We start from the raw sequence: 54,896 nt of genomic DNA, 5'->3' as shown, positions 1-54,896 counted from the left end.
CGGCCCGAGGTCATCCAGCCCGAATGGCTTGAGCAGCTGCTGCTGGCGGCGCGCGTCGAAGGACAGCACCAGGTCGTTCCAGCCGCGGCGCAGCCAGTCGCCCATCTGCCCCAGCTGCAGCCAGCGCTGCTGCAGCGGGGTATCGGTACCGGCCTGCAGGCGGTCGTCCAGCGTGTCCAGGATGCGCTCCGGCGCCACGGCCGCGGTCGGGTCGACCCGGACCCAGCCGCGTTGTGGCAGCCAGACTTCGGCCCAGGCGTGGGCATCCATGCGCCTCACCACCCAGTAGTCGCCGATGCGGTTGCGGGTGCCGCCGGCGAAGCCGGTCACCACCCGGGCCGGAATGCCGGCGTTGCGCATCAGCACCACGAAGGCCGAGCTGAAGTGCTGGCAGAAGCCGGCCTTGTAGTTGAACAGGAAATCGTCGACCGGATCGCGCCCGGCCACCGGGGCATCGAGCGTGTAGGAGAAATCGCGGGTGATCCACTGCAGCGCGCGACGGACGATGGCCTCGTCATCGTTGCCAGCCTCCTGCCGCCATTGCCGTGCGAGCTGGGCGGTACGTGGATTGAAGCCCGGCGGAAGCTGCAACGCGGCGCGGCGCAGATAGGGCGAAAGATCGGTGTCGAACCGTTGCGGTGGCGCCGAATGCAGCCGCCAGCGGCTGAGCGCGGACAGCGTGCGGTCGCTGCGCAGGCTCATGTCGGCATCGAAGCTGCTGCCCTCCGGTGCGCGGCTGGGCAGGTCCAGTGCCACCAGCAGGCGACGGTCGGTAGGCTCGTAGTCGATCTGGTAGTCCCATCCCGGTGCCGCCGCCTGGACCACGGGAGCGGACCGCCGGGCCGCGGCGTGGTCGCGGCTCCAGCGGTGGCCATCGAAGGAGGTCAGCACCGGGCCGCGCCAATAGCGCTGCGCGGGCTCGGGTACCGCGCCGAAGAACTGCACGCGCAGCGCCGGGGTGTCGTCGGCCATCAGGTCCAGCCACTGGTCCGGTGCCATGCTGTCGGCCAGGCCCGGCGTGCCCACCGCCCGTTCGGGCACGCCCCACAACGGCGTGGACAAGCGCGGGAACAGCCAGAAGCAGGCCAGTGCCAGCGGCAGGCCGATGCCCAGCAAGCGGCCGACACCACGCAGTTGTCCACGCAGTGGCTGGCGTGGGCTGCGGCCTTCGTCCTGGGCCAGGCGCTGCAGGGCCAACAGCGCGACAACGGCGGCCAGCGCCGCCAGCCCCGTGGTCAGCGGCCCCTGGTCGAGCAGGAAGGCCGCGAACGGCGAGAACAGTGCGAACCCCAGCAGGCTGCGTGCATCGCGCAGGTTGCGCAGTTCGCTGGATTTGATCGCCAGCATCGCCGCCAGCAGCGCACAGCCGGTGTCACGCCCCGGCCGCACCATGCCCATCTGCCAGACGATCGTTGCCAGCATGGCCAGTACCAGCAGCAGGCGCACCGGCATCGGCAGCACCCGCCGCCACGCGAGTGCCGCGGTCAGTACGGCGGCGATCGCGATCACCAGGGCGAGCACCGGTGGCAGCTGCAGCAGCAGCGGCAACAGCGCGAGCGCAGCGCTGGCCAGGGTCCAGCTGCGGGCGTTGCGATCAAGCAGGACGGCGGGCTCAGTCATGGGGCATCAACGCCAGCGCGCGCAGGCACAGGTGGTGGTGGCTGGCGCCTTGGCCGGGACCCAATGGCGGATGCGCCGGAAGCAGCAGTGTGTAGCGCCGGCCCTCGCGCTCGGCCATGTCGACCCAGCGTGCCAGCCGCGCGATGCGCGCCTCATGCGCCAGCGGCGCCAGCGTGCGCCAGTCCAGTACCACTTCGATGCCGATCGGCTTCTCGTACTCGCGCACCAGCAGGCTGTCACGGCGTGCCGAGTGCTTCCAGGCAATGCTGCGCGGGGCGTCGCCGGCACGATAGGGGCGCAGCTGATGCAGCTCTTCGCCCGTGGCGTGGGCGCGGGTGTGCAGGGGATCGCTGCCACTTTCCGGGAGGGGCGGTGCCTGGGCCTCGGCCAGCGGGTAAACCAGCAGCGGCTGTTCCGGCCACACCCACGACCACGCGCGCACCAGCCCCAGCGGTTGCGTACTGGACAGGCGGATGCGGGGCAGTTCCAGCCAGCCGCGGCGCTCGCTGGGGACATCCAGCTCCACTTCGCCGCGACCCTGCGCCGGCAGCGCGACCCAGGCCTCGCTTCCCGCCAGCTGCAGGTGCAGCCCATGGCGCGCGCGCGGGTCGCGCAGCGAAAGGTCCACGCGCAGGCGCAGCGGCTGCCCGGCCGGTACCGGTTCGGCGGAGATTGCATCGATCTGCAGGCCGGACAGCTGCAGGTGCGCGGCGATGGCGCTGGCGATCGCCGCTGCGGCCAACAGCAGCGCCAGCAGCAGGGCCGGGTTGTTGTTGTAGTTCAGTGCGCCCAGCAACATCGCTGACAGCAGGGTGGCTACGAACAGGCCGAAGCGCGTCGGCAGTACATAGATGCGATGGCGATCCAGTCGCTGCGGCAGGGCTTCGGGCCTGCGTGGGCGTGCCAGCAGCTGCATGCGTGCCCAGCGAGTGGCCACCTTCAGTCCACCGCGACGGTCTGCAGGATCGCGCGCGCCAGTGCCGGCCCGGAACTGGATTCGGCCTCGGCCACCAGGCGATGGCCGGCCACCGCCACGAACAGGGTCTGCACGTCCTCGGGAACCACGTGCCCGCGGCCGAGCAGCAGCGCGTGCGCCCTGGCGGCGCGCAGCAGGGCCAGCCCGGCACGCGGCGACAGGCCCACGCGGACCCCGGCATGCTGGCGGCTGCGGGTCAGCAGCGCCTGCACGTAGTCGACCAGCGCGTCGCTGGCGTGCACCTGGCCAACCGCTTCACGCAACGCACGCACCTGGGTGTCGTCCAGCTTCGGCACCGCGCGCGCGATCAGGTCGCGGCGATCGCTGCCACGCAGCAGTTCGCGCTCGGCCTGCGCGCTCGGGTAGCCCATTGCCAGGCGCAGCAGGAAACGGTCCAGCTGCGAATCCGGCAACGGGAAGGTGCCGGACAGGTCGACCGGGTTCTGCGTGGCGATGACGAAGAACGGATCGGGCAGCGGATGCGTCTGTCCGTCCAGGGTGACCTGCTGCTCGGCCATCGCCTCCAGCAACGCGCTCTGCGTGCGCGGCGGTGCGCGGTTGATTTCATCGGCCAGCAGCACGTTGGTGAACACCGGGCCGGGATGGAACTGGAACTGGCGGCTGCCGGCCTCGTACACCGATACGCCAAGCACATCGGCCGGCAACAGGTCGGAGGTGAACTGCACGCGCTGGAAGCTGAGGCCGAGGCTGCTGGCCAGCGCATGCGCGAGCGTGGTCTTGCCCAGGCCAGGCAGATCCTCGATGAGCAGGTGGCCGCCGGAAAGCAGGGCGACAAAGGCCAGCCTGACTTCCGGCACCTTGCCCAGCACCAGTGCGTTCACCTGATCCTGTGCCTCCCGCAGGGCCTGGCGCAGTTGATCGGTTAGCATGCTGGGATTGGGGGACGAGGCTGGCATGATCGTCTCAGGTCTGGAATCCATTCGATTATCCATAGAGCAATGCAAGGCGAACAGCGCGCGCGGACGATATTTCTCTGGTTGTGGACGCTGGTCACAGCGGCCAAGCTGGTGGTGGCTGCGCGCCTGCCGCTGTTCGTCGACGAAGCGTTCTACTGGCAGGAAGGCCAGCATCTGGCCGCTGCCTATTCCGATCTGCCGGGGCTGACCGCCTGGCTGGCACGCCTGGGTGTGGAGATCGGCGGTCATCACGTACTCGCATTGCGATTGCCGTTCCTGGCCATCGGTGCGCTGTTGCCGTTGCTGGTGGTGCGCATCGCCACACGCTGGTTCGGCAACGTTGCCGGGTGGCAGGCGGGCAGCCTGACCCTGCTGATGCCGCTGTCGGCCACGCTGGGCCTGCTGGCGGTGCCGGACGTGCCCATGGCGCTGGCCGCAGTGATCTGCCTGCACGCCGGCGCACGCCTGCTGCACAGCGTGGATGCATCATCGGCGATGAAGCTGGCGCTGGGCCTGCTGATCGGTGCGCTCAGCCACTACCGCTTCATCGGTGTCATCGGCGTCGGGTTCATCGCGCTGCTGGCGTTGCCGCAGGGGCGTCGCATGCTGGCCGATCCGCGCGTATGGGTGGCGCTGGCGGTGGGTGTGCTGGCCTGGCTGCCGCTGCTGGCCTGGAACGCGGACAACCATGATGCCGGCCTGAAGTTCCAGGTGGTGGAGCGCCACCCGTGGGCGTTCGAGTGGGAGGGACTGTGGTTCCTGGTGATCCAGCCGATGCTGGTCACGCCGATCCTGTGCATCGCGATGTGGAAGGTCGCGCTGGCCGGCACCCGCAGCGGCGGCGGCGCGCGGGTGCAGTGGCGCTACTTCGGCCTGGTGGGCGGTGTATCGACGGCGGGCATTTTCCTGCTGGGTTTCTTCACCGATGTCGAACGCATCAGTTTCCACTGGCCGCTGCCGGGCTACCTGGCACTGCTGGTGGCGGTGCCTGTGGTGCTCAATGGCTGGCCGCGCTGGCTGCGCCGTACCGGCTGGTGGCTGGCGGCGGCGGGTACCGTGCTGGCCTTCGGCTACTACCTGATGGCGTCCACGCCGGCGCTGCGCGAGCAGATGGCGGGCAGCAAGTACTACCCGCGCAACTTCGCCGGCTGGCAACCGCTGGCCGTGGCGGTGCGCGACGAGCTGCGCCAGATGCCGCCCGGCACGCGTGTCCTGGCGGGCAACTTCAAGGTCGGTGCCGAACTGGGCTTCCAGCTGGGTGACGGTGATATCCAGGTGTTGCCGCATCCGCTCAATGACAAGCATGGGCGAACCGCACAGCTGGCGCAGTGGAACCTGCTGCACGAAGGCCCGCGCAATACGCCGATGTTGCTGGTGCTGTCACCCAGCGACCAGCGCTACCGCGATCTGCTGGCGCGCTATCACACCATCTGCGAGCAGGTCGGACCGTTGCCCGCGCCGCGCGTGGTCAGCAGCGACCATGGTTTCCAGCGGTTCCTGTTGTTCCGGTTGCCGGCGCAGCGTGCCCCGGGGCCGTGCGTGACGCCGGCGATGGCGTGGCTGGATGCGCCGTCCAATGGTCAGGCGGTTTCCGGAACGCTGGCGATCAAGGGCTGGGCCTTCAAGGATGGCGTCGGCCTGGCACGCGTCGAAGTGCTGGTTGACGGCCGCCCGATCGGTGATGCGCGCTACGGGCGCGTGTTCGACGTCCGCCCCGCCTGGCCGGGCAGTACCGACCCGCAGCATCCGTCGGTGGGCTTTGATGCCTCGCTGGATACCGCCACGCTGGCACCGGGGCGGCATTGGCTCGGCCTGCGCCTGTACGGGCGCGATGGCAGCGTGGAGGCGTGGCAGGAGCAGCCGTTCGAGGTGCGCTGAGGTCCTCTGGTCCTGTCGAGCCGTGCCGATGCTCGGCTCTACCGTTCACGGCACCGCGAATCCGGCCCTGCGCAGCAGCCTGCACAGCGCGATCAGCGGCAGGCCGACCAGCGCGGTCGGGTCGCGGTTGTCGATCGCCTCGAACAGGCTGATGCCCAGGCCCTCGCACTTGAAGCTGCCGGCGCAGTCCAGTGGTTGCTCGGCGGCGACATAGCGGGCGATCTCCAGCGGGTCCAGCGCGCGGAAGCGTACTTCGGTCAGATCCACTGCGGCGAAGGATTCTCCATCGCGCCTGAGACTGATTGCCGTGTGAAAGCGCACGGTTTGCCCGGACATCGCCGCCAGCTGCGCACAGGCGGCCTCGGCCGTGCCCGGCTTGCCCAGCGGCTGGCCGTTCAGGTCGGCCACCTGGTCCGAGCCGATCACCCAGGCGCCCGGATGGTGGGCGGCCACATCGGCGGTCTTGGCGGCCGCCAGGCGCGTGGCCAGCGCCAGCGGAGCTTCGCCGTTCAACGGGGTTTCATCCACGTCCGGGCGTGCGCAGTCGAAGGGCAGGCCCAGCCGTTGCAGCAGTTCGCGGCGGTAGCGGGAGGTGGAGGCCAGGACCAGTGGCATGTGACAATACCGGGGCAGGGCGCGGCAGTCTGGCCCGCCTGCGCCGCCCGCGGCAAGTCCTGCAGGGCAGGCATTTGACAGCAGACACCGCGATCCTTAGTATTCAGCGGCTTATGTCCGCGAACGTGCCCGAAACGCTGGATGCCTGGCGGATGGTTGTAGCGCGAAGGCGCTTCGACGGTCAGGTGCCCCTGGCTGAATTGACCCGCCTGCAAGGGTTGGTCGCAGATACCGACGGCGAGTGTGTCTACTCGCTTGAATTCGGTCGCGACGACGTCTTGCGGGTATCCTATGTGGAACTGACCATCGACACCGCGTTGCCGCTGACCTGTCAGCGCAGCATGCAGCGATTCCTGTTGCCGGTGAAGGTGACCCAGAGGCTTGGCCTGATCCGCGACGAGGACGAGGAATCGTCCCTGCCGGAGGAATACGAGGCGTTGCTGGTGCCGGAAGACGGCCAGCTGCGTCCGCTGGACCTGGTCGAGGACGAGCTGGTGCTGGCGGTGCCTGTGGTGCCGCTGTCGCCCGACGGTGAAGCAGTCGACAAGGACTGGGCACCGAGCGAAGAAGAAACGAAGAAGGCCAACCCGTTCGCGGCGTTGGCGGCACTGAAGAAACAATAGCAGCCGGATTGTCGTCGGCGGCTGCGGCGAAAGCGAAAGTGTGCTGGGCGCTGGCGTCCTGCGCGACGATACGACGAAGCAAAACGAACCGAGTTTGGAGCAATCCCATGGCTGTGCAGAAATCCCGTGTTACCCCGTCCCGCCGCGGCCAGCGCCGTTCGCATGACGCCCTGAGCGCCAAGCAGCTGTCGACCGACCCGACCACCGGCGAAGTGCATCTGCGTCACCACATCACTGCCGATGGTTTCTACCGCGGCAAGAAGGTCATCCAGACCAAGACCTCGGCCGTCGAAGAAGATTGATGTGCCGGGAAGGCCGCTGCCTCCGGGCAGCGGCCTTTGCCTTCTTTCCCGGGCGTGCCGGTGATCGGCGGCCCGCGCAACAGGAAACATGATGAGCAAGCGGATCTACTCGAGGATCGCGGGCACGGGCAGCTATTTGCCGGAAAAAGTCCTGACCAACGCCGACCTGGAAAAAATGGTCGAAACCTCGGACGAGTGGATCCAGTCGCGCACCGGCATTCGTGAACGGCACATCGCGGCCGAAGGCGAAACCACCAGCGACCTCGGCTACAACGCCGCCCTGCGCGCGCTGGAAGCCGCAGGCATCGATGCCTCGCAGCTCGACATGATCGTGGTCGGTACGACCACGCCTGACCTCATTTTTCCGTCCACCGCGTGCCTGGTCCAGGCCAAGCTCGGTGTGGCGGGGTGCCCTGCCTTCGACGTGAACGCGGCCTGTTCCGGCTTCGTGTTCGCGCTGGGCGTGGCCGACAAGTTCATCCGCTCCGGCGACTGCAAGCATGTGCTGGTGATCGGCACCGAAACGCTGACCCGCATGGTCGACTGGAACGATCGCACCACCTGCGTGCTGTTCGGTGATGGCGCCGGCGCTGTCGTGCTGAAGGCCGACGAAGAGACCGGCATCCTCAGCACCCACCTGCATGCCGATGGCAGCAAGAAGGAACTGCTGTGGAACCCGGTCGGCGTTTCGACCGGCTTCAAGGACGGCGCCAACGGCGGTGGCACCATCAACATGAAGGGCAACGACGTGTTCAAGTATGCCGTCAAGGCGCTGGACTCGGTCGTGGACGAGACCCTGGCTGCCAACGGCCTGGACAAGTCCGACCTGGACTGGCTGATCCCGCACCAGGCCAACCTGCGCATCATCGAAGCCACCGCCAAGCGCCTGGAGATGTCGATGGACCAGGTCGTGGTGACCGTCGACAAGCACGGCAACACCTCCTCCGGCTCGGTGCCGCTGGCGCTGGACGCCGCGGTGCGTTCGGGCAAGGTCGAGCGTGGCCAGCTGCTGCTGCTGGAGGCCTTCGGCGGCGGCTTCACGTGGGGTTCGGCCCTGCTGCGCTATTGATAGTGCAAGTTACGACAATGTGAAGTCTTGTCGTTACGGCCCCTCCGGGGCCGTAACGCGTTTAAGGAGGACCTGTCATGGTTGAGCCCATCGTCATCGAAGGGCAACGTGCCTGGCTGAAGCAGTACGGCAAGGGAAGCCGGGCAATGGCCCTGGGCCTGCTCAATTTTGTTGCGCGCCGTTTCCATCTGGATGCGCTGCGCCCGCCACCGCATCGCGGCGGCGATGCGGCACGCGAAACCGAAGCCCGGCGCCTGGGGGAACTGCAGGCACAGGGCGTGAACGTGCCCGACGTGCTGGGCACCGGCCACGCTGCACTGGTGATCGGCGACAACGGCAGCTCGTTCAATACCTGCCTGCGTGAAGCCGATGAGGCCGGCCGCGATCGGCTGGTGATGGCGGCGATGCAGTCCATCGCCCAGGCGCATGCGCGCGGGGCCTATTTCGGCCAGCCCTTGCCGCGCAACCTCACCTGGGATGGCGAGAAGGTCGGCTTCATCGACTTCGAGGAAGATCCGCTGGAAGTGATGGACCTGTCCGAAGCGCAGGCCCGCGACTGGCTGATGTTCGGCTATGGCGTGGCCAAGTACTACGCCGACCGCCCCGAGCACCTGCAGGCGATGATGGCCGAAGCGATGGGCGACGTTCAGGCGCCGGTGCGCGAGCACGTGCATGCGGTCAGTGGCCGCCTGCGCAGCCTGGCCCGGGTCTGCATGAAGCTGGGGCGTTCAGCGCGCGCGCTGGCCCATTCGATCTTCATCACCCACGGCGCCAGTACGGCCGGGGTGCTGATGCTGGTGGGGCTGTGCGTGGATTTCCTCGCCGACGGCGATCTGGACGTGCTGCAGCTGTTCTGCTGATGGCTGGCAGGGGGCAGATCCCTTTTCCTGCGGAAAAGGGATCTGACCCCGTTGCGCTTGCCCGGCCGCGCTCCATACGCCTGCATACGCGCACGTACAGACGACACAGCGGATTCGCCCTTATCATGGCCCGCTTCGATTGCAACAAGCGGATGACCGCGTGACCGTATCCACCCTCGCTTTTGTCTTCCCCGGCCAGGGCTCGCAGTCTGTGGGCATGGTGGCCGAGCTGGCCGAACTGCACCCGCAGGTGCGTGAAGCCTTCACCGAGGCATCCGATGGTGCCGGCGTCGACCTGTGGGCGCTGTCCCAGGGTGGCCCGGAGGAAATGCTCAACCGTACCGAATACACCCAGCCGGCCCTGCTGGCGGCAAGTATCGGCGTGTGGCGCGCCTGGAACGCCGTGGGCGGTCCGCGCCCGTCGGTGCTGGCCGGCCACAGCCTGGGCGAGTACACCGCCCTGGTTGCCGCAGGCGCGCTGAGCCTGCATGACGGCGCGCACCTGGTGCGCCTGCGCGGCCAGCTGATGCAGGAAGCCGCCCCGGCCGGCGTCGGCGCCATGGCCGCCGTGCTCGGCGCCGAAGACCAGCTGGTACTGGACGTCTGCGCCGAAGCGGCGGGCAGTCAGGTGGTGGTGCCGGCCAACTTCAATTCGCCGGGCCAGATCGTGATCGGTGGCGACGCCGACGCGGTCGACCGTGCGCTGGCGCTGCTGGCCGAGAAGGGCGTGCGCAAGGCGGTCAAGCTGGCCGTCAGCGTGCCCTCGCACACCCCGCTGATGCGCGAAGCCGCCAACCGCCTGGCCGAGGTGATGGCCGGCCTGTCCTGGCAGGCGCCGCAGCTGCCGGTGATCCAGAACGTCGATGCCCAGGTGCACGACGGCGTGGACGCCCTCCGCACCGCGCTGGTCCAGCAGCTGTACCAGCCGGTACAGTGGACCGGGTGCGTGCAGGCGCTGGCTGCCCGTGGCGTCACCCGGATCGCCGAGTGCGGCCCGGGCAAGGTGCTGACCGGCCTGGTCAAGCGCATCGACAAGGCCATCGACGGCCGTCCGCTGGCCACTCCGGGCGACTTCGAAGCCGCCCGCGAGGCGTGGTCGGCCTGATTCCCCTGTTCCTGCCGACCGTGCCGGTCGCCGCTGCAAGCGGCACGGGTGCGGCGGTCGCCCCAGCCTGAGGAAAACATCATGAGCAAGCCCCTGCAGGGTGAAATCGCACTGGTCACCGGCGCCAGCCGTGGCATCGGTGCCGCCATCGCCGATCTGCTGGCCGCCCAGGGCGCCACCGTCATCGGTACCGCCACCACCGAATCCGGCGCTGCCGCGATCGGCGAACGCCTGGCCGCCCACGGTGGTCACGGCCGCGCGCTGAACGTCACCGATGCCGCCGCGCTGGACAGCGTGCTCGATGGCATCGCCAAGGAATTCGGCCCGATCTCGATCCTGGTCAACAATGCCGGCATCACCCGCGACAACCTGCTGATGCGCATGAAGGACGAGGACTGGGCGTCAATCATCGACACCAACCTGACCAGCGTGTTCCGCACCAGCAAGGCGGTGATGCGCGGCATGATGAAGGCGCGCAAGGGCCGCATCATCAACATCGCATCGGTGGTGGGCGTGACCGGCAATGCCGGCCAGGCCAACTACGCCGCGGCCAAGGCCGGCATCATCGGCTTCAGCAAATCGCTGGCCAAGGAAATCGGTTCGCGCGGCGTCACCGTCAATGTTGTCGCACCTGGCTTCATCGACACCGACATGACCAAGGCGTTGCCGGAAGAAGCGCGCAACGCGCTGATCAACGACATCGCCCTCGAACGCCTGGGATCGCCGGAAGACATCGCCCATGCGGTGGCCTTCCTGGCCAGCCCGGCTGCCGGTTACATCACCGGCGAAACCCTCCATGTGAACGGCGGCATGTACATGCCGTAAGCAAGGGGCGCAGGGATTGCGCCGCAAGTGGTTGATCTGCGGAGGTTTTTGCTGCAATGCAAGGCCGCGCCGGTTTCCACTACACTATCCCACGGCCATCGCCCTTGATGGCGACCACTTTTGAACCACAACTCCATCTGGAGCGAGATCCCATGAGCACCATCGAAGAACGCGTCAAGAAAATCGTCGTCGAACAGCTTGGCGTCAAGGAAGAAGAAGTCACCAACAGCGCATCGTTCGTCGATGACCTGGGCGCTGACTCGCTGGACACCGTCGAGCTGGTGATGGCCCTGGAAGAAGAATTCGAGTGCGAGATCCCGGACGAAGAAGCCGAGAAGATCAGCACCGTGCAGGCCGCCATCGACTACATCAAGGCCCACGTCAAGGCCTGATGTCAGACGGCAGTGCGCGCGCGGGCCACGCTCGCCGCGCACCGCACCCCATGGGGCCGCTGTTGCGGCCCCGTGTGTTTGGGCATCACACCGAAGCAAACCGCGTTGCCCGTTGAAATCAGCCGGGCCAGGAGAATCAGCAATGAAGCGTCGCGTCGTCGTAACCGGCCTGGGTATCGTCTCGCCGTTGGGCAATGATCTGGCCAGCAGCTGGGAAGGCATCACCCACGGTCGTTCGGGCATCGGTCCGCTGACCAACGTTTCTGATGCCTATCTGGATCGGTTCACCACCAAGATTGCCGGTGAGGTCAAGGGATTCGACATCACCGCCGACAATGAACTGTTCGGCAAGTTCCGGGTCAGCGGCAAGGATGCCAAGAAGATGGACCCGTTCATCCATTACGGCCTCGGTGCCTCGTTCATGGCCCTGCACGACTCGGGCCTTGAGATCACCGACGCCAATGCCGAGCGCATCGGCGCCATCGTCGGCGCCGGCATCGGCGGCCTGCTCGGCATCGAAGAGCAGACCATCGAGTTCCATGAGGGCAAGAAGATCTCGCCCTTCTACGTGCCCAAGACCATCATCAACATGCTGCCGGGCCAGCTGAGCATCATCACCGGCCTGAAGGGCCCGTCGTTCTCGGCGGTGTCGGCGTGCGCGACCTCGAACCACTCGATCGGCACCGCGATGCGCATGATCCAGTACGGCGACGCCGACGTGATGGTGGTCGGTGGTGCCGAACGTGGCTCGTCGCCGACCGCCGTGGGCGGCTTCTGCGCGATGAAGGCCATGAGTACCCGCAATGACGCCCCGGAACAGGCCTCGCGCCCGTGGGACAAGGACCGTGACGGCTTCGTGCTGGGCGACGGCGCCGGCATCCTGATCCTGGAAGAGTACGAGCACGCCAAGGCACGTGGCGCGAAGATCTACTGCGAACTGGCCGGCTTCGGCGCCAGCTCCGACGCGTACCACATGACCGCACCGAGCGAGAACGGCGAAGGCGCCGCGCGCTGCATGGCCATGGCCATGAAGGACGCGGGCGTGACCCCGGAACAGGTGGGCTACCTCAACGCGCACGGCACCTCCACGCCGCTGGGCGACCTGGGCGAGACGATGGCGATGAAGACCGCCTTCGGCGACCACGCCTACAAGATGATGGTCAGCTCCACCAAGTCGATGACCGGCCACCTGCTGGGTGCTGCCGGCGGCGTGGAAGCGATCTTCTCGGTGATGGCACTGCAGGACAACGTCATCCCGCCGACCATCAACCTGCAGCAGCCGGGCGAAGGCTGCGACCTGGACTACGTGCCCAACGAAGCACGCCAGGCCAAGGTTGACGTGGTGATGTCCAATGGTTTCGGCTTCGGCGGCACCAACGGCACGCTGGTCTTCAAGCGCGTCTGACCGAGGTGTAGCGTCGGGCCATGCTCGACGCCGCGTTCTACGGAGCCGCCGCAAGGCGGCTTCCGTGCATCTGAACCCCAGAACTGGCTGCCATGACCCACGCACCGCTGATCCACCCGCTGCCGCACCCGATCGATCTGCTGGCCCTGCAGCAGCATGACCCGGCGCGCTTTCCGCTGCTGATGGAATCCACTGCCTCGGGCACCGCGCAGGGCCGCTGGAGCCTGCTGCTGGCCGCGCAGGGTGATGGCCTGCGACTGGATGCGGATGGCCAGGTGCGCGACCAGCACGACGCGGTGCACGCCGGCAGCTTCCTGCAGGTACTGGACCGTGCTTGGCAGCGCGAACGCCTGCCGCATGACGGCAGCCACAGCCTGCCGTTCCGCGGCGGCTGGGCGTTGATGCTCGATTACGAAGTGGCCAGCCAGATCGAACCGGTGCTGCCGGCGCGCGCACGCGAGGATGGCCGCCCGACCGCGCTGGCGCTGCGCTGCCCGGCCGCGGTGCTGCACGATCACCACAACGATGCCAGCTTCGTCATCGCCGAGGCCGGCGAGCAGGCGTTGCTGGATGCGCTGGTGGCACTGGCCTCGGCCGCGCTGCCGGAAGCCGGGCAGGGCTGGCAGCCGCCGCAGGCGGTGGACGAGGATGCGCCGCAACGTTTCACCGACGGTGTGCGCCGGGTAATCGAGTACCTGCGTGCCGGCGATGTGTTCCAGGTGAACCTGTCGCGGCGCTGGAGCGCGCAGTTTGCCGCGCCGGTCAGCCCGCAGGCGCTGTACGCGCAGCTGCGCCGCGCCAACCCGGCACCGTTCGCCGGGCTGTTCAGCGCGCACGGCCGCCATGTGGTCAGTTCCTCGCCGGAGCGGCTGGTGTCGGTGCATGCCGGCCACGCGCAGACCCGTCCGATTGCCGGCACGCGTCCGCGCTTCGAGGGGGACGATGATGCCGCGCGCATCCAGGAGCTGGTCGGCCACCCCAAGGAGCGTGCCGAGCACGTGATGCTGATCGACCTGGAGCGCAACGACCTGGGCCGCATCTGCCTGCCCGGTACCGTGGTGGTCGATGAGCTGATGACCGTGGAGAGCTACGCGCACGTGCACCACATCGTCAGCAACGTCAGCGGCCACCTGCGCCCGGAGGTCACCCCCGGCGAGGTGATCGCCGCCACGTTCCCCGGTGGCACCATCACCGGCTGCCCCAAGGTGCGCTGCATGCAGATCATCAGCGAGCTGGAGCAGGTGCCGCGCGGTGCCTACACCGGCGCGTTCGGCTGGCTGAACCGCGACGGCGACCTGGACCTGAACATCCTGATCCGCACCGCCGAAGTGGATGGCCACCAGGTCAGCTTCCGCACCGGCGCCGGCATCGTGGTCGATTCGGACCCGGACAAGGAACTGGACGAGACCCGAGCCAAGGCTCGCGGCCTGCTGCGCGCGCTGGGCCAGCAAGGGTAGGCGTGTTCCGGTAGTGCCGGCCGCTGGCCGGCAACCTCATGCACCCATGATCCGCGCGCTTGCCGGCCAGCGGCCGGCACTACCGTACCGGTGGGTGCCAGTGTTGTGGTGGGTGCCGACCGTTGGTCGGCACGGGTGTGTGGCCCCGGTCATGACCCCAATCCACCGGCACGGTATCCTGCACGACGGAATCGAGTTCAGAGGTAGTCCATGGCGGGAGCCAAGCGCGGGTGTCTGTTCGTGGTAACGCTGGTGGTGGTGCTGGGCGCCGTCGTGGCCGGCGTGGGCGCGTGGTTCTTCTACCAGCAGACCCGGTTCGCCGATGCCCCGATCACCCCGACCGCCGAGAGCGTGGTCATCGCCAGCGGCGATGGCATGAACAGCGTGCTGCGCAAGCTGCGCGAGGCTGGCGTGGACGAGGGCCAGGATACCCAGTGGCAGTTGCTGGCGCGGCAGCTCGATGCGGCCGGCAAACTGAAGGTGGGCGAGTATGCGCTCAGTGGCGAGCTGACCCCGCGCGAGCTGCTGCTGCGCATGCGTGCCGGCAAGGTGCTGCAGCACCGGGTCACGATTGTCGAGGGCTGGAACATCCGCCAGTTGCGTGCCGCGCTCAAGCGCGCCGAGCCGCTGCTGCACACCACCGATACCCTGGATGACGCCGCGTTGATGCAGCGCCTCGGGTTCGGTGGCCAGCATCCGGAAGGCCGCTTCCTGCCGGAGACCTACGTTTACCAGCGCGGCGACAGTGATCTGGACGTGCTCAAGCGCGCCCACGCCGCAATGGAAAAGGCGCTGGACGAAGCCTGGGAAAGCCGCGCGCCGGACCTGCCGATCAACACGCCCTACGAGCTGCTGACGCTGGCCTCGATCATCGAGAAGGAAACCGCGCTGGCCAGCGAACGACCGCAGATCGCCGGCGTGTTCATGCGCCGCCTGAAGATCGGCATGCGCCTGCAGACCGACCCGACCGTGATCTACGGCCTCGGTGCTGCGTATGACGGCAACATCCGCCGTCGCGACCTGACTACGGATACGCCGTACAACACCTATACCCGTGCCGGCCTGACCCCGACCCCGATCGCCATGCCCAGCCGCGACGCGCTGATGGCCGCCGCGCAGCCGGCCGCCGGTGATGCGCTGTACTTCGTCGCCGTGGGCGACGGCAGCGGCGCGCACGTGTTCTCGCCCAGCCTGGACCAGCACAACGCCGCCGTAGCCCGCTACCTGCAGCAGCTGCGCCAGCAACGTACCCAGGAGACCCCGGCGCAATGAGTCCCGCGCTGCTTCGCCACCCGCGTTTCGTCAGCCTGGAAGGCGGCGAGGGCGCAGGCAAGACCACCGCCATCAATGCCATCCGTGACTGCCTGCGCAGCCACGGCCACGAGGTGGTGCTGACCCGCGAGCCGGGTGGCACGCCGCTGGCCGAGCGCATCCGCGGCCTGGTGCTGAAGCCCGATGCCGAAATCGCCGCCGAGCCGCTCAGCGCCGAAGCCGAGCTGCTGCTGGTGTTCGCCGCACGCGCCCAGCATGTGCGCCAGGTGATCCGGCCGGCGCTGCAGCGCGGTGCCTATGTGCTGAGCGATCGCTTCACCGATTCCAGCTATGCCTACCAGGGCGGTGGCCGCGGGCTTGACCCGCAGTGGATTGCCGACCTGGAGCGCCGCGCGGTCGGCCTGCTGCCGGGGCTGACCCTGCTGCTGGACGTGGACGTGGCCGTCGGCCGCGCGCGCGCCAACGGTCGCGACCTGTGGCCGGACCGCATCGAGAGCGAGCAGGACGATTTCTTCCAGCGCGTGCGCGAAGTGTTCCGCAGCCGCGCACAGCAGGACCCGCAGCGCTTCGCGCTGATCGACGCCGGCCAGGTGCAGGAACGCGTGGCCGCCGATGTGGTCGCACGTATCGAGCGTTGGCTGCAGGACGGGGAGGGCGCATGAGCACGTTTTCGCCGTGGCAGCAGCGCGCGTTCGACCAGACCGTGGCCGCGCTCGATGCGGGTCGCCTCGGTCATGGCCTGCTGATCTGCGGCCCGGCCGGGCTGGGCAAGCGCGAGGTGGCGCTGGCGCTGGCCGACCACGTGCTGGCGCAGGGTGACGCAACGCACGCCACGCGCACGCGCCAGCTGATCGCCGCCGGCACCCATCCGGACCTGCAGCTGGTCAGCTTCATTCCGAACAAGAGCGGCGACAAGCTGCGTACCGAGATCGTCATCGAGCAGGTGCGCGAGATCACCGACAAATTGGCGCTGACCCCGCAGTACGGCGTGGCGCAGGTGGTGATCGTCGATCCGGCCGATGCGATCAACCGTTCGGCCGCCAATGCGCTGCTGAAAACCCTGGAAGAGCCGCAGCCCGGCCGCTACCTGTGGCTGATCAGCAGCGACCCGGCACGCCTGCCGCAGACCATCCGCAGCCGTTGCCAGCGCCTGGAATTCAAGCTGCCGCCGCAGCACGAAGCATTGGCCTGGCTGCAGCAGCAGGGCCACAGCGAAGCGTCGGCGCGCGAAGCGCTGGAGGCCGCCCGCGGCCATCCCGGCCAGGCCGACAACTGGCTGCGCGAAGACGGCCTGAGCCTGCGCCGCGAAGTCGGACGAGATCTGGAACAGCTGGCCGCCGGCAAGACCGGCGCGGTGGAGCTGGCGCAGAAGTGGTGTGGTGATGACAACGCGGCGCTGCGCCTGCGCTTCGCTGCCGATCTGGCGCTGGCCCAGGCCAGCACCGATGCCTTGACCACGCCGGAGCGATTGCACAAGCTTGCAGCCTGGTTCGATGCGGCCAACCGCACCCGCGACCTGCTGCGCACCACGGTGCGTGCAGACCTTGCGGTGGTTGAGTTGCTGCTGGCCTGGAACAAGGTGAACGAGCGGCCTGCCGCAAGGGGAAATCGATGAGTGCCAGCAACGCCCGCCAGGGCATCCTGTCCCTGGCTGTGAAGGACAAAGCCGCGCTGTACAGCGCGTACATGCCGTTCGTGAAGAATGGCGGCATCTTCGTGCCCACGCCCAAGCGTTACTTCCTGGGCGACGAGGTATTCCTGCTGCTGACCCTGCCCGATTCCAGCGAGCGCCTGCCGGTGGCCGGCAAGGTGATCTGGGTGACCCCGGCCGGCGCGCAGGGCAACCGTACCGCCGGCATCGGCGTGCAGCTGGCCGACGGTGCCGAAGGCGAGGGCGTGCGCCACAAGATCGAGACCCTGCTGGCCGGCCTGACCGGCTCGGACAAGCCGACCCATACGATGTGAGGCTGCGCGCGGGGCCCTTCTGTAGCGCCGGGCCATGCTCGGCTGCGTGCCCCGAAACGCCCGTGAACACGAATGTGAAAAACTGTTGACGGCCTCTGAAAAGCCCCTATAATGAGCGGCTCAGCAACACACCGGGCGGTTAGCTCAGCGGTAGAGCATTGCCTTCACACGGCAAGGGTCACAGGTTCGATCCCTGTACCGCCCACCATGTTGCAGAACGAAAGAAGCCTCCAGCAATGGGGGCTTTTTTGTTGCCTGCGATCCAGCAGGATCAGCCGGAAGCGCACACCCTTTCAATCGGGCCGCTCCAGCAGCTCGCGCGCCATCATCGCCGTGGCATCCAGCAGGTCGTGGCCGCTGCCGGCCTGCACCACCACCGCCAGCAGGCTACGGCCCACTTCGGCATTGCCGCTGGTCAGCTCCATCTCGCCTTCAAAGCACAGATCGGCCAACCATTCGTGGGCCTGCTGCAGCCCGCGCTTGCGGACGCGGCGGAACTCCGCGAGCAGCTTCGCTTGGCCGGCCTCCGGCTCGCCCTCGGCCAGCAGGCCGATGGCACCGCCGTGCGCCGCGCGCCAGATCGCCGGTAGCGGGCGACCGTTCGCGTCCACCACGTCCGGCGAGAACTGCGCGCAGTACATTTCGTAGCGCTTGCCCGCTGTGCTGCGGGGCACGATGCCGGCCTCGGCCAGCAGGCGTTCGGCTTCATCCAGTGTGCTGAACTTCAGGCGCAGCAGTGCAGGGCGGCTCAGCTGTTGTGCCAGCGCGTGCTGGTTGGCGGCGAACCAGACGTTCCAGCCCACGGTTGCGCGGCCTTCCAGTGCGGCCTTGAAGTACTCCAGGTGTTCGGCGTCCATTGCGGTCTCCTGCGCTCCCTGCGCGATTGTAGCGGGAGCACATCCGGGCCGGTCAGGCATCGCCGCTGGAGAGGCAATGATGTGCCTCGCGCACCAACTGTCGTGCGGCCACGATCAGTCCGTCGATATGGAAGGCGCCCAACTGCTCGTTCGGACCGCCTTTGTTGCGCGCCCGGTCGGCGGCCTGCAGCAGATCGAGCAACGCGCCGAGCCCAGACAGCGAGCGGCGCAACGAAGCGTGATTGCTGGCGCCGAGGGTGAGGCTGATGCACGGCTGTCCGTCATCACCGTCGGCATGGTTGATCGCATTGAGACGGGCGAAGAACGTGGCCGACTGCGTCGGAAGGTTCTGTTCGTTCAGGGCGCACTCGATCTCGCGTGCGAGGTCTTCCGGCACATCGGCCGCGACGTCGCCGATCAGGGTGTGCAGGCGGGGATGGACGGCGGTGCGGTTGGTCATGGCGAAACCCTCACTGGCGTAGGGCCACCTTCCGGAGTGAAGGTGGCGGACGGTGCGGGTTGGCGTGCCAAGGCAAACGAACTCCCATCGAGAAGAAGGCCTGGCGGATCTGTCGATCCCCACGCACCGGCCGCCATGGAGGCAATCGATACATTCTCTCTGCTGCGGCGCAAACCGCAGCGATGGGTGTTCATTCGTTTATTCGAGACGCCAATCCCGGCCAAGGCGTCTTGCCTCGGCGCGGCGATCATCTGGCCGGGCAATCACATCGGTCTGTAAGGAAAGTTCTCAACCGTCCCTAGGCAGGCCAGACATTTCCCGTTGTGTGCCGTCCGACACCTGCGAGTAGTGCGGCCCATCACTGATGGCGCACATCGCCGCCCCTGCCAACCGTGCACGAGATGACTCCAGAGCGACGCCGCCACGGCAATCGCGTCACCCCGCGCGGCTGAGGCGGGACCATGCCACGCATGGAGCCAGAGGGTTCCATCCCTGCGCTGTCCCGCCGCCCCGGGCAGGCGTAGTCTCAGCCCGTTGCCGTGCCCATCCACTCTGGAGTGCCACCATGCCGCTCGCCCGCATCGATCTTCGCAAAGGTAAATCCGCCGACTACCTGCAACGCGTCGGCGAAACCATCTACCAGGCCATGCGCGCAGTGGGCGTGCCGGAAAACGATCGCTTCCAGATCTTCCAGGAACACGCGCCCGGCACGCTGATCTACGACCCCGGTTACCTGGGCGTGGATCGCACCGACGACTTCATCTGCATCCAGATCACCTGGAACGAAGGGCGCACGCTGGAGCAGAAGAAGGCGCTGTACGCCGGCATCGCCGATGGACTGCATGCGGCGGTGGGCATCCGCCGCGAGGATGTGTTCATCAACCTGGTGGAGGTGAAGAAGGAGAACTGGTCGTTTGGTAATGGACAGGCGCAGTACGTGAGTTGATGCGGGAAAAGCATCCACGCATGGCGTGGATCTACACTTCGCTGCCGACCTGCTCGCCTTCGGTAGCTGCCGCACTCCTGGCCGCCTTCACTGCGTCGGCGCTGTTGGGTTGTTCGCACTCAATGCTGGTCACGTAGCCGTCGTGGCTGATGCTGTGCTCTGCACGCTTGACCAGCCACTGCCCATCTACGCCGTCGCGGAAGCCTTGCATCACCACCGTGGCCTCGGCGATCAGCGTCTCGCGGCCGGGTAGGGTGTAGCTGAGCGTACGCGTCTGCCGGGCTTGTTCCTGATGCTTGGCGCGCGCTGCGGCTTCGGCGGTTTCGCGGTCAGCGTAGGCCATGCGCAAGCGTACGATCGGTTCGCCGCTGCCCACCTTTATCTCCCGGCGCTTGGCACCACGTACATCACGGTAATACGCGATGGTGGTGCCGGTCTTCTCGCGCGAGACGATGTTCACCTTGTAAGCACTGCCATCGGCAGGGGTCAGGGTGGTGTCGGGAATCCGCTCGCCGCTGGCACTCGTGGACTCGCCGCGCTTGATGAACATCAGGCGACCGCCGCCCGGCTTGGCGATGGCGTCATGCTGCTTCGCCAAGCGCAGCAGTAGGTTCATGTCCGATTCCTGCGATTGCACTGTCAGCGGCAGCGAGATCGACGCCAGCGATCCGCTCACGGCTGCGGCCATTCCGTGCTCGCCGGCCATGCGCTGCACCATGCCGCCGATGGTCGTGCCCTTCTTCCAGGTGCGCGTCTTCTGTGTTTGCAGATCGTTCTTGCCGCCTTTGCTGGCTTCGAACGGCGCGGCGCGTGCGCGCAGGGTCATGCTGCCCGGGTAGCCGGAAATCTCCACCTCGTCGCAGATATACAGGCCCATGCGCCGCACGTCACCGTCGTAGCCAATGAAGGCTTCCAGCTCCGCGCCCACCGGTGGCAGCTGGATCGGATCGGAAGGATCATGATCGGCCAGCTGTAGTTCCAGCGTGTCCGAGTTGTTGTCGGTTTCGTCGGTGATGCGCAGCGACTTGAAGCGCGACATGATCTTGTCGGTGATGTCCTGGCTGTTGGCGACCACGCGGAAGGCAGGTGCGATGTTCAGTCCCACAGGGCCACTCCCTTGCGTTCGTTTGCTGGGCGCTGCACATCAGGCAGGGTGATCGCCATGCCCGCAGGCAGTACGGCGCCGCGTGCAGCAAGCCCCGGGTTGGCGTCGAATACCGCACGCAGGATGGCCGGTGATTGTTCGCCATAATGCGTGTACGCGATGCGGTCGACAACGTCGCCGTCGCGGGTGTTATACGTTCGTGCCATCGCTGTGCTTCCGCAGTGAGAGGGTGAATTCGTGCCGTTGGATTCCAGCATCGGCAGTGAAACCGGAGGCAGTGGCGTCGATCTTGTCGATGACCCACAGCCCAAGGTTCCCGCCCTTGCCGGTCAGCAACCGCTGTGGCTTGCCCTGCGCGGCCAGCCTGCGCAGCTGCGAGAGCTCATTGCCGGCACCGCGGAACCCGTAGTGGATGACGCCAGGCAGCGTCATGCTGGCCTTGCCTGGCCCGGTGTACTGCAGCGCAGCCATCTGGCCGATGCGTTCCTGCGCTGCCCAGCCATACTCGTTGCTCTGCTGGATATCCTGGAACACGGCGGTGTTGAGGCTGAACTTGAAGCCCCCCAGCATCAGCAGCACTGGCGCGTTGCCGGAATCGTTGGCTTTGAACTGCGACAGCAGCTTGTCCACTGTGCCGGTTACGAACTCGCGCTTCATGCTCAATTCCTGTCTGCAAGGCCACCACGGGCGGCAACCGCGTTGCGACGCTGCAGTTCGTCGGCGGTGCGACGTGCTACGGATTCGCTGGATTCACCCGGCTGCTGGTGGATGGTGATGTTGTTGGTCTGCTGTTGTTGCACGGTGGTGACGCCGCGCGGAGAGGGCGAGGGCATCTCGGGCGCGGTGCGGCCGCGAGTGGCCTCGCTGATGCCTGCCCATCGCTTTCCAGCACCCGGGCCGTCCAGCGTGGCGACGTCCCCGACCAGGCCCGCGGCATCATCCAGGCCACCTCGACCGCCGGCCCGCATGTTGGTGTACCCGATCATGCCGTTGCCGATTGCTTCAGCACTGCCTGTGAGTACCTCCTTCCCGAAATCCAGGCCCTTGCCGACCAGCGCACTGACCTTGCCAATTCCCCCTTCGACGAACCCCATCAGCTTCACGACGTAGGGCATGAGGAAATCCAGCTTCTGGACGAGCCAGTTGAACAGGGATTCGGCACCGGACTTGATCGTGGTCCACATCATGCTCATTACGCTACCGATCCCGCTGGCGACGGTCGTGTACACGTTGCCCATCCAGACGACGTACTGCACGAGGCCGCTGATGAGCTGGATGTTCATTCGCAGGCCTTCCATCAGAACGGTACCGAGGAAGCTGCCGATCTGGGCAACCCGTGACAGCTCGTTGCCGGTGTACTGCGCTGGTGCGAGCATCCTTGACAGCCAATCCCAGGCCTGTCCGATCAGGCCACTCATGACCTCCCAAGCGGGGCGCAGCGGTTCGACCGCGCGCATCAGTTCCCCCATCGCCGCAGTGCCTGCACCGCTCAGGCCTTCCCATACGCCGCCCAGGAACGCCTTGATCGGCTCCCAGTACTTGCGCACCAGCAGGGCGCCGGCGGTGATGGCGGCGACCGCAAGAGCGATGGGTCCACCACCGATTGCACCGACGGCGGTAGCGACGATGCGGAAGCCTGATGCCAGGCGCATGGCCATCGGCCCGAAGCGTCCCATCTGGGCCAGCAGGCTGCCGCCCCGGAACAGCTCGCACGCCTTCTGCACAGCCAGGATCGGGCCCTGCAGGAACGTCCAGGCGTAGCGTGCGCCGAGCACCGCCGTGCGCATGCCCAGCATGCCGACCACGATCTGCGTGGTGTTGGCGATCAGCTTCGGGTTTTCCTGCACGAACGAGGTGACCCCGTTCAGCAGTTCGGTCAGCTTGACCGCCGCTTCGCCCACCGCAGGCAGCAGGGCGGCGCCGAAGGCCTTGGACAGATTGTCCACGGCGATCTTCGCGCCTTCGATCTTCTGCGGATCGGTCTGCATAGCATCCACGTAGGCGGCATCGGTGGTGCCCGATGATCCGTTCAGGGCCGTGTCGCGGATCCGGATGTAGCTGTCCCAGTTCTCTATCATCGGCTGGACGAAGTTCTTCGCCTGGGCATCGCCGAACAGGGCGCCGATCTTCTTCTGGTCGCCCGCGGTGGCCTGGATGATTCCCTGCATCGCAGCATCGAAGGGATTGCCGCCGTCGGTCTGTGCGTCACCAATGATCTTGCGCAGATCCAGATTGAGGCTCTTCTTTGCCTTGTTCTGCAGTTCCGGCGACAGGACGGACGACATGAAGCTCTTCATGTTGCTGGCGGCCTTGTCGGCGCCGCCGGCCGAATCCAGCGTGGCCTGAAGGGCGGCACCGAGGGTGGCGGCAGCCGACGTGCCCTGCAGCTTCATCGCTTCGAACGACGAACCCAGGGCAGGCAGCACCTCGGCCATGTCTTTCAGGCCCAGACCGCCCTGCCGGCTGTTGACGACCAGCACGTCCAGCGCGTTCTGCATGCGCGAGGGATCGATATCGAACGACTGCTGCAAGGCGGCCGCGGCCTGGGCCACATCATCGATGCTGGCGCCCGTGACGGTGGTGGTCCGCCCGACCGCGCCCAGGCTGGCCTGCGCCGACTGTGCATCCATGCCGGCATCGATCATCAACTTGATCGAGCGCTGCAAAGCATCGGCACCCTGGTTGGTCGTACGCGACTGTTCCAGGATGGCTCGGCCCAGCGCGCTCACCTGGGCCCGGCTGAGGTTGGCTGCCACGCCAATCTGCTGGTTCTGGCGGGCGAAGCCGGAGGCGTTCTCCACCGGCTTGGCCAGCGCGGTAACCGCTGTGCCAAGCGCACCGCGTGCCTCGCCGAATGCCGAGCCGAGCTTCTCGCGCTTCTCCAGATTGGCGGTGCGCTTTGCCTCGATGCGCTCCAGTGCCTCCTGCGAGGCACGCAACGCGTCGACCTGGGTACGCATGCGGGCGTACTCCTTGCTCGTCGTGCTCAGACGGGCAAGCCTGCGGTCCAGCAGTGTCATCTCGGTGCCGATGCGCTTGATGCCATCATTGGCGAAGGACAATGCGTCCTGCAGCGATTTGGACACCGAGCCGCCGATCGTGATCGTTGTCGTTTGAACGTTATTGGCCATGTACCGGCAACCCCTGAATCCACCAGATGAACTTCGACACCCGCAGCGTCATGATCTCGCGCAGGCCCCAGCCGGTATGCCCGGCCAAGGCGAGCGCTCCCTGCCTGATCTGCGGCAGGGTCAGGTGGTAAAAAGCGCCACGCCGGCCTGCAGTCGGGCATAGTCGCGCAGCGGCATCTTGCGCACGTCGTCCGGCGAGATCTCGCACAGGTTGGCGATCATGCGCACCTCGCGTTGTGCGTCGCTACCCTTGTCATCCTGGTAGCGCTCCATGTCTTCCACGGTCGGCTCGCGCATGCGCAGCACGGCGGTCTCCATGCCGTTGACCTCGCGCGGTCGGGTAAGGGTGATCTCGGCGAAGCCATCGCGCTCGACGACGGCGTCGGTGGGGGTCTTGGTCTTGCTGGACATGGATGCGTTTCTCGGGTTCGATGTAGTGCGATGGATCCGGGGGCGCGTGGCACCCCCGGGTTGTTCGGTGCGGCGAGGGCTCAGATGCCCAGCGCGCCGCGGATGCCGGCCAGCACGTCCACGCCGCCCTGGCGTGCGATCATGTTGACCACGTCGATCTCCTGCACGACCTGAGCGCCATGGGTCAGCTTGTAGTAGCTCAGCGCCAGGCTGACCTTGATCGTGCCCTTCTCGCCGACCTTGGTTTCGCCGCGGTCCAGCAGCTTCACCTTGCCGCGCATGTTGTGCACGACCTGGGTCACTTCGCCGTCATCGCCTTCCAGTGCTTCGCGGGCGGTGAAGCCGTATTCCTTGCTTTCGATGACGTGGAATTTGCTCATGATCTCCGCGTCGTCCGAGGCGAACTCGACATCGGCCGTCAGCTTTTCATGGCCGAGCACGATCTCGGTCGGGGCCAGCATGCCGCCGGCCTGGAAGTCCTCGGTCTTCAGCGACAGCTTGGGAGCGGTGAAGGACATCACGCTGCCGGCATAACCCTTGCCGTCGACGTAGAAGTTGAAGTTCTTACGGATCTTGCGTGCCATGCTTAGAAGATCTCCGAGACGTAGTTGTTATTCATGTGCATGCGGAAGGTCAGCTGCTCGCCCGGGTAGGTCGGCGTGAAGTCGAAGTCCCAGTAGAAGCGGCCCTGGGCCACGCTGTCCGCTGCGTTCAGTTCGGGGTCGATCCAGCAATTGCCGCCGAGAATCGCGCCCTGGGTCTTCAGGCCGCGCAGGAAGGCATTGACGCCCTCGCGCACGTCATCGACGTAGGTCTTGCTGATGCCGCGGTCGACAGCCCACAGATGCGCAGCCTCGAGGCTGTCGGCAATGATGTCGGCGGTGCGCACCACGCACAGGAACTGCCACTTCGGATCGGCGCTGGTGGTGCGGTTGCCCCAGAGGCGGAAGCCCCCTTCGCGGATGACGGTCGCCACGTTGGCCTGGTTCAGCAGGTTGGCGCGGCTGGTCGCGTCAGACAGGCCGAAGTCGATCGCACGCGCGGTACCGACCACGCCGTTGAGTTCCAGGTTCGACGGCGAAACCCACCAGCCGCGCTCGTTGTCGCTGCGGGCGATGGCACCGGCCACGGCACCGGAGGCGTAGCGGGTGACGATGGCATCACCGGACTGCACCAGCAGCGCCGGGTCGACCACATAGACACGCTTGGAGCCGGTCAGGGCGGCGGTGGACTTGGCAGCGTCGTCGTTGCTGTTCGGGCCGTCCTTGATGATCACAGCGCGCAGCTTGTCGGCGATGCCGAGCAGTTCGGATACAACCGGGTTGGCGAGCAGCTCGGTGTCACGCTTTTCGTGGGTGTGGGTGAAGCCCGGCACCGCCAGGATGCGTGGCTTGATGCCCACCACCGACTTGGCCGCCAGCAGGGCATGTACGCCGGTGTAGGCACCGGTTTGCGGGTCTACGCCGCCCAGCACATTGGCCAGAGTGTCGTTCTCGGTGGCGCCCTTCTCGATACGGACGACGACGACGACGGCGTTGGACTGGTCGAAGATGGCGTCGAGTTGGCCCGGTAGGGTGCCGTCATCCACTTCGGTGGCGGCGTTGGTGAGCAGCTTGGCTGCCTGCGAACGCGAGGTTACCAGGACGGGAGTGTTGTACGGGAAGGCGATCTTGTCGGCGCGGGGCGCGGTACCCACGATGCCGATGACGCTGCTCGAGGCAACGGCGATCGAGCGGGAGCCACCATCAATGTTGACGACCTGCACGCCATGCAGAAATTCGGCCATGCGTTGTTTTTTCCTTGGTTGAGTGGGTGCTGCGGTCACGACCTGTGCCGCATGGGGACATGTTCGTACCTGGGCGCGGCTGGGATAATTGCAGCCGTGGTCCGGGATCACGTTTGCGCCGGTACTGTGAGTGTGGAGTCGGATGCAGTGACGCTTACCCAGCTTGCGGTAGCTTCGTCGTAAGTGATTGGGCCGGTGCGATCAGCGGGCGGTGCCCGGTCAATGACACTGGGAGGAAGGGTTTCGCCACGAGCGAGTGGCGCGGCGAGGCTGCCGTCGATCCGGTTCCACAGCGGACGGTTGCTGTAGTCGGGTTTCAGCTCCCAGCGCCGGGCTTCTGCGTTCCAGGCATTGAAGTGGGTATCCCCGCTCATCAGCGGATGGGGAGCGGACAGCGTCACTTCCGGGGGCAGGCTGTCACCCAGCGCCAGGCGATTGGGCACTACTGCAGATGTGACCGTGTTCCAGAGCATCCGGTTGCGGAAATCAGGGACCTGCTCCCAGTGGCTGCCATCGTCACTCAGGCGGAACGACCGATACTCGCCAGCGGGAAGTTGTGGCGCCGCTTCCACGGTGTACTCCGGAAGATGCCAGCGGCCGTCCGGCGAGGGCTGTAGTTTCACTGCACCCATATACGCGCGTGTCAGCGGATCATAGGCGTGTGCAAAGCGCGATTCGGTAAACAATCGTGTGTCCTCAGTAAGCAATGCAATAGATCATTCGAAGACCGGCGGGCAGGTTTGTGTCGCCGCCGGTGGGCCTGACATTCACGGCGTGGCTGTGTTCGCCGCCGTTCGAGACGGAAGCAGGGTGGCTGTGGTCACCAACTGCGGCGACCGAGATCGAGTGGGTGTGTGCTCCGGCGCCGTTCATACCGATGTTGTGCCCATGACCGCCCGCATCGTTGAGCCAGATGCCTGTACCGTTGTGGCTGGTGCCGGTAGGGTTGGGGCGTGCACCCGTGGCTGCGGCCCATCCACCGCTGCCGCCGGACGCCGGACCATTCCAGGTGTGGGAATGCCCAGGGTCGTTCACGCCGTGGTTGTGGCTTCCCTGCGCGTCGGTCCACGCTCCATGAGCATGGTCGCCGACAGCGCTGGCACTGGCGCCATGGGCGTGACCACCCGCATTCCCGATGGTCAGGGCGTGACCGTGCAGCCCAGCATTCTCGGTCGAGCCCGTATGCGCGTGGGCGATGACAGCGCCCGTTGTGAATGTACCAACCGATTGTGGTTCAGTCGTTTGCACAACGACCGTACCTTCGCGGATCAGCGGAAGATTGAAGCTCGTCGTGCCATCGCCGGATCCATATCGTGTACCGATGGCGGCGAACAACGCAGGATACGTGGCACGTGGCACAGCAGCGCCATTGCACAGCAGCATCCCGTTGGGGGCGGCGGAGCCCGCGAACATGATCACCTGGCCGGGCACGTGCACACTGGACGGAACGCCGGTCATGTTTCGCCAGTCCAGGTAATGAGTGCCATGGCGGCCATCGAGCAGATCGGCATCGAGACCCTTGTCGGCACCCTCGTCTTTCAGTGCCGCGGACTTCAGGCCTAGCGCCGATCGGAATGCAGCATCGGTGGCGATCGACAACAAGGTGCGCACGAACGTGCTCGGCGCAGATGCACCGAAACGCTTGTCGATGAAGGCGCGCAGGCCGCGCGGCGTGATGGCGCGCTCGCTGTCCGCGCCTTCTTCGGCTTCGCTGCTGGTGGCCAGCTCGACCACGCCCCGTACCTCAGTGGTTGCAGGGGGGTAGATGAATTCCGCGTTTCCGAATTGGATCTGCGTGGCGTCGATCTCGCTGAAGCGGGTATCGGTTGCCAGCAGCAACATCGATTCGGACGTCTTCTCCATGATCGGATCGGCTTGGCCATAAGTGGCGAACAGGGTGCCGTCAGCCAGGTAAAGGCCGAAGCCGCGTAGGCTGTACGCGGAAACAGTGTCATCGCGGATGGTGACGTGTACGGTGTCGTCGCCTACTGCTTGGCCGCCGAACGTCGCCAGGCGCTTGATTTCACCAGGAAGCGTCGTTAGCTCCGGCAAAGGTGTGAAGGCGGTGGACGTCAGGCCGACTTGCGTGACCAGGACGGCGTTGGTGCCGGTGTTCGACGTGTTGACCAGCTTGGCGAAGCCAGCGTCGGTGATTTTCAAGCGCATGCGGGAATTACTCTCCGATCAGTTGGATGCGGCGAAATGCCGTGACATGGGAACTCGCGAGCGCACCGACAGTGGCGTCGGACTGCATGCCCTGGGTGAAGGTGAAATGCGAGCGCACCGGCTTGGTCCGGGTGATCTCTCCGATCACATCGTCGACGAACTTGGCGGTGGCGGTTTCGCCGCCCTGATTGGCGATGGTCATCACCGCTTCGAATGTGTGTGGCGCGCCCTGCGGCTGCGTTTCCCACCATTCACGGATCAGGATCGAGCCACCAAAAGCGGCGACGACATCGCGCACGCTGCCCCAGGTTCCCTTGCGGCGCTGGATGGCGATCGCGGTGCGTACGCGCGCTCGCTTCACTGTCTCCGGCCAGTAGGCCTTCCATTCATCTACGGACAAGGCCCAGGCAAGCCAAGGCAGCAGGGCGGCTGGACAGCGGTCGGCGTCCCACAGTGCGGTGATGTCCACCGGCAGCGGGCGAGCGACGATGGCGCGAGCCAAACCACGTTCGGCGTGGGTGGCATTTGGGGGCAGCACAGCGTGGTCGGCTCGAACCACGATCCGTGCGTCACCCTCGATCAGCATGCCGGGTGCTGGTGCGGCCGACAGAGTGGCCGTGGCGCCGCTGATCACAGCATCAGGCAAGCGCTGCCGCCCTTGCTCGTCGATGCGGTACACCGCCTGCAAGGTCGCCAGTGCACCCCCGGGATGACGGAAGGTACGGTTCCGCCCATCGATGGCGCCGCGCAGGCGCGCGCTGATCACGCGGGTGGTGGCGTCACTCATCGTTGCCGCCATGCATCAGTGTGATGTGGGTGCAGTACGTGGCCTGCGTACGATCGACGACGATGTCCGTCGCAGGGCTGCTGATCTCCACACGCTGCACGCCCTCGGCGTGAAGGGCGGCGAACAGACCCGAACGGGTGACGTCGCGGCCGAGCCGGTGCGATTCGCTGATGTAGCGGTCCAGGCGGGTGCGTGCTTCAGCCAGAACCACTTGGGAGTCGGGACCGGCGAAGGTAAAGAGCGTAGCGTCAACGGTGTAGTTGATGATCGTGGCCGACTTTACCGACACATGGTCGGTCAGCGGTCGCACGTCGTCCGCGCTCAGCTTCGCCTCGACGATGTCGAGCAGGCCCTGGCTGGCGGTTCCATCCGCTTCGCGCGACAGCACCGAGACCACCACTTCGCCAGGATCTGGACTGGTCGCACTGGCGTCGAGCGCCCGCGGGTCCGCGCTCAGGGCATGGAATACATAGGCACCTTCCGGTCCTGCCACGCTGAACCCTTCCGGGCCCAGCTGGATGCGGCGGCGGAAGTCCTCATCGCTTTCATATCGCGGTGGAATGCCTTCCTGCGGTTTGCCCGGGTCGAGCACCTGGCGGACGACGCCGAAGATCGCGGCGAGGTGGTCCAGGTCGCTGCCACCGGCATAAGCCAGCATCACGCCGCGCGCTGCGTCGTTGACACGCTGGCGATCGAGCAGGCGCAGGTAGGTGCAGACCTCGAGGATCTTGAAGGCCGGGTCCGACGGCAGCAGCGCGTCGAAGGTGGGATCCAGGGCCTGCAGCGCGGTCAGCGATTCATCGAACATGGCTTCGAAATCGAGCACTTCGATGACCGCCGGGGCAGGCAGCTGGGATAGATTGACACTGGTGAACGAGCCGGATGCCACGGTTAGCGAACCTCGATTCCTTCGATGGTGATGGCCTCGCCGTCCGGCAGGTGGATCCCGGTCACTGCCAGGATCATCACGCCGGGGGCGGGGAGGGAGACGTCGACGTTCTCGACGTGGAGACGCGGTTCCCATCGCGCGAGCGCGTCGACGGTGGCCGCAATCAGGTCCATGCGCAGCGAGCGGTTGGTCGGCGCATCGATCAGTTCAAACACGCGTGAACCGTATTCGCGACGCAGCACGCGGGAGCCAAGGGGCGTGGTGAGAATGTCACGCACGGACTGTTGCAGATGGGCGAGCCCATCCAGTGATTTGCCGGTGTTGGCGTCGATTCCTCGCATGGCCTCTATCGTCGTGGAGTGCGGGTTTTCAGGGCATTGCAGGCGTGGCCGCTCAGGCCTGCGCCGGCGTGGTCGGGGCGGTTGGGCCCTGCGCGGTGTGCGTGTGTGCCTTCAGCCCGATGGCACCGGCCTTGATCTCGCTTGGTGTGCTGATGTCCTTGCCGGCGCTGATCGCGCCGCTGACATCCAGATCGCCGGTCGCCTTGATCGAGGGTGTATCGAGCACGATCGATTCGCTGGCGATCACCTGTGCATTCGCGCAGGTGACAATGACCTTGCCGCTGCCGACATGGACGTTGAGCGTGGTGGTTTCCTGGTCGTACTCGACGATGCTGCCGTCGGCGAACTCGGTGCACTGCCGCAGGCGCGAGTCGGCCGGCGGCGGAAAACGGTCCTGGTACAGGCTGCCGAGTACCAGCGCCTGGCCCGGGTCGCCATAGGGGCACGCCAGTACGACCTGCTCGCCGGGTTCGGGTGCGCACCAGGTGCGTACGCCCGGTCCCGCACGGCGTTCCAGCCACGGAATCCAGTCGGTCAGCATGCCGTCGGCATCGACGCGAACGCGTCCGTTTGCCCCGTCCAGTTCGCGTACCACACCGATCATCAGCAGGTTGCCGATCAACCGCGCATGTTCGGCGCTCATGGTGCGCGCTCCGGCAACGGCTGGTAGCGGGACTCATGGATGCGGCCGATCTCCGGCGCGAAGCTGTAGGACGCCTGCGGCACTACGCCGCCAGTGTCGTCCCAGCGGTTGTCGCCCAGCGCGACCGGCAGTGACCACTCAACGATCCAGGTGCGCAGGCCCGGCTGTGCCGCCGCGGGGTCTTCTGGCAAGGCTGCGATCACATCGATCGCACCACTGGCCACGCCGGGAAAGCGGCCGAGCTGGTGCAGCCAGGTGGCCAGGGCGAGGGCCGCGTTGCGCAGCTGAATGGCCGTGTCTGCTTCGGTCGCCGGCAGCGCAATGCGTGCTTCGAAGCGCAGGGTGGCCTGCAGAAGGCCACTGCCGTCATTGTTGTCCCTGCTGCGGTCACAGCGGGTCATCGCCAGCAGGCAGGCCGGCAGGGGCATGCCCTCAGCGTTGGCATCGCGATGGAACTCGACGCTTGCAAACCCCGGAAAGCGTGCGCGGATTGCGGCTTCGATCGCGGCAATCAGCGGATCGAGCGTGGGAGGGAAGGGATCGTTCGCCATGTCAGCTCATGCAGGGAAGGGAAGAAGGGTGTGGCCTGTGTGGCGCGCGCGGTCTGCTGCCAGTGTTGCCATCACCGTGGTGGGGTGGCATTGCAGGCGTGGCCGTATCCGGCAGGCTCAGTGCGTGGGAGTGGCGCCGCTGCCGCAGTCGGCGGGTGCTGCCGGCGCGGCGCCATTGATGGTGATGCCGCGTTGGCTGCCGAGGCTGCACAGCAGCGCACTCAGCTGGTCGGCAAGTGCGTGGTACTGGCGTGCGACCGCAACGTGATTGCGCAGCAGCGCGTCATCGCTGGCTGCGTGCAGGTCCGGCAGGCGGGGCGGGGGAAGCAGTTGGGCAGGCGCGATGCTGAGCTCAGCGCGGCAGGGCGTGGCCGGCGTTGGCCTCGCGCCAGATGCGCACGAACTCAGCGTCAGCGTCGCCGCGATCACGACCAGGAGTCTTGGCATGGGTCTCGATGTCCCGTTGCAGGGTATTGAACTGTTCGGTGTGCCGGGCGTGATGGGCCAGGCGCTGTGATTCGGCCTGCGCGCCTGCAGCGCTGTTGGCGAGGGCATGCTGGTGCGCGCGCTGGACTGCATCGGTGCGGGCCTCCTGCTGCGCTGCCCGGGCAGTGGCAGCGGCAAGGTCCGCGCTGCGGTCGCGCAAGGTCCATCCGAGCCAGGCGCAGCTCGCGTGGCTGCCGGCAAGAACCAGCAGCCCGATGCCCAGCTTCAGTGCCCCGGGAGTCACTGCAGGGCTCCGCCGGCGGCACGGTACGCTGCGCGCAGTGTTTCCAGTGCGTGCTCCTTCTGCCCGTAGCCGGCGCCGGGCAGCGACGCCCAGATGCGCCGTGCCGCGGTGACGGCGGCGTCGAAGCGACCGAGCCGTATCAACTCGTAGGCACCGCATTGCTTGAGCAGCGCGACAGCCGCGCGGTCCTGCGAAACGGGACCGAAGTCGGGCAAGCCCAGTCGCGTGCGCAGATCATCCCAGGTGCTGCGCAGGAACTGGTAGCGGCCGGCGGCGCTGGATTTGATGCCATAGCGTGGCAGCGACACCAGCTCGCGGGGATGGTCGCGGTAGTCGGTGAACAGCTGGCCGCCGACGATGACGTCGTAGCCGCGATCACGCGAACGCTGGCCGGGAGTGTCGGTGCCCTCGGACACGGCCAGCATGTCCAGGAACGCGGCGACGTTGGCGCCACCGAGGGCGCTGGCTGCGACGGCGGTCATGCCACGGCTCCCGGCTGCTTGCGCACCAGGGCCAGCAGGGCGTCTATCTGTACGCTCTGCTGGGCGATCTGGGCACGCAGGGCGCTGACTTCACCGCGTAGCTGCCCGATCTCCTGGGCCATGGCCTCGCGTTCGTGCATCAGTCCATCGGCGCGGATCCGCTCGGCGGCGAGCTGCTCCTGCAGGGTACGCAGGGTATTGCTGGTAGCCTCATCGGCGGTACGGTCGACCTTGGCCGACGACAGCCATTGGCGCAGCCACAGCGACACCGCGATCAGCACGCCCGAGGTTCCTCCCAGGTATTTGGCCCAATCCGGCACGCCGGCCAACAGGTCGCTCTCGTTCATGCGCGCGCGTATCCCTTGAGTACGGCCGGATGGACCGCAGTCGGGGGCGCCGAGCGGGCATCGCGCAGAGCGCGCTTGATGGTGGTCTGCGAGACGCCGAACTCACGCGCAACATGGTCACGCGGCATGCCGCTGGCGACGGCACGTGCGATCCGCTCGCGACGTTCGTGCGCGCCGGCGGCGAAGCAGGAGGCCAGGAACAGCAGTTCCCCACCCAAGTGCGCGACCAGGCGTTGCGCCACGTCACGGCCGAGGATGTCGATCAGCCGATGCCGGTCCGGCAATGTCGAAGGGACGTAGAGGATGACGCGGTGGCGACCGGTGGCAGCGGAGGTAGTCGGCGGCCACGCACGCACCAGCGTGAGGGCCGCGGATTCGCCGATGACCTCGGCCAGAGTCTGGATGCTGTCGGGCAGGGCGTTCATGCAGGATGTGGTCAGTGGCATTGATCTCCACTGTTGCCATCCCGTTGGATTGGTCAACACCTTTCATCCACTTTCGACTTGGCGTGCTGAAGGCGTTCATCAGCGTGCCGAGGACGGGTGAGGACGATGATCTGCCGGCGCGACATCCTGTCGCTGCTTACAGATCACGCCGATGTTTCCCGTATTCCTGTACTCACTGTCCTCATCGGGCGCAAGCAGCGGCAGTGCAGGTGGGCGGGCGAGTACAAGGCGAGGACGATCTGGGACACACCGCGCGCGTGACAGGCCCTGAAACGAAAAAGCCCCGGACAATGCCGGGGCTTCAGGACTGCAGCAGGGCGTGGATCAAAGGTCGAACACCAGGTTGCCACCGGTTTTGCGCGGAATGTAGCCTGCGTCCCGCAACCAGCGCGCCGCGTTGACCTGGTCCATGCGCTTGACCGGGAAGCGGTTGGCGAACATCAGAAAGCGTGCCACGGTGACCGACTCACCCTTGCCCTTCAGGGCGGCGAGGGTTTCGATGAACCAAGGGGCTGGAGGCTGCTGGCTGCCGGGGCGGGCCACGGTCCGTGCTGCGTTGCCGGTGTCGGTCGGGATCCTGGCCAGCGAGCACAGCGAGATGAAGATCGCATCCAGGCTCACGATGTCCTTGCCTCCCTTGGGTTGGGACTTGAACAACTCGATGGCCTTCAGGCGCGTCGACGTGAACTGTTCGACCTCCATGGCGTTTCCTCTTTGCGAAATGGGTTGGGGATGCAGGGTGACGACAGGTGTCGTCGGTGATGGGGGATGACCTTACATCATTTTCGCCGTTGATGGGTCGGAGCCTGCACTGGGTTCAGGGGATGGACCGGATGGCAGGCCCGTCTTCCGCATCAGATCACACCGCGTGAAAGCAACTGTTCCAGCGATCTGCGGACCAGATCGGCCGGGGTGCCATCGTTGTCGACTTCGATGTCGACCAGCTCACGCGGCAGCGGCTGCTCGCTGGCATGAGGGTCGCTGCTGCCATGGCCCGGGCGGTTGACGTGGATCACGACACCACCACGACGCCGGATCGCGCGGGCCTCATTGGCGAAGCGGACGTCGGTTACCAGCCCGCCCTCGGGCAGACGTGCGAACAGCGAGCGCACCCACAGCTCGGGATGGACGCGGTCACGCCCCCATTCGGTACCGGCAGTCTGCATCAGGTGGCGTGGGGTGAGTTCGGCCAGCCAATCGATGGCGACTTCCTTGTGGCTGTCCAGTTCGCGCACGGTCAGCCCGAGGATGGCGGCGACGAACTGGCGCAAGGGGGCGGCAAAACTGTCACAGGGCAGCCCCAGCGCCGACGCAAGTCCATTGGCGAGCGTGTCCTTGCCTGCGCGCTTGCTGCCTGCGATGCCGATGTAGAGCGGCAGTGGCGCCTCGGGGCAGGGGCGCAGCGCAACGCTGCCCAGCGCGGAGCCGGCACGGAACGCGGCCAGCGTGTTGGCGATGATGCGATGACCATTGTCGAGGGAGGCGGGGATCACGCGGAATCTACTCCTGGAGGGGGGGACAGGTGCCGGCAGGTCAGGGATCGCGACGGGTCGTGTCGCGAGCGCGGAGGAGGCGCTGGGTCATACGGCCACCGCGGGCCGCCGCTGCGGCTGGGTCAAAGCTCAGCATGGCGGTACGCGTGCGGCGCCCTGCGGCGAGGTGGTCGCGGATGGTGCGTTGCGAAAGCACCGGCACCCGCTGGTGGATCTGCTGGACGGTCAGCTGCTCACCTTCAAAGGCATGCAGTCGGGGCTCGGGCATGGCGGAAGCGCTCCTCGGAGGCGGCAAGGCCGATTCGGGCATCTTGCCATCGGCCGGCACGCCAGTCAACACCTTTCATCTACATTCATCCTGATCATGAAGCGTCAGCCGGAGTTGTCGCGGCTGATGAAGGCCATCGCGGGCAGGGGGTATCAGAAGGGACCCGCTTCGTGTCCGGCGAAGCTGAGCTTGCGCGGTGGCATCAACCACACCTTGGCCCGCTCCTTGCCAACCACTTTCGTCCGCACATCATGGCGCTTGACCACATATGCGGCGGCCTCGTTCACCTCGCGGCGATTCGGCTTATCGATGCCTACTGCGATCACGATCTCGGTGGCACGGTACTGCGCACTCCAGTGCGAGGCGGGGACGGACCAGTCGAAGTGGCGATCGATCAGCTCGGCAATCGGCGAGATCGGCTCGTGCTCGCTGTTGGTTGCATTCAACGCGTCCAGCTCTTCAGCCGACAGATGCCAGGTTTCGCCATCGCCGTACAACGCGTGGGCCTCGGCCCACACCTGCTGCATGTCGATCTGGGCCGGTTCGCCCAACGCCACCGCGTGCACGGTCCACCACCGGGTGTTGCCGGTGGCATCGCGCAGGAAGCGCTCGTCGTTGACACTGGCAAACAGGATCGTTCGGCGTGCATAACGCGATTCGGTGCGCGCGTAGGGACGACGGATCTCATCGTGGCTACGTGAGATGAACGATTTCAGCGCAGCGATATCAGTGCGGCGGAAGGTGGCATCCACTTCGCCCAGCTCCACGATCCACTTGGAAATGACCTGCTTGACGCTGTCCTTGTTGGCTGGATCGAGCACCACGCCGTCGGCAATCAGCCGCAGCTCCGCTGGTGCCAGCTGCCGGGCCCAGCGCGTCTTGCCCAGGTTCTGCTTCGAGACGAAGGTCAGTACACCGCGCGCCACCACGCCATCCGGTTCAAACGCCGCCGCCACGCCGGAGATCAGCCAGCGCCGCATCAGCACCTCCTTCAGGACGCGGCCGTCGGCCATGCGCGTAGGCTGGGCCTCCTGCACGGTGTCGAAGAACGCCTGCAGGCGGGACTGGCCGTCCCAGGGCCGTGATGCAATCCAGCTTGCGACGGGATTGTAGGGGTTGGCCTCGGCCACTTGGCACAGGTTGGTTTCAAAGCTGGCAACGGCCATGCCAGCGCGATGCATGCAGTCCATCACTTCGCCGGCGGCCACTTCCTTGGCATTGTCCACCGTGCTCTGCAGTCCCGGCACCAGGATTTCCAGGTCCTTGCGGATGACGTTGTAGCGCACGGTCACGCCGGTGCGCCGGCACAGTTCGGCCAGGTTGCGTGCAGTAGGCAGCGGCCGGCCGCGTGCACTGGTGTCTGGAAATGGAGTGAAGGCATCGAATGCGGACAGGTTGCCCGGCACCTGGTAGCGGGCGTTGGTCGATGGCTGCGGGCCATCGCCCGTGCTGTCGAGGCCCATTGCGGCGACGGGCGCGGGTTGCAGCTGGGCGCGCAGCGCGTCCAGCCCCTCGCGCAGGTGCAGGTCATTGAAGTCGGTCGGGCGATCATCCTCGCCCTGCAACGCGGAGAATTCGGGCCATACCACGCGCGCGCCGATGTCAGCGGCGGCGCGGGTGGCCAGCGTGACACCAGGATTGTCCAGCGGCTGCCGGGTCCATTGGTCATTGTCCGCACACAGGACGAACGAGGCATCAGGCATTTCGTCGCGCCAGGCACGGGCGACTGCGGCCAGGTTGCCGGCGTCCCAAGCGACCACCACGCACCAGCCTGTGGCCTGATGGATGGATGCTGCAGTGGCGTAGCCTTCGACGATGCCGATCGGCTGACCGGGCAGCGGTGTGCCGATGACATGGAAGCAGCCCAGCTTGCGGCCCCCGTAAATGAAGTCCTTGTCCCGTCCGAGTACCGGGTCCGGGCGAGGAAAGATGGCCTGCAACGATACGATCCGGCCGGTGGCGTTCATTACCGGCACCAGCAGCGCATTCGCGATATGACGGAACACCAGTCCCTGGCTGTTGCGTATCGGCCAGGCCGACACGCGCAGGCCATGCGCCTGGATACCCTTTCGCACGAGATAAGGGTGGTTGGCTTCTGCAGGCAGGGCGCGATTCCACAACACGTTCGCCGCTTTCGCGGCATCCTCCTCACGTCCGCGTTGCTGCTGCTCCCGTTCGGTGCGTGCCGCGTCCTGGCGCTGGCGGATGCTGCGCTGCTCGGCCACCGTCAATGCGCTGGCCGATTTCGCGCACCAGGCGTGGCGGGCACCGGTGCGCCAGCTGCCGAACTCACCGGCGGGCACGTGATCTCCGAACAGGACGGCCCAGCCGTTGCGCGTACCACGGCGGTCACCCTCGACATGGAAGCGCACCAGCGCGCCGTCGGCATTGAGCGCGTCTCGCCCGCGCGCATCGGGCACGATGCCGTGCGCGTGCATGGCCTGTAGGAACGCCGGAACAATGTCCTGCGCTGGATGCGGTGTGTGCATTCGGCGGAGCTCCTTGGAACGTGGATCGGTCCACCGCAGCCGATGGTGGCCAATGCGCTGCGCCATGGCCGCCGTATGCGCGCCACGCGTGGCAGATCGCGGCGATGTGACCAGGATGAGATGGATGGTGATTGCGCCATCATGGTGTCGGAAACGCCTCTCTTTCGCAACACCTTTCATCCCCTTTGCCCCCCATCTTTTCGCGAAGAGGGCGATCCGTCTGCAATGGATATGCGATGACGTCCGCAGATCGGCGTCTGCGCGACGTTGCGTCGCAGTTGGCGAGAACCGTTTTCCCGATGATGCGGTCGCCGTCCGAGACGGTCCTTCGTTTCACTCCATCGCCCCATGGGGCACCCACGCATAAGGAGCCTGCATGCTTGAAATCCATTGCGAGCGCGAACGCCGATCCGATGCCGAGCCGGTGTCGTCCACGCCCGCTGCGGCGTTCTCAATCGGTGCGACCACCCCCCGATAAAATACGGCTGGCATGACGGACACCATCGACGAAGCGCAGGATCTGGAAGCGCGCCATCTGCAACGCGCATTGGCCCGGCACGCAATGCGGGCCAGCAACGTTGCTCCTCTCACACCCATTGGGGAATGCCACAACCCGGACTGCAGCGAAGACTTCGATAACGATCCGGCCAGGTTGTTCTGCGGGCCAGCCTGTGCCGAGCGTTTTGAAGCCATCCATCAACACCGCAACGCATAGGAACAGGGGACATGTCTCTGAACAGCAACGACGCTGGCTTCACCGAACGCATCGCCGGATTGTCGGCCGAACTCGCCGTGCTGGTGAGCCTGGTGGAGAACCACATCCATCTGCAACTGGCCGACCTGACCGAGTCGGGTGATGTGGATGCACAGGAACGGTTTGCGGTGGCCGATCCGGAGCGCTGGTTGGAGAACGCCCGCAACAGCCTGCAGGCCGGCGTCATGTTCCTGGAGAGGGCGGTGCGGCAGCCTGCGCGCTTCTAGACCCTCGAGGGGGACGGAAGGGCCGGAGCGGTTGCCTTCCGTCCCCTGCAGACGACGAAGCGCGCGTAAGTCCGAGGCTGCGTCATAACGTCGCACCATCGCTGGGCCAACCCTGAACGCGGTCCAAGGTTGGCCGTGGCCCCGTAGAATGGTGGCGTGCGCCGTTCTGTCCTCCACCGCCGGTTCCAGGCCCTGGCATGGCTTGCCATGCTGCTGGTGCTGCTCGCCCCGCTGGTGAGCCGCTGGCTGGCGCACGGTCACGTGGCTGCCGCTGCGCCGGTGGCGGCCATGGACCATGCGATGCACGCAGAGCATGCACAGCACGCGATGGAAGGGCACCACGACCATCACGCGATGGCGATGCCGCACGGCGGGGCCACGAAGAAGCCGCCCGCCGACCCACACGCCGATCATGAGATGGGCGTGGACTGCGATTACTGCCTGATCGCTGCACGGCTGATCACCCTGCTGGTGGCGGCCGTGCTGCTGTTGGCGCCGATGGCACCGGTGTGCCGCGCACTGCGCGGCGCGGTGCAGGCGTTGCCGCAACGGATCAGCGGCACATTGGGCGCGCGTGGGCCGCCGGCACTGATGGCTGCCTGAGCCGCACGCGCGCTGCATTGAACGTTCTTCCATGAGGTTGCCGGCCACGGCCGGTGCCCGCACGCGCGTGTCTGTCCCTTTCTGATTGCTGCCCTGCCATTGCGGGGCGGCCTTGCATGCCGTGAAAAAATGAAAACGAACCCCAACCCCGCGTGCCTGCGCCGGGCGACGCTGCCTGTCCTGTGCGCGTTGCTCCTGCACACCGCGCCTGCACTTGCCGCCGACGCGGCACCCCCGACCACGCTGGAGACCGTGCGGGTGGTCGACACCCGCAGCGGCGAGCTGTCCTCCACCGCCAGCGCAGGCTCTGCGTTGGGCCTGAGCGTGCTGCAGACGCCGGCCAGCCTGACGGCGATTTCGCGCGAGCAGCTGGAGCAGCGCGGCGACAGCAACCTCAACGATGCGATCAGCCGAGCGGGTGCGATCAGTGCCATGCCGCACCCGGGCAACGGCCTGAGTGCGCTGTCCAGCCGTGGCTTCACCGACGGTGCTTCGGTGATGCGGCTGTACGACGGGCTGCGTCAGTACGGCGGCGTGGGCATCACCTTCCCGTTCGATACCTGGTCGATCGAGCGCATCGAAGTGCTGCGCGGCCCGGCCTCAGTGATCCATGGCGACGGTGCGATCGGCGGCGTGATCAACATCGTGCCGAAGAAGCCCTCGCGCGGTGCCATCGAAAATGAGATCAGCGTGACCGTGGGCAGCGAGGACACCGCGCGCCTGGGTTTCGGCAGTGGTGGCGCGCTGACGCCCGAGCTGGCCTACCGGCTGGATCTGAGTGGCAACTACAGCGGTGGCTGGGTTGATCGTGGGCGCAACAATGACGCGACGTTCTCCGGTGCATTGCTGTGGCAGCCGCGTGCGGAGCTGCAGCTGACGCTCACCCATGCGCAGGGTTACCAGCAACCGATGCGCTACTTCGGCACGCCGCTGGTCGACGGCCGCCAGCTGGAGGCGCTGCGCCACCGCAACTACAACGTGGACGACAGCGAGATCCGCTTCCGCGACCGCTGGACCCAGCTCGATGCGCTGTGGACGCCGAACGCGAACGTGGAATGGCGCACGCGCGTCTACCAGATCGACAGCCAGCGCGATTGGCGCAATGCCGAAGCCTATGTCTACAACCGCGCCACCGGCCTGATTGATCGCTCGGGCAATACCGAGATCACCCACAACCAGGACCAGACCGGACTGACCTCGACGCTGCGCGTGCTGGGCCATGTGGGCGGTTGGGCGAACAACTTCGCGGTGGGCCTGGACGCCAACCGCGCGCACTTCAAGCACACCAACAACACCTATGCCGGCAGCTCGGGCCCGGTGGATCCGTTCGATCCGGTGCCGGGCCAGTTCGCGAGCGACGCGCCGAACCTGCCGCGCTATCGCAACCGTGCCGAGCAGTACGCGCTGTTCGTGGAAGACCGGCTGGCACTGAGCGAGCGCTGGTCGGTGCTGGGTGGCCTGCGCCACGACCGCGCGCGCATTGATCGCACCGATCTGATCAGCGGCCAGAACGCGTTCTCGAAGACCTACAGCAGCACCGGCTGGCGTGCGGGTACGGTATTCGCGCTGCAGCCGACGCTGAGCCTGTATGCGCAGTATTCGCAGGCGGCGGACCCGGTCAGTGGCCTGCTGATGATCAGCCCGGCCAACGGTGCCTTTGACCTGGCCAAGGGTCGGCAGATCGAGGTTGGCCTGAAGCAGGCCTTCGACGGTGGCGAGTGGACGCTGGCGGCGTATCGCATCCGCAAGACCGGGCTGCTCAGCCGCGATCCGCTGGTGCCGGATCGCCGGGTGCAGGTGGGCGCGCAGACCTCGCGCGGTATTGAAGCGTCGTTGAACTGGAACTTCGCGTCGCGCTGGTCGCTCGATGCCAACGCGACGGTGCTGAAGGCCGAGTTCGAGGACTTCCTGGAAACCACGGGTTCGCCGGCGGTGCTGGTGTCGCGCGACGGCGACGTGCCACCGAACGTGGCCGAGCGCCTGGCCAGTGTGTGGCTGAGCTGGCAGTTCGCACCGGACTGGAGTGCGGCGGGGGGCGTGCGTTACGTCGGCAAGCGCTACGCCGACAACGCCAATACGCTGGAACTGCCCGGCTACAGCACCACCGATCTGGCACTGACCTGGCAGGCGGCACCGCGCACGCAGCTGTCCGCGCGGCTGTTCAACGTGTTCGACAAGGCGTACTACGCCACCGCGTACTACACCAGCACGCAGTGGCTGCTGGGTGCGGACCGGCGCGTCGAGTTCACCGTCGACCATCGCTTCTGAGGACGCTGGCGATGACGTTGCGATCCACCGCCAAGCGCTGGACGTACCTGGTGCATCGTTGGCTGGGCATCGGCGGATGCCTGCTGATGCTGCTGTGGTTCGTCAGCGGCATGGTCATGCTGTTCATCGGATATCCAAAGCTGACACCTGGCGAACGGTTGGCGGCGTTGCCGGCGCTGGGTGATGCCCGCGGTTGGCAGGGGCTGTCGATACTGCCTGCCGCCGTGCAGGCCGAACCGGAAAGTGTGGCGCTGACCATGCTGCGTGGCGAGCCCGCCTATGTGGTGCGTAGTGGCAACCACGTGGGGGCCTGGTCGGCATGTACCGGCCAGGCCCTGCTGCCGGTCTCGGCACAGCGCGCTGAAGCATCCGCTGCACAGTTCGCGGGCGGCCAGGCCTTCGTGGGTGCGACGCGCGTGGAGGAGGACCGCTGGACGCATTCGCGCGCACTGGACGTGCATCGACCGCTGTATCGCGTCGAGGTGGGTGGCGCGCAGCCGGGCGACCTGTATGTGTCCTCGCGTACCGGCGAAGTGGTGCTGGACGCCCCGCGTGTGCAGCAGCGCTGGAACTATGTGGGCGCCTGGCTGCACTGGTTGTACTTCCTGCGCATGCAGTCGGTGGACCCGGTGTGGACGTGGGGGGTGATCGTGCTGTCCGCGCTGTGCACGGTGGCGGCGATCAGCGGCATCGTGGTGGGCGTATGGCGCTGGCGTTTCCGTGGGCACTATCGTTCCGGTGCGAAGACGCCGTACGTCGAGCCGTGGATGCGCTGGCACCATCTGCTTGGCCTGATGGCGTCCGCCTTCGTGTTCACCTGGATCTTCAGCGGGCTTATGTCGATGAACCCATTGGGTGTATTCAGCAGTACGGGTGAAGCGATCGATGTTGAGCACTACCGTGGCGGCGCGGTGGCGGTGGATGGTGCGCTGGGTGATCCTGCGAAGCTTCTGGCGGTGGCCGAAGCTGCGCGCTTCCAGCCGGTGGAGATCCAGTGGCGACGGATCGGTGGTGAGCTGTTCGCGGTGTTGCTGGACGGGCGGGGTGATACGCGCATCGTGTCCGGCGGCAATGGGCACCTGCATGTCGCACGGTGGCTACCGACCGCGTGGTTGCAGCAGAGGGCACGTGCGCTGTCCGCTGCACCCATGCAGGGTTTCGGGGTGCAGCATGCAGCGGATGCGTACTTCTACCCGCGTGCGCCCGAGGCCATGAATGGTGCAGCGGTACGTCGCTTCCCGGTGGCAGTGGTGGATTTCGGTGATGCCGAGGCGACACGCGTCTATCTCGATCTGGCGACCGGCGATCCGTTGCTGACGATGGGGCATCGGGAGCGGCTCGGGCGCTGGCTGTTCTACTTCCTGCACAGCTGGGACCTGCCGGCGATGCTGCGCCAGGAAGGTGCCCGTTTGGCGGTGTTGCTGCTGCTGAGCGCTGTCGGCACCGCGTTGTGTGCCACGGCGACAGTGATCGGCTATCGACGATTGCGGATGAAGCTGCGGCGCAGGCGGCGCTGATGCCCTGGGCTACACCCGCAGCCAACGCGTGGACATCGCCACCAGCAACAAGGCCGTGGCCACGCCGACGAACGCGGCGATCAGGCCGAAGTGGTTGGCGGCAAAACCGATCAGCGCCGGTCCGGCAAGGATGCCGGCAAAGCCCAGCGTGGAAACGGCAGTGATGGCCAGCGCGCCGGGCATGCGGGTCTGGTGGCCGGCCAGCGAGAACAGTGCGGGTGCGATGTTGGCGCAGCCGAGGCCGACCAGCACATAGCCGAGCAGTGATGCCTGCCACGGCGTGACCAGGGTCAGCACCAGCACGCCCGCGGCGGCGAGCAACGCGCCGAACACGATCGCGCGCTGGCGGCCCACGCGTGCCACCAGTGCATCGCCGAACAGGCGCGCGACGGTCATGGTCAGGGTGAAGGTCACATAGCCGATGCCGGCGAGGCCGGCATCGATGCGGCGCACGTCGCTGAGAAACACCGCGCTCCAGTCGAGCATCGCACCTTCGCCGAGGAACGCGACGAACGCCAGCACGCCGATGAACAGCACGATGCCGTGTGGCAGGGCCAGCATCGGTGTGTCGTGCGGCATCCGTTCGCTGTGCCAGTACGACGCCGACAGCAGCATCACCAGCAGCATGGCGCCAACGCCGATCAGCACGGACGCCAAGGGAGGCAGGTGAGCAGACAGCAGCACGGTCATGGTGGCCGCGCCGAGGAAGCCGCCGATGCTGAAGAACGCATGGAAGCCGGACATCATCACGCGCCGTGCGTCGCGCTCGACGATGACGGCCTGTACGTTCATCGTGCAGTCCATTGCACCCACGGCGGCACCGAACACGAACAGCACCAGGCCCAGCGTCCAGGCCGAACCGGCCAGCGCCAGGCCGGGCACGGTCAGGCAGATCAGCAGGCTGCTGGCCAGCATCACCCGCCGGCAACCGAGGCGCGCGGCCAGCACGCCGGACAACGGCATGGCCAGCAGCGAACCGGCACCGAGGCTGAGCAGCACCAGCCCCAGCGTGGCGTCGTTGATCCCGGTGCGTGCCTTGGCGAACGGCACCAGCGTGGCCCACAGCGCGGTGGCGAAGCCGGGAATGAAGAACGCAGCGCGGGTCGCGTGCTGTTCGGCACGCGCGCGGTTGGCAAGGGACATGAGCGGTACGGTCAGGGGGGAGTGGGGTGCACCGCGATGCCGGCGGCGCGGAAGCGTGCCGCCAATGCGGGCGGTGCGGTGGTGGTCAGCACCAGGTCGTCGATCTCGTCCAGGCTGGCGATCTGCCAGTGGCCGCGGGCACCGAGCTTTTCAGTAGTGGCGGCGACGATCACGCGGCTGCTGCACGCGACCATCGCGCGCTTCAGGGTGGCTTCTTCCGCATCCATTGCCCACACGCCGGTGTCGCCGTCCACCGCGCAGGGGCCGGGCAGGTACACGTCGGCACGCAGGCGCTGCACCTGGGCCAGTGCTTCGGCACCGACCGCGCCGCCACCACTGGCCAGGCGGCCGCCGATCAGCTGCACCGAGGTGCCATCAAGCAGGCTGGCGGCGGTGGCGATCTGTGGCGCATTGGTGATCACCGTCAGGCCGAGGGCGGCCGGCAACTGCTGGGCGATCACCAGATTGGTTGAACCGGCATCGAGCAGTACGACCTGGCCGGGTTGCAGCAATGCGCAGACGCGGGCGGCCAGTTCGGCCTTGTCGCCGCGGTCGCGGGTCAGCCGCTCGCGCAGCGGGCGTTCCTTGGGCGGCGGCAGCACGGCGCCGCCGTAGACTCGCTGGCACAGGCCCTGTGCGGCCAGTTCGCGCAGGTCGCGGCGGATCGAATCTTCGGAGACGGCATAGCGGCGCGCCAGCTCGGCGGCGACCACGCGGCCCTGCTGGCGCAGTTCCTCCAGGATCTGCCGGGTGCGCTGGGCGGGGAGGGGGCTGGGATCGGAGCTCATGCTGCGAGTCTGCACGTTCGTGCATCAACATGCAACAACGTGCATTTGACCCGTGTGGACACAGGTCAACTGGACTGCCGGTGAATCTGGCCGCGGCCGTGTCTGTGGATTGCCCCCGCGGCCCGGCATCATGGCGTGGCGTTTGGCAAGGAATCCACGATGTCCCCCACCGTTCACCGCAAGCTGCGCATCGGCGCGGACCAGTACACCGGCCAGAAGGTGGTCGACCAGCAGTTCCACGAGTGCGACTTTTCAGGCGTGGACCTGACCGCCACCGAGTTCATCAACTGCAGTTTCTACGATGCCGACAGCCGCGCCGGCTGCCGCTTCAATGGCGCCACGCTGAAGGAAGCCAGCTTCCGCAGCTGCGACATCAGCATGTGCCACTTCAATTTCATCAAGGCACTGGGCCTGGAAATCAGCGAGTGCCGTGCGCAGGGCGCGGATTTCAGCAACGCCAGCTTCATGAACCAGATCACCACGCGCAGCTGGTTCTGCAGCGCGTTCATCAAGAAGTCGAACCTGCGCTATGCCAATTTCTCGCGGGTCACGCTGGAGAAGTGCGAACTGTGGGAGAACCGCTGGGACGGCGCGAACGTGAGCGGCGCCAGCTTCGCTGGCTCGGACCTGTCCGGCGGCCAGTTCGAGGGCATCGACTGGAACAGCGCCAATTTCACCGATTGCGACCTGACCAACTCGGAGCTGGGTGAGCTGGACCTGCGCAGCACCAACCTGCGCGGCGCCACACTGGATGTGCAGCAGGTGGCGCTGTTGATGCAGCGGATCGGCATCACCGTGGTGCCGTAGGCAACACATCGCCGGGGCGGCGCCTGGCACGTAACGGCAGGGCGCTGCGAACGGACTGCGGTGCTTGCAGGCCCGGAGCTGCGGGCCCGTCCGGCGGCAAGCTGCGCGCGGGACAACTGACAGCCGCCGCGATGCGGCCGCTGGCCGGCTCAACGCAACGCCCGCGCCAGCACCTGCCAGATCCGCGGGTCCTGGCACTGCGAAACATTGAAGCGCACATAGTCGGCCGCGCGCTGCGACTGGCTGAAGGCGTTGCCCGGCGCCAGCACGATGCCCTCGCGCAGGCATTGCCGCGCCAGCGTCGCGGCGTCGCGGCCATCGGGCAGCTGGCACCACAGGAACAGGCCGGCTTCCGGCTGCAGCCAGGGAGTGATGCCCAGCGCATGCAGCTTCCGCAACGTGTACCGGCGCGCGTCAGCCAGACGCGAACGTATCGACTGCATGTGGCGCCGGTAGCCGCTGTCGGTCAGCGCGATGTGCATGAGCTGCGAGGCCAGATGGCCACCGCCGAAGCTGGTCGCCAGCTTCAGGTCGGTCAGCGCTTCGATCCAGTCGTGGCGCGCGGCGATGTAGCCACAGCGCGAAGCCGCCGACAGTGTCTTGGAGAAGCTGCCGACGTGGATCACCCGCGACAGCCCATCGAGCGCGGCCAGCCGCGGTGCTGGCTGCAGTTCGAAGTCGGCGAAGATGTCGTCCTCGACGATGATCAGTTCGCTGCGTTCGGCCAGGCCCAGTAGCCGGTGCGCGGTGTTGGCCGAAAGCACCGCGCCGGTCGGGTTGTGCAGGCCGGAGTTGGTGATGTACAGCCGCGGCGAATGCGCCTGCAGGGCTTGCGCGAACGCCTCCAGGTCCGGGCCGCTGTGCGTGTACGGCACGCCGATGGCCTGCACCTGGTGCGCCTTCAGCATTGCGTGGTAGTTGAAGTAGCTCGGGTCATCGACCAGCACGCAGTCGCCGGGCTTGAGCAGGAAGCGGCAGAGCAGGTCGACCGCATGCGTGCCCGATTCGGTCAGCAGGATCTGCTCCATCGGTGCATCGATGCCGAGCGTGGCGCTGCGCCTCTGCAGCAGCTGGCGCAGCGCGGGCAGCCCGAGCGGGCCTGCGTAGTCGACCAGATGCATGGCATCGGCACGCGCCAGCCGACGCAGGCCGCGGCGCACGCCGTCGTGATACAGCCAGTCGCTGGGCATCCAGCCGCATCCCGGCTTGAGGTGACCCGGCGGGGTTTCCAGCGACTGCCGCGACACCCACAACGGGTCCACCGCGCGGTCCAGCCGGGGTTCCATCTCGGCCAGTGCAAGCGGCGCGGCCGGCCCACTGACGTAGAAGCCGGATCCTGCGCGCGCACTGATCAGGCCTTCGGCGGCCAGTCGCTCGTACGCCTCGACCACGGTGGAGACCGACACCCCCATCGCGGCCGCCTGTGCACGTACCGAAGGCAGGCGCGTGCCGGGGCCATCGGCCCGCGCGTTGATGCGGGTGCGGACGGCCTGGATGACCGATTCGATGCGGGTGAGCGGAGGCGGCATGGCGGACTGTAGTGGAAGTGTGGGCAGTACAGTTACTTGCGACTGTACTGGATTGTAGCTGGGCGCGTTCCGCGCCGGATGCTTCCATACAAACTCCGCCAGGCGTCGCCCGGCACTTCAGGATCACAGGCGTGGAACGGTCGGCGAGTGGCTGGATCAATGGCTTCATCGGTGTGGTGATCTTCGCCGGCTCCCTGCCGGCCACGCGCGTAGCGGTGCTGCAGCTGGATGCCGGATTCGTCACGGCTGCGCGCGCCACCATCGCCGCCATGCTCGGCCTTGGCCTGCTGCTGATGCTGCGCCAGCCGTGGCCCCGTCGCGGCGACCTGCCGGGGCTGGTGGTGGTCAGCCTCGGCGTTGTGGTCGGCTTCCCGCTGCTGACCGCGCTCGCGCTGCGCCATGCGTCGTCGGCGCACACCATCGTGTTCCTCGGCCTGCTGCCGTTGAGCACTGCGGTGTTCGGCGTGCTGCGCGGTGGCGAGCGGCCGCGCCCGGCGTTCTGGTTGTTCTCGCTGCTGGGCAGCGCCTGCGTGGTCGGCTATGCGGTGCGTAACGGCATCGAGGCGTCCTTGCAGGCCGACCTGCTGATGCTGGCGGCCATCGTGGTGTGCGGGCTGGGCTACGCCGAAGGCGGTCGGCTGGCCCGCCATCTGGGCGGCTGGCAGGTGATCAGCTGGGCCCTGCTGCTGGCATTGCCGGTGATGCTGCCGTTGGCGGTGCTGATGCGCCCGGCCTCGTTCACCGCGGTGGCTGCCTCGGCATGGTGGGCGCTGGGCTACGTGGCGGTGTTCAGCATGCTGATCGGCTTCCTGTTCTGGTATCGCGGGCTCGCACAGGGCGGCATCGCCGCCGTCGGCCAACTGCAGCTGCTGCAGCCGTTCTTCGGCTTGGCCCTAGCCGCGCTGCTGCTGCACGAGTCGGTCAGCCTCAGCATGGTGCTGGTGACCGTAGTCGCCGTGATCTGCGTGGCAGGCGCGCGCCGCTTCAGCCGCTAGGAAAAAGGGGACGGAGGGGATTAAGTCGTTTCAGGCACAGCAGGACCGATTACGACTTAATCCCCTCCGTCCCCTTTTCCGGGGGAGCCGCGGAAAAGATGCGCAACGGCATAGTCGATGAACACACGCAGGCGTGCGCTGGGATGGCGCCCACCGGGCCATAGCAGCGAGAACTGCCCCTGGTGCGTCGGCAGCGCGGGCAGTACCCGTTGCAGGCGGCCATCGGCCAGCGCGTCAGCGGCGAGGAAGTCGGGCATCCAGGCCAGGCCCATGCAGCCGATCGCAGCGGCCAGCACGGCTTCCATGTTGTTGCAGGTCATCGCCGTGGGAAGGCGCGCCCCGGCATCGCCTTCAATGCCCGGCAGCTGCCACGGATGCAGCTTTCCGGTGGTGGGGTAACGGAAGCGCAGTGCGGCATGCCTGCCAAGGTCGCCCACATCGCCGGGAGTGCCGTGCGCCTGCAGGTAGCCCGGCGCCGCACAGAGGATGAAGCGAAAGCCCCCCAGCCGGCGTGCGGTCAGGCTGGAATCGGCCAGTTCGCCGCTGCGTATCACCGCGTCAAGGCCCTCGCTGACCACGTCGACGATGCGATCGTTGAAGTCCAGTTCCAGCTGCACCTGCGGGTAGCGTTGCTGGAAGCCGGGCAGCACCGGCAGCAGGAAGCGGTAGCCGATGGTGGGCAGGCCGATGCGCAGCAGCCCGCTGGGGGCGTGCTGTCGCTGCGCCAGGTCAGCCTGTGCTTCGGAAAGCTCGTCCAGTGCACGCCGGCAGCGCTGCAGCAGCAGTTCGCCTTCGTCGGTGAGGTGCACGCGGCGGGTAGTGCGCTGGAAAAGACGCGTGCCCAGATCGAGTTCGAGGCGGGCGATGCGCTTGCCGACCGCCGAGGCGGACAGGCCGAGTACGCGGGCAGCACCGACGATGCTGCCGGCCTCGGCGGTGCGGACAAAGGCGAGCAGGGCGGAGATGGAGTCCATAAGGGGCATGATTGCGGAACATCTGGCCGCAATCAACGTCCATCGAGCCCGTTTTTCTGGAATAACGGCCTGTCCATCATCAATGCCCCTGATGGATGGAGGCCCGCATGGCCCCGGTTTCGATGTTCCCTGTACCTGCCCGCGCGCAGCAGCGTTGGACGCTGCTTGCGGTCTGCCTGGCCGCGCTGGCGTTGCCGTTGTCCTTCTCTGCCGGTGCAGTTGCGGTGCCGGCGCTGGCGCGTTCCGCGGCAGCATCGCCCACCGCGCTGGCCTGGGTGACCAACGCCTTCATGCTCACCTTCGGCAGCCTGCTGCTCGCGGCAGGCGGATTGGCCGATCGTTATGGCCGGCGGCGGCTGTTCCTGCTGGGCACGGTGGGCTTCACCCTCGCCACGGCCGTGGTCTGCGTTGCTCCCGCGCTGCTGTGGTTGGATCTGGCGCGCGGATTGCAGGGCGTGGCGGCTGCAGCGGCGTTGGCATCCGGCACGGCGCTGCTGGCACAGGCCTGGCAGGGGCCGGCGCGTGCCCGTGTCTTTGCCCTGCTGGGTACGACGTTCGGCATGGGGCTGGCGTTGGGGCCCCTGCTTGCGGGCCTGCTGCTGCAGGCATTGGGATGGCGCAGCGTGTTCGCCGCGGGCGGTGTGCTCACGTTGGTGGCCTTCGGCCTGGGGGCACGCGCGGTGCCTGAAAGTCATGGCGAGCGCCGACCACTGGATATCGGCGGCATGCTGAGTTTCAGCCTGACGCTGGCGGCGTTGACCCTGGCCCTGCTGTGGCTGGGCGAGTTCGGCCTGCACGCCGTGCGTGTGCAACTGGCGCTGCTGGCGACGCTGTTGTTGGGCGGGGTGTTCGTCACTATCGAACGACGGCACCCATCACCATTGCTGGACCTCTCACTGTTCTCGCAACCGGCGTTCCTCGGTGTCCAGCTGCTGCCGGTGGCGACCTGCTTCGGCTACGTGGTGCTGCTGGTCGTGTTACCTCTGCAATTGCTGGGCGTGCATGGCCAGAGCGCGACGCTGGTGGGACTGCAGATGCTGGCGCTGTCCGCGCCGATGCTGATCCTGCCGATGCTGGCTGCGCGTTGGGCGGAGCGCGTGGGAAGTGCGCGGCTTTGCACGCTGGGTCTGCTGGTGTGTGCCACCGGCCTGTACCTGTTGTCGCGGCAGGCATCGAACCCGTCGCCCTCGCAATGGGTGCCGCTGCTGATGCTGGTCGGCGCAGGGACGGCGTTGCCGTGGGGCCTCATGGATGGGCTGTCGGTGAGCGTGGTACCGGTGCAACGTGCCGGCATGGCCGCCGGCATTTTCGGAACCGTTCGGGTGGCCGGCGAAGGCATCGCGTTGGCCGCGGTGACGGCGTTGCTGGCGCTGCTGATCGATCAACAGCTGCAAGGGGCTTCGCCGGCGTCGTTGGCGCGTGCCGGTGCTTACCTGGCGAGCGGGTCCCGGGCGCAGGCGGCGGCGCTGCTGCCTGCGATGGGGGACGAGCACTTGCGGCAGGTCAGTGGCGAGGCGCTGGCGACACTGCTGCGTGTACTGGCGCTGCTGACCGCTGCCTGTGCCGCCGTGTTGCACCTGTTGCTGCGGAAACGCACAGGCGCCTTGGTCGGGAACAGGGTGTAGCAGGCTCATCGCCGCCTCCGCCGTCATCCCGTTGTCGTGTCCCGCTCACGCCGCCTATGCCCACCCGGGCCTAGTGTTGATCGTCCCCGTCCCCCCACGGAGACCCGCCATGTGGCTGCTCGACCATCTCTGGCCCGGCCGTCGACCCCTTCCTCCCCCGGTCGAGGACGCGCCACAGGCACCGTCACGCCGGCCCTGGCTGAAACGCCCGGCGCGGGCGGGGCGCAGCGGCATGGCGCCCTGGCAGAAGGTGGCCACGCCGCCGCGGCGCACGCGCCACTAGCCGGTGCGGTCTGATGGGTGGTTGACCCCATCGCTGACCGGGATCACCCCCAGCGCGAACGGGTCGATGCCCTCCAGGCAGGCCACGTTGTAGCCGTATTGGTCGGGGTTGGAGCGGCGCCGGTGATGGGTGTAGATGCCGCACACGCCGCAGAAGTAGTGCTCGGCCACATGGGTGTTGAACTGGTACTTCTGCAGGTGATGCTGCCCGCGTACCACCTGCAGGCCCTGGCGGGGGACGCTGGCGGCGATGGCACCCCGGCGCCGGCACATCGAGCAGTCGCAGCGGCGCGGATCGACGATGCCGTCCGGCAGGTCGAGCAGCAGCTCGACCGTGCCGCAGTGGCAGGTGGCGCGGTGCTGGGGTTGGACCGGAACGCCGGCCACGGAGGTGATGCCCATCGTTGCTCCTGTGTGATCCATCGGGCTGCGGAGGTCGCCGCAGACGGTGCCCCGCGGTCCCTGAACGGGCCGTAGATGCCACGGTGAACCCGCTTGTGGCTAACTATGCGGCTTCGGGACCGCGACAGGATGCCAGTGAGAGCCGCAGGACGTTGGATGACAGGAAGTGCCATGGCGCTGGCAGCGTTGTGGGTGACCGGGCTGCTGGCCTATCAGGTGCCGGGGCCGGGCTGGCTGGCGACCACCGTGGCCCTGCTGTGGCTGCTGCTGGCGCTGTGGGCCTCGTGGCAGGTCGCGCGTGGCCGCAGCAGCCGTCGGCTCGGCCTGGCGTTCGCGGCATCGCTGGCGCTGGCCGGCCTGTGGTGGCTGTTGCTCACCCCGCGCCAGGACCGGGTCTGGGCCGATGACGTGGCCCAGCGCCTGCATGTGGTGTCCTTCGACGGGCGCCACGTGGTGCTCGACAACGTGCGGGATTTCACCTGGCGCAGCGAAACCGACTACGACGCGCACTGGGTGCGCCGCGCGTACGATCTTGACCAGCTGCGCTCGGCCGACCTGGTGCTGTCGTACTGGATGGGCCCGGCGATCGCTCACACCCTGATCTCGTTCGGTTTCGAGGACGGGCGCCACGTGGTGTTCTCGCTGGAGATCCGCAAGGAACGCGGCGAATCCTTCTCTGCGCTGGGCGGCTTCTTCCGCAAGTTCGAGATGACCCTGGTGGCCTCGGAGGAGACCGACATCATCCGCACCCGCACCAACGCGCGTGGCGAGGATGTCTATCTGTACCGCCTGCACGGCATGGACCAGGCGCAGCTGAAGCAACTGTTCGCCGCGTACATCGCGCAGGCGCGCGAACTGGACGCGAAGCCGGGCTTCTACAACACGCTCACCAGCAACTGCACCACCATCGTCTTCGACCTGGCCCGCCACATCGCGCCGCGCCTGCCGCTGGACTATCGCCTGCTGCTGTCCGGCTACCTGGCCGAATACGCACAGGAGGTCGGCGCGCTCACGCCGGGCGTGCCTTACGCCGAACTGCATGACAAGGGCCGCATCACCCAGCGTGCGCTGGACCTGGGCAGCGGCGACCACTTCTCCACCGTGATCCGCCAGGGCGTGCCCGGCACCGAGCAGGACCCGCAGTAATGACCCGACTCCCCCTGATCCGCTGGCAGCGTGCGCTGCCGGTGTTGTTCGCCGCCATCCTGCTGCTGGGCAGTAGCGGCTGCGCGATGGTCACCGTCAAGCAGGTCAAGTCCAGCGAATCGCTGGTCAACAAGCGTGCCGACGTGCTCAATACCGGCAAGCTCAGCCCGGCCGCGCGCGAGACGCTCAGCGCGGCGGGCCTGGACGAATCGCAATGCGAGAAGGACTTCCTGGTCTGCCGCAGTACGCTGCTGATGACCGATGACCTCAACGTCGAGCAGCGGCTGTCGGCGCTGTCCGAACTGTGGGTGAAGGCCGCACTGGCGCTGACGCCGAAGAAGACTGCCGCCGGTGATCCACCGATGAGCGACGAGGCGCTGGATGCTTGGCTGGAGGCCGCGCGCTACGCGTATGCGTACCTGTTCTACAGCGGCCGCTCGCCGTCCGACCGCGCCTTCGAGGACCGGCAGACGCAGGTGCGCGACTACTACAACTACGCGGCCGAGAAGGCGGCGGTGGTGCTGTTCGTGCGCGCGCGTGCAGCGGCACTGGCGGGCGAGGACTACACGAAGCCGATCTCGGTCGGCAGCTGGTCGCTGGCCTCCAACTACCAGCAGTTGAACCTGAAGAGCATTCCCGCGCAGATGGTGCCGGCCGGTACGGTCAGTTTCGTCGGCCTGCGCAGTACCTATCGCCGCGATGGCTTCGGTGCCGAGCTGGTGATGGTGATGGACCCGCCCAAGCTGGTCGCGCCGGTGATCGCGGGCGATGGGCCGAAGGCGGAAACGGTGGCGGATGCTGACGACAACGAGCGTCGCGGGCGCCGCCATCGGCATGACGATTCGGTGCCGGAATTCAGCGAGATGTCCTCGATCAACGTCACCGCGCTGCTGCGTTTCGAGGGCAGCAGCCTGGACGATGTGATGCGCACGCGCCGGGTCGAGCTGGATGCGTATTCGCCGGAAGCCACCGAGCGCATCAGCCTGCACGGCGAACAGGTGCCGCTGGCGGGCAACTTCACCGCCGCCTACGGCCTGTGGCTGGCACAGAGCGGCTTCGCCCGGCAGTCGCTGCGCACCCTGTTCGGCATGAGTGAAGGCATCGGCGAGCCGCACATCTACCTGATGCAGCCGTGGGATCCGAACCGTCGCATCATCTTCATGCTGCACGGCCTGGCCAGCAGCCCGGAAGCCTGGGTGAACCTGGCCAACGAGATCATGGGCGACCCCGAGCTGCGCCAGCAGTTCCAGGTGTGGCAGGTCTATTACCCGACCAACGCGCCGATTGCCTTGAACCGCTACGAGATCGCCAACGCGTTCAACGATACCCTCAAGCACTTTGACCCCAACGGCAGCACGCGTGCATCGAAGGACATGGTCTACATCGGCCACAGCATGGGTGGCGTGCTGGCGCGCCTGCTGGTCAGCGATTCGGGCGACGTGCTGTGGAACGACCTGCTGGCCAACTATGACCTGAAGGGCGAGCGCCTCAAGCGCGTCCAGAACAAGCTGGGGCCGCTGCTGCACTTCAAGGCGCAGCCGAACGTGGAGCGTGCGATCTTCATCGCCGCCCCGCACCAGGGCACGGACATCGCCGGCAACAAGGTCGGGCGCCTGCTGGGCCGGCTGGTGCGCCTGCCGCTGACCATCCTTGGCAAATTCGAAGATGTGTTCCTGGCATTGGCGCAGGCGGAGCAGCAGGAGGACGGCACCGCCAAACCGAAGATTCCCAACAGCATCGACAACCTCAAGGCCAGCGATCCGTTCGTGAAGGCCGCCGCACAACTGCCGATCGAAACGGGCCTGAAGTACCACTCGATCATCGCCCAGCGCAAGCCGGAGCTGCCGGTGGAGAAGTCCGATGACGGGCTGGTGCCGTACTGGAGCGCGCACCTGCCGGGCGCGCTGTCGGAGAAGGTGATCATTTCCGGCCACAGCGTGCAGGAGACCCCGCAGGCCGTGCTGGAAGTGCGCCGCATCCTGCACCGGGACATCGATGACGTGGGGAGCAGCACCCGGTAATGGCGGCCGTTGGCCGTCAATCCCGGGGAATTCCTCTGCACATGGCGGTTGCCGGCCAGCGGCCGGCACTGCCGTAAAGCGGGTGCCTACACCCGCCGCGCGATCATCGCGGCCATCACCGCCAGGCCGAGGGTGATGGCCAGGCACAGCAGGTAACCGGTGCGTGGCGCGCTGTCCACGAACAGGGCGAACAGTGCACCGGAGGC

The 54,896-nt window shown here is 66.9% G+C and carries 58 protein-coding genes, 1 tRNA gene and 1 pseudogene (2 of these 60 cut by a window edge); 26 read left to right on the top strand and 34 right to left on the bottom strand.

Annotated elements, in window-relative coordinates:
- The 3 genes in view from AC5P9I_RS08230 to AC5P9I_RS08220 are tightly spaced (at most 23 nt apart) and all read right to left on the bottom strand, a layout consistent with a single transcriptional unit that may run on beyond the window.
- Positions 1-1,620, bottom strand: the 5' portion of a protein-coding gene (locus AC5P9I_RS08230; RefSeq protein WP_130768430.1) for a transglutaminase TgpA family protein. 330 nt of this gene lie to the left of the window's left edge; only the first 1,620 of its 1,950 coding nucleotides appear in the window; it begins with the start codon at positions 1,618-1,620; the stop codon falls past the left edge of the window.
- On the bottom strand, positions 1,613-2,536 hold the full coding sequence (locus AC5P9I_RS08225) for a DUF58 domain-containing protein (RefSeq protein ID WP_049471050.1): 924 nt from the start codon (positions 2,534-2,536) through the stop codon (positions 1,613-1,615). The genes AC5P9I_RS08230 and AC5P9I_RS08225 overlap by 8 nt, the downstream gene beginning before the upstream one ends.
- A 23-nt stretch (positions 2,537-2,559) precedes the next feature.
- The gene (locus tag AC5P9I_RS08220; RefSeq protein WP_130768467.1) at positions 2,560-3,513 is read right to left on the bottom strand and encodes an AAA family ATPase; all 954 of its coding nucleotides are present in this window, start codon (positions 3,511-3,513) and stop codon (positions 2,560-2,562) included.
- A gap of 42 nt (positions 3,514-3,555) precedes the next feature.
- Here AC5P9I_RS08220 and AC5P9I_RS08215 point away from each other — a divergent pair, with 42 nt between their 5' ends.
- The gene (locus tag AC5P9I_RS08215) at positions 3,556-5,391 is read left to right on the top strand and encodes a glycosyltransferase family 39 protein (protein ID WP_130768429.1); all 1,836 of its coding nucleotides are present in this window, start codon (positions 3,556-3,558) and stop codon (positions 5,389-5,391) included.
- Positions 5,392-5,436: 45 nt separating this feature from the next.
- Here AC5P9I_RS08215 and AC5P9I_RS08210 read toward each other — a convergent pair whose 3' ends face one another.
- Positions 5,437-6,006, bottom strand: coding sequence for a Maf family protein (locus tag AC5P9I_RS08210; protein WP_049471055.1), 570 nt, complete (start codon positions 6,004-6,006; stop codon positions 5,437-5,439).
- 113 nt (positions 6,007-6,119) lie between these two features.
- Between AC5P9I_RS08210 and AC5P9I_RS08205 the strand changes: the two genes are divergently transcribed.
- The 14 genes from AC5P9I_RS08205 (at position 6,120) to AC5P9I_RS08140 (ending at position 17,489) form a co-directional block, all read left to right on the top strand.
- Positions 6,120-6,629 (top strand): YceD family protein, encoded by a 510-nt coding sequence (locus AC5P9I_RS08205; protein ID WP_049471056.1) that lies wholly within the window; start codon positions 6,120-6,122, stop codon positions 6,627-6,629.
- Between the two features lie 107 nt (positions 6,630-6,736).
- Positions 6,737-6,931: a 50S ribosomal protein L32 gene (rpmF, locus tag AC5P9I_RS08200; RefSeq protein WP_005408308.1), complete on the top strand. Its 195-nt coding sequence runs from the start codon at positions 6,737-6,739 to the stop codon at positions 6,929-6,931.
- A 91-nt stretch (positions 6,932-7,022) separates the two neighbouring features.
- Positions 7,023-8,000, top strand: coding sequence for a beta-ketoacyl-ACP synthase III (locus AC5P9I_RS08195; protein WP_049471058.1), 978 nt, complete (start codon positions 7,023-7,025; stop codon positions 7,998-8,000).
- Positions 8,001-8,077: 77 nt separating this feature from the next.
- On the top strand, positions 8,078-8,860 hold the full coding sequence (locus AC5P9I_RS08190; protein ID WP_049471060.1) for a BUD32 family EKC/KEOPS complex subunit: 783 nt from the start codon (positions 8,078-8,080) through the stop codon (positions 8,858-8,860).
- Between the two features lie 160 nt (positions 8,861-9,020).
- Complete coding sequence (gene fabD / locus AC5P9I_RS08185) at positions 9,021-9,965, top strand: ACP S-malonyltransferase (RefSeq protein WP_049471061.1); 945 nt, start codon at positions 9,021-9,023, stop codon at positions 9,963-9,965.
- A gap of 81 nt (positions 9,966-10,046) precedes the next feature.
- The gene (fabG, locus tag AC5P9I_RS08180) at positions 10,047-10,790 is read left to right on the top strand and encodes a 3-oxoacyl-ACP reductase FabG (RefSeq protein ID WP_049471063.1); all 744 of its coding nucleotides are present in this window, start codon (positions 10,047-10,049) and stop codon (positions 10,788-10,790) included.
- 152 nt (positions 10,791-10,942) lie between these two features.
- Entirely contained in the window at positions 10,943-11,182 is a 240-nt protein-coding gene (gene acpP, locus AC5P9I_RS08175; RefSeq protein WP_005415509.1) for an acyl carrier protein, read from the top strand.
- 142 nt (positions 11,183-11,324) lie between these two features.
- On the top strand, positions 11,325-12,587 hold the full coding sequence (gene fabF / locus AC5P9I_RS08170) for a beta-ketoacyl-ACP synthase II (protein ID WP_049471064.1): 1,263 nt from the start codon (positions 11,325-11,327) through the stop codon (positions 12,585-12,587).
- Positions 12,588-12,679: 92 nt separating this feature from the next.
- Positions 12,680-14,044, top strand: coding sequence for an aminodeoxychorismate synthase component I (locus tag AC5P9I_RS08165; RefSeq protein WP_088476248.1), 1,365 nt, complete (start codon positions 12,680-12,682; stop codon positions 14,042-14,044).
- Positions 14,045-14,254: 210 nt separating this feature from the next.
- The gene (mltG, locus tag AC5P9I_RS08160) at positions 14,255-15,316 is read left to right on the top strand and encodes an endolytic transglycosylase MltG (RefSeq protein WP_049469123.1); all 1,062 of its coding nucleotides are present in this window, start codon (positions 14,255-14,257) and stop codon (positions 15,314-15,316) included.
- The gene (gene tmk / locus AC5P9I_RS08155; RefSeq protein WP_049469126.1) at positions 15,313-15,978 is read left to right on the top strand and encodes a dTMP kinase; all 666 of its coding nucleotides are present in this window, start codon (positions 15,313-15,315) and stop codon (positions 15,976-15,978) included. Before mltG ends, tmk begins: the two co-directional genes overlap by 4 nt.
- The gene (locus AC5P9I_RS08150; protein WP_049469129.1) at positions 15,975-16,931 is read left to right on the top strand and encodes a DNA polymerase III subunit delta'; all 957 of its coding nucleotides are present in this window, start codon (positions 15,975-15,977) and stop codon (positions 16,929-16,931) included. The genes tmk and AC5P9I_RS08150 overlap by 4 nt, the downstream gene beginning before the upstream one ends.
- Positions 16,928-17,281, top strand: a complete 354-nt coding sequence (locus AC5P9I_RS08145; RefSeq protein ID WP_005412452.1) for a PilZ domain-containing protein — start codon at positions 16,928-16,930, stop codon at positions 17,279-17,281. Before AC5P9I_RS08150 ends, AC5P9I_RS08145 begins: the two co-directional genes overlap by 4 nt.
- A gap of 133 nt (positions 17,282-17,414) precedes the next feature.
- Positions 17,415-17,489 (top strand) — tRNA-Val (locus AC5P9I_RS08140).
- A gap of 85 nt (positions 17,490-17,574) precedes the next feature.
- Here AC5P9I_RS08140 and AC5P9I_RS08135 read toward each other — a convergent pair.
- Positions 17,575-18,138: a hypothetical protein gene (locus AC5P9I_RS08135; RefSeq protein WP_088476249.1), complete on the bottom strand. Its 564-nt coding sequence runs from the start codon at positions 18,136-18,138 to the stop codon at positions 17,575-17,577.
- Between the two features lie 52 nt (positions 18,139-18,190).
- On the bottom strand, positions 18,191-18,598 hold the full coding sequence (locus AC5P9I_RS08130) for a hypothetical protein (protein WP_049469169.1): 408 nt from the start codon (positions 18,596-18,598) through the stop codon (positions 18,191-18,193).
- A 565-nt stretch (positions 18,599-19,163) separates the two neighbouring features.
- Between AC5P9I_RS08130 and AC5P9I_RS08125 the strand changes: the two genes are divergently transcribed.
- Positions 19,164-19,544, top strand: coding sequence for a tautomerase family protein (locus AC5P9I_RS08125; RefSeq protein WP_005415517.1), 381 nt, complete (start codon positions 19,164-19,166; stop codon positions 19,542-19,544).
- 31 nt (positions 19,545-19,575) lie between these two features.
- On the opposite strand, the gene AC5P9I_RS08120 is transcribed toward AC5P9I_RS08125, so the two are convergent.
- The 22 genes from AC5P9I_RS08120 to AC5P9I_RS08015 all read right to left on the bottom strand — a co-directional run bounded on the left by AC5P9I_RS08120 (position 19,576) and on the right by AC5P9I_RS08015 (position 37,609).
- Positions 19,576-20,649 (bottom strand): phage late control D family protein, encoded by a 1,074-nt coding sequence (locus tag AC5P9I_RS08120; protein ID WP_049469172.1) that lies wholly within the window; start codon positions 20,647-20,649, stop codon positions 19,576-19,578.
- Positions 20,640-20,855 (bottom strand): tail protein X, encoded by a 216-nt coding sequence (locus AC5P9I_RS08115; RefSeq protein ID WP_049430174.1) that lies wholly within the window; start codon positions 20,853-20,855, stop codon positions 20,640-20,642. Before AC5P9I_RS08115 ends, AC5P9I_RS08120 begins: the two co-directional genes overlap by 10 nt.
- The gene (locus tag AC5P9I_RS08110; protein ID WP_049469176.1) at positions 20,839-21,306 is read right to left on the bottom strand and encodes a phage tail protein; all 468 of its coding nucleotides are present in this window, start codon (positions 21,304-21,306) and stop codon (positions 20,839-20,841) included. Before AC5P9I_RS08110 ends, AC5P9I_RS08115 begins: the two co-directional genes overlap by 17 nt.
- Positions 21,307-21,308: 2 nt before the next feature.
- Positions 21,309-23,780: a phage tail tape measure protein gene (locus AC5P9I_RS08105; RefSeq protein WP_130768428.1), complete on the bottom strand. Its 2,472-nt coding sequence runs from the start codon at positions 23,778-23,780 to the stop codon at positions 21,309-21,311.
- 120 nt (positions 23,781-23,900) lie between these two features.
- Entirely contained in the window at positions 23,901-24,191 is a 291-nt protein-coding gene (locus AC5P9I_RS08100) for a phage tail assembly protein (protein WP_049469182.1), read from the bottom strand.
- 80 nt (positions 24,192-24,271) lie between these two features.
- Positions 24,272-24,775, bottom strand: a complete 504-nt coding sequence (locus tag AC5P9I_RS08095; RefSeq protein ID WP_005412457.1) for a phage major tail tube protein — start codon at positions 24,773-24,775, stop codon at positions 24,272-24,274.
- A gap of 2 nt (positions 24,776-24,777) precedes the next feature.
- Positions 24,778-25,977 (bottom strand): phage tail sheath C-terminal domain-containing protein, encoded by a 1,200-nt coding sequence (locus tag AC5P9I_RS08090; protein WP_049469185.1) that lies wholly within the window; start codon positions 25,975-25,977, stop codon positions 24,778-24,780.
- A gap of 107 nt (positions 25,978-26,084) precedes the next feature.
- Complete coding sequence (locus tag AC5P9I_RS08085; RefSeq protein WP_231353016.1) at positions 26,085-26,663, bottom strand: hypothetical protein; 579 nt, start codon at positions 26,661-26,663, stop codon at positions 26,085-26,087.
- Between the two features lie 10 nt (positions 26,664-26,673).
- Positions 26,674-28,143 (bottom strand): tail fiber protein, encoded by a 1,470-nt coding sequence (locus AC5P9I_RS08080; protein WP_049469189.1) that lies wholly within the window; start codon positions 28,141-28,143, stop codon positions 26,674-26,676.
- Positions 28,144-28,150: 7 nt separating this feature from the next.
- Positions 28,151-28,930 carry a phage tail protein I gene (locus tag AC5P9I_RS08075; RefSeq protein WP_049469190.1) on the bottom strand — a complete coding sequence of 260 codons (780 nt, stop codon included), beginning with the start codon at positions 28,928-28,930 and terminating at the stop codon, positions 28,151-28,153.
- Positions 28,923-29,819, bottom strand: a complete 897-nt coding sequence (locus AC5P9I_RS08070) for a baseplate assembly protein (RefSeq protein WP_049469193.1) — start codon at positions 29,817-29,819, stop codon at positions 28,923-28,925. Before AC5P9I_RS08070 ends, AC5P9I_RS08075 begins: the two co-directional genes overlap by 8 nt.
- A 2-nt stretch (positions 29,820-29,821) precedes the next feature.
- Complete coding sequence (locus AC5P9I_RS08065) at positions 29,822-30,160, bottom strand: GPW/gp25 family protein (RefSeq protein ID WP_049469197.1); 339 nt, start codon at positions 30,158-30,160, stop codon at positions 29,822-29,824.
- A gap of 52 nt (positions 30,161-30,212) precedes the next feature.
- A complete protein-coding gene (locus tag AC5P9I_RS08060; RefSeq protein ID WP_049469199.1) occupies positions 30,213-30,803 on the bottom strand; it encodes a phage baseplate assembly protein V in 591 nt (196 codons plus the stop codon).
- Positions 30,800-31,354, bottom strand: coding sequence for a hypothetical protein (locus AC5P9I_RS08055; RefSeq protein ID WP_049469203.1), 555 nt, complete (start codon positions 31,352-31,354; stop codon positions 30,800-30,802). The genes AC5P9I_RS08060 and AC5P9I_RS08055 overlap by 4 nt, the downstream gene beginning before the upstream one ends.
- Before the next feature lie 352 nt (positions 31,355-31,706).
- On the bottom strand, positions 31,707-32,084 hold the full coding sequence (locus AC5P9I_RS08050) for a hypothetical protein (protein WP_049469205.1): 378 nt from the start codon (positions 32,082-32,084) through the stop codon (positions 31,707-31,709).
- Positions 32,081-32,566 carry a glycoside hydrolase family 24 protein gene (locus AC5P9I_RS08045; RefSeq protein WP_088476250.1) on the bottom strand — a complete coding sequence of 162 codons (486 nt, stop codon included), beginning with the start codon at positions 32,564-32,566 and terminating at the stop codon, positions 32,081-32,083. The genes AC5P9I_RS08050 and AC5P9I_RS08045 overlap by 4 nt, the downstream gene beginning before the upstream one ends.
- On the bottom strand, positions 32,563-32,913 hold the full coding sequence (locus AC5P9I_RS08040) for a hypothetical protein (RefSeq protein WP_049469210.1): 351 nt from the start codon (positions 32,911-32,913) through the stop codon (positions 32,563-32,565). Before AC5P9I_RS08040 ends, AC5P9I_RS08045 begins: the two co-directional genes overlap by 4 nt.
- Positions 32,910-33,338: a helix-turn-helix domain-containing protein gene (locus AC5P9I_RS08035; RefSeq protein ID WP_235644983.1), complete on the bottom strand. Its 429-nt coding sequence runs from the start codon at positions 33,336-33,338 to the stop codon at positions 32,910-32,912. Before AC5P9I_RS08035 ends, AC5P9I_RS08040 begins: the two co-directional genes overlap by 4 nt.
- A gap of 345 nt (positions 33,339-33,683) precedes the next feature.
- Positions 33,684-34,061: a hypothetical protein gene (locus AC5P9I_RS08030; protein ID WP_049469215.1), complete on the bottom strand. Its 378-nt coding sequence runs from the start codon at positions 34,059-34,061 to the stop codon at positions 33,684-33,686.
- A gap of 152 nt (positions 34,062-34,213) precedes the next feature.
- Positions 34,214-34,852 carry a deoxynucleotide monophosphate kinase family protein gene (locus AC5P9I_RS08025; RefSeq protein ID WP_049469217.1) on the bottom strand — a complete coding sequence of 213 codons (639 nt, stop codon included), beginning with the start codon at positions 34,850-34,852 and terminating at the stop codon, positions 34,214-34,216.
- Positions 34,853-34,892: 40 nt separating this feature from the next.
- Positions 34,893-35,120, bottom strand: a complete 228-nt coding sequence (locus AC5P9I_RS08020) for a hypothetical protein (protein ID WP_049469221.1) — start codon at positions 35,118-35,120, stop codon at positions 34,893-34,895.
- Positions 35,121-35,272: 152 nt separating this feature from the next.
- Positions 35,273-37,609, bottom strand: a complete 2,337-nt coding sequence (locus tag AC5P9I_RS08015; RefSeq protein WP_049469224.1) for a VapE domain-containing protein — start codon at positions 37,607-37,609, stop codon at positions 35,273-35,275.
- Between the two features lie 490 nt (positions 37,610-38,099).
- Between AC5P9I_RS08015 and AC5P9I_RS08010 the strand changes: the two genes are divergently transcribed.
- The 5 genes from AC5P9I_RS08010 to AC5P9I_RS07990 all read left to right on the top strand — a co-directional run bounded on the left by AC5P9I_RS08010 (position 38,100) and on the right by AC5P9I_RS07990 (position 42,978).
- On the top strand, positions 38,100-38,324 hold the full coding sequence (locus AC5P9I_RS08010; RefSeq protein WP_080355579.1) for a hypothetical protein: 225 nt from the start codon (positions 38,100-38,102) through the stop codon (positions 38,322-38,324).
- Positions 38,325-38,335: 11 nt separating this feature from the next.
- Positions 38,336-38,590 (top strand): hypothetical protein, encoded by a 255-nt coding sequence (locus AC5P9I_RS08005; protein WP_049469226.1) that lies wholly within the window; start codon positions 38,336-38,338, stop codon positions 38,588-38,590.
- Between the two features lie 207 nt (positions 38,591-38,797).
- Complete coding sequence (locus AC5P9I_RS08000) at positions 38,798-39,193, top strand: DUF2946 family protein (protein WP_049469230.1); 396 nt, start codon at positions 38,798-38,800, stop codon at positions 39,191-39,193.
- Between the two features lie 129 nt (positions 39,194-39,322).
- Entirely contained in the window at positions 39,323-41,461 is a 2,139-nt protein-coding gene (locus tag AC5P9I_RS07995; protein ID WP_049469235.1) for a TonB-dependent receptor, read from the top strand.
- 11 nt (positions 41,462-41,472) lie between these two features.
- Positions 41,473-42,978: a PepSY domain-containing protein gene (locus tag AC5P9I_RS07990; RefSeq protein WP_049469239.1), complete on the top strand. Its 1,506-nt coding sequence runs from the start codon at positions 41,473-41,475 to the stop codon at positions 42,976-42,978.
- A 9-nt stretch (positions 42,979-42,987) separates the two neighbouring features.
- On the opposite strand, the gene AC5P9I_RS07985 is transcribed toward AC5P9I_RS07990, so the two are convergent.
- Both AC5P9I_RS07985 and AC5P9I_RS07980 read right to left on the bottom strand, forming a co-directional pair.
- Positions 42,988-44,121: an MFS transporter gene (locus tag AC5P9I_RS07985; protein ID WP_049469243.1), complete on the bottom strand. Its 1,134-nt coding sequence runs from the start codon at positions 44,119-44,121 to the stop codon at positions 42,988-42,990.
- Positions 44,122-44,132: 11 nt separating this feature from the next.
- A complete protein-coding gene (locus AC5P9I_RS07980) occupies positions 44,133-44,909 on the bottom strand; it encodes a DeoR/GlpR family DNA-binding transcription regulator (protein WP_049469246.1) in 777 nt (258 codons plus the stop codon).
- A 159-nt stretch (positions 44,910-45,068) separates the two neighbouring features.
- Between AC5P9I_RS07980 and smqnr the strand changes: the two genes are divergently transcribed.
- On the top strand, positions 45,069-45,716 hold the full coding sequence (gene smqnr, locus AC5P9I_RS07975) for a SmQnr family pentapeptide repeat protein (RefSeq protein ID WP_049469250.1): 648 nt from the start codon (positions 45,069-45,071) through the stop codon (positions 45,714-45,716).
- Between the two features lie 149 nt (positions 45,717-45,865).
- Here the strand turns inward: smqnr and AC5P9I_RS07970 are convergent, their stop codons facing one another.
- A complete protein-coding gene (locus tag AC5P9I_RS07970) occupies positions 45,866-47,245 on the bottom strand; it encodes an aminotransferase-like domain-containing protein (protein ID WP_130768426.1) in 1,380 nt (459 codons plus the stop codon).
- 131 nt (positions 47,246-47,376) lie between these two features.
- Between AC5P9I_RS07970 and AC5P9I_RS07965 the strand changes: the two genes are divergently transcribed.
- Positions 47,377-48,240, top strand: coding sequence for a DMT family transporter (locus tag AC5P9I_RS07965; RefSeq protein WP_049469252.1), 864 nt, complete (start codon positions 47,377-47,379; stop codon positions 48,238-48,240).
- 49 nt (positions 48,241-48,289) lie between these two features.
- Here the strand turns inward: AC5P9I_RS07965 and AC5P9I_RS07960 are convergent.
- Positions 48,290-49,214 (bottom strand): annotated as a pseudogene (locus AC5P9I_RS07960) (LysR family transcriptional regulator).
- A gap of 107 nt (positions 49,215-49,321) precedes the next feature.
- Here AC5P9I_RS07960 and AC5P9I_RS07955 point away from each other — a divergent pair.
- Positions 49,322-50,839: an MFS transporter gene (locus tag AC5P9I_RS07955; RefSeq protein WP_049469276.1), complete on the top strand. Its 1,518-nt coding sequence runs from the start codon at positions 49,322-49,324 to the stop codon at positions 50,837-50,839.
- A 279-nt stretch (positions 50,840-51,118) separates the two neighbouring features.
- Here the strand turns inward: AC5P9I_RS07955 and AC5P9I_RS07950 are convergent, their stop codons facing one another.
- The gene (locus tag AC5P9I_RS07950; RefSeq protein ID WP_014646209.1) at positions 51,119-51,523 is read right to left on the bottom strand and encodes a GFA family protein; all 405 of its coding nucleotides are present in this window, start codon (positions 51,521-51,523) and stop codon (positions 51,119-51,121) included.
- Positions 51,524-51,694: 171 nt separating this feature from the next.
- On the opposite strand from AC5P9I_RS07950, the gene AC5P9I_RS07945 reads away from it, so the two are divergent.
- Together AC5P9I_RS07945 and AC5P9I_RS07940 are read left to right on the top strand one after the other, a co-directional pair.
- On the top strand, positions 51,695-52,669 hold the full coding sequence (locus tag AC5P9I_RS07945; RefSeq protein WP_049469258.1) for an Lnb N-terminal periplasmic domain-containing protein: 975 nt from the start codon (positions 51,695-51,697) through the stop codon (positions 52,667-52,669).
- A complete protein-coding gene (locus tag AC5P9I_RS07940) occupies positions 52,669-54,690 on the top strand; it encodes an esterase/lipase family protein (RefSeq protein WP_049469260.1) in 2,022 nt (673 codons plus the stop codon). Before AC5P9I_RS07945 ends, AC5P9I_RS07940 begins: the two co-directional genes overlap by 1 nt.
- Before the next feature lie 86 nt (positions 54,691-54,776).
- Here AC5P9I_RS07940 and AC5P9I_RS07935 read toward each other — a convergent pair whose 3' ends face one another.
- On the bottom strand, positions 54,777-54,896 hold the final stretch of the coding sequence (locus AC5P9I_RS07935; protein WP_049469263.1) for an MFS transporter. 1,302 nt of this gene lie beyond the right edge of the window; 120 of the gene's 1,422 nt are visible here — the last part of the coding sequence; the start codon falls outside the window, past its right edge — the gene reads right to left on this strand; it ends in the stop codon at positions 54,777-54,779.

The organism is Stenotrophomonas sp. YJH_SMC_29 (assembly GCF_059371235.1).
This window is presented reverse-complemented; position numbering and strand designations above follow the sequence as displayed.

Bases quoted from the DNA above. Each gene is read 5' to 3' on its own strand.
- AC5P9I_RS08105 (WP_130768428.1), bottom strand. From the start codon at position 23,780: ATGGCCAATAACGTTCAAACGACAACGATCACGATCGGCGGCTCGGTG.
- AC5P9I_RS08090 (WP_049469185.1), bottom strand. From the start codon at position 25,977: ATGGCCGAATTTCTGCATGGCGTGCAGGTCGTCAACATTGATGGTGGC.
- AC5P9I_RS07950 (WP_014646209.1), bottom strand. From the start codon at position 51,523: ATGGGCATCACCTCCGTGGCCGGCGTTCCGGTCCAACCCCAGCACCGC.
- mltG (WP_049469123.1), top strand. From the start codon at position 14,255: ATGGCGGGAGCCAAGCGCGGGTGTCTGTTCGTGGTAACGCTGGTGGTG.
- AC5P9I_RS08110 (WP_049469176.1), bottom strand. From the start codon at position 21,306: ATGAAGCGCGAGTTCGTAACCGGCACAGTGGACAAGCTGCTGTCGCAG.
- AC5P9I_RS08130 (WP_049469169.1), bottom strand. From the start codon at position 18,598: ATGACCAACCGCACCGCCGTCCATCCCCGCCTGCACACCCTGATCGGC.
- AC5P9I_RS08015 (WP_049469224.1), bottom strand. From the start codon at position 37,609: ATGCACACACCGCATCCAGCGCAGGACATTGTTCCGGCGTTCCTACAG.
- AC5P9I_RS08035 (WP_235644983.1), bottom strand. From the start codon at position 33,338: ATGAACGCCCTGCCCGACAGCATCCAGACTCTGGCCGAGGTCATCGGC.
- AC5P9I_RS08145 (WP_005412452.1), top strand. From the start codon at position 16,928: ATGAGTGCCAGCAACGCCCGCCAGGGCATCCTGTCCCTGGCTGTGAAG.
- AC5P9I_RS08190 (WP_049471060.1), top strand. From the start codon at position 8,078: ATGGTTGAGCCCATCGTCATCGAAGGGCAACGTGCCTGGCTGAAGCAG.
- AC5P9I_RS08080 (WP_049469189.1), bottom strand. From the start codon at position 28,143: ATGCGCTTGAAAATCACCGACGCTGGCTTCGCCAAGCTGGTCAACACG.
- AC5P9I_RS08225 (WP_049471050.1), bottom strand. From the start codon at position 2,536: ATGCAGCTGCTGGCACGCCCACGCAGGCCCGAAGCCCTGCCGCAGCGA.
- AC5P9I_RS08125 (WP_005415517.1), top strand. From the start codon at position 19,164: ATGCCGCTCGCCCGCATCGATCTTCGCAAAGGTAAATCCGCCGACTAC.
- AC5P9I_RS08220 (WP_130768467.1), bottom strand. From the start codon at position 3,513: ATGCCAGCCTCGTCCCCCAATCCCAGCATGCTAACCGATCAACTGCGC.
- AC5P9I_RS07940 (WP_049469260.1), top strand. From the start codon at position 52,669: ATGACCCGACTCCCCCTGATCCGCTGGCAGCGTGCGCTGCCGGTGTTG.
- fabF (WP_049471064.1), top strand. From the start codon at position 11,325: ATGAAGCGTCGCGTCGTCGTAACCGGCCTGGGTATCGTCTCGCCGTTG.
- AC5P9I_RS07990 (WP_049469239.1), top strand. From the start codon at position 41,473: ATGACGTTGCGATCCACCGCCAAGCGCTGGACGTACCTGGTGCATCGT.
- AC5P9I_RS08215 (WP_130768429.1), top strand. From the start codon at position 3,556: ATGCAAGGCGAACAGCGCGCGCGGACGATATTTCTCTGGTTGTGGACG.
- AC5P9I_RS08020 (WP_049469221.1), bottom strand. From the start codon at position 35,120: ATGCCCGAGCCCCGACTGCATGCCTTTGAAGGTGAGCAGCTGACCGTC.
- AC5P9I_RS08075 (WP_049469190.1), bottom strand. From the start codon at position 28,930: ATGAGTGACGCCACCACCCGCGTGATCAGCGCGCGCCTGCGCGGCGCC.
- AC5P9I_RS07995 (WP_049469235.1), top strand. From the start codon at position 39,323: ATGAAAACGAACCCCAACCCCGCGTGCCTGCGCCGGGCGACGCTGCCT.
- AC5P9I_RS07980 (WP_049469246.1), bottom strand. From the start codon at position 44,909: ATGAGCTCCGATCCCAGCCCCCTCCCCGCCCAGCGCACCCGGCAGATC.
- AC5P9I_RS07945 (WP_049469258.1), top strand. From the start codon at position 51,695: ATGGCGCTGGCAGCGTTGTGGGTGACCGGGCTGCTGGCCTATCAGGTG.
- AC5P9I_RS08060 (WP_049469199.1), bottom strand. From the start codon at position 30,803: ATGAGCGCCGAACATGCGCGGTTGATCGGCAACCTGCTGATGATCGGT.
- tmk (WP_049469126.1), top strand. From the start codon at position 15,313: ATGAGTCCCGCGCTGCTTCGCCACCCGCGTTTCGTCAGCCTGGAAGGC.
- AC5P9I_RS08005 (WP_049469226.1), top strand. From the start codon at position 38,336: ATGTCTCTGAACAGCAACGACGCTGGCTTCACCGAACGCATCGCCGGA.
- rpmF (WP_005408308.1), top strand. From the start codon at position 6,737: ATGGCTGTGCAGAAATCCCGTGTTACCCCGTCCCGCCGCGGCCAGCGC.
- AC5P9I_RS08000 (WP_049469230.1), top strand. From the start codon at position 38,798: ATGCTGCTGGTGCTGCTCGCCCCGCTGGTGAGCCGCTGGCTGGCGCAC.
- AC5P9I_RS08065 (WP_049469197.1), bottom strand. From the start codon at position 30,160: ATGCGAGGAATCGACGCCAACACCGGCAAATCACTGGATGGGCTCGCC.
- AC5P9I_RS07970 (WP_130768426.1), bottom strand. From the start codon at position 47,245: ATGCCGCCTCCGCTCACCCGCATCGAATCGGTCATCCAGGCCGTCCGC.
- AC5P9I_RS07985 (WP_049469243.1), bottom strand. From the start codon at position 44,121: ATGTCCCTTGCCAACCGCGCGCGTGCCGAACAGCACGCGACCCGCGCT.
- AC5P9I_RS08210 (WP_049471055.1), bottom strand. From the start codon at position 6,006: ATGCCACTGGTCCTGGCCTCCACCTCCCGCTACCGCCGCGAACTGCTG.
- AC5P9I_RS08150 (WP_049469129.1), top strand. From the start codon at position 15,975: ATGAGCACGTTTTCGCCGTGGCAGCAGCGCGCGTTCGACCAGACCGTG.
- smqnr (WP_049469250.1), top strand. From the start codon at position 45,069: ATGTCCCCCACCGTTCACCGCAAGCTGCGCATCGGCGCGGACCAGTAC.
- acpP (WP_005415509.1), top strand. From the start codon at position 10,943: ATGAGCACCATCGAAGAACGCGTCAAGAAAATCGTCGTCGAACAGCTT.
- AC5P9I_RS08030 (WP_049469215.1), bottom strand. From the start codon at position 34,061: ATGGAGGTCGAACAGTTCACGTCGACGCGCCTGAAGGCCATCGAGTTG.
- AC5P9I_RS07955 (WP_049469276.1), top strand. From the start codon at position 49,322: ATGGCCCCGGTTTCGATGTTCCCTGTACCTGCCCGCGCGCAGCAGCGT.
- AC5P9I_RS08135 (WP_088476249.1), bottom strand. From the start codon at position 18,138: ATGGACGCCGAACACCTGGAGTACTTCAAGGCCGCACTGGAAGGCCGC.
- AC5P9I_RS08010 (WP_080355579.1), top strand. From the start codon at position 38,100: ATGACGGACACCATCGACGAAGCGCAGGATCTGGAAGCGCGCCATCTG.
- AC5P9I_RS08095 (WP_005412457.1), bottom strand. From the start codon at position 24,775: ATGGCACGCAAGATCCGTAAGAACTTCAACTTCTACGTCGACGGCAAG.
- AC5P9I_RS08100 (WP_049469182.1), bottom strand. From the start codon at position 24,191: ATGTCCAGCAAGACCAAGACCCCCACCGACGCCGTCGTCGAGCGCGAT.
- AC5P9I_RS08165 (WP_088476248.1), top strand. From the start codon at position 12,680: ATGACCCACGCACCGCTGATCCACCCGCTGCCGCACCCGATCGATCTG.
- AC5P9I_RS08040 (WP_049469210.1), bottom strand. From the start codon at position 32,913: ATGAACGAGAGCGACCTGTTGGCCGGCGTGCCGGATTGGGCCAAATAC.
- AC5P9I_RS08205 (WP_049471056.1), top strand. From the start codon at position 6,120: ATGTCCGCGAACGTGCCCGAAACGCTGGATGCCTGGCGGATGGTTGTA.
- AC5P9I_RS08195 (WP_049471058.1), top strand. From the start codon at position 7,023: ATGAGCAAGCGGATCTACTCGAGGATCGCGGGCACGGGCAGCTATTTG.
- AC5P9I_RS08055 (WP_049469203.1), bottom strand. From the start codon at position 31,354: ATGGCGAACGATCCCTTCCCTCCCACGCTCGATCCGCTGATTGCCGCG.
- fabG (WP_049471063.1), top strand. From the start codon at position 10,047: ATGAGCAAGCCCCTGCAGGGTGAAATCGCACTGGTCACCGGCGCCAGC.
- AC5P9I_RS08045 (WP_088476250.1), bottom strand. From the start codon at position 32,566: ATGACCGCCGTCGCAGCCAGCGCCCTCGGTGGCGCCAACGTCGCCGCG.
- AC5P9I_RS08115 (WP_049430174.1), bottom strand. From the start codon at position 20,855: ATGGCACGAACGTATAACACCCGCGACGGCGACGTTGTCGACCGCATC.